General features: G+C 34.6%; 48 protein-coding genes, 1 tRNA gene and 2 pseudogenes (1 of these 51 only partly in view). 12 read left to right on the forward strand and 39 right to left on the reverse strand.

Going from position 1 to position 57671, the window contains the following annotated elements:
• Positions 1 to 101: 101 nt before the first annotated feature.
• Positions 102 to 794: an arylesterase gene (locus LB452_RS00540; RefSeq protein ID WP_224459779.1), complete on the reverse strand. Its 693-nt coding sequence runs from the start codon at positions 792 to 794 to the stop codon at positions 102 to 104.
• A gap of 73 nt (positions 795 to 867) precedes the next feature.
• Here LB452_RS00540 and LB452_RS00545 point away from each other — a divergent pair, with 73 nt between their 5' ends.
• Together LB452_RS00545 and LB452_RS00550 are read left to right on the forward strand one after the other, a co-directional pair.
• Positions 868 to 1554 (forward strand): ABC transporter ATP-binding protein, encoded by a 687-nt coding sequence (locus LB452_RS00545; RefSeq protein ID WP_224459780.1) that lies wholly within the window; start codon positions 868 to 870, stop codon positions 1552 to 1554.
• The gene (locus tag LB452_RS00550; RefSeq protein ID WP_224459781.1) at positions 1554 to 4103 is read left to right on the forward strand and encodes an ABC transporter permease; all 2550 of its coding nucleotides are present in this window, start codon (positions 1554 to 1556) and stop codon (positions 4101 to 4103) included. Before LB452_RS00545 ends, LB452_RS00550 begins: the two co-directional genes overlap by 1 nt.
• 146 nt (positions 4104 to 4249) lie before the next feature.
• Here the strand turns inward: LB452_RS00550 and LB452_RS00555 are convergent, their stop codons facing one another.
• The 4 genes and pseudogenes from LB452_RS00555 to mnmH form a co-directional block, all read right to left on the reverse strand.
• A complete protein-coding gene (locus tag LB452_RS00555) occupies positions 4250 to 5032 on the reverse strand; it encodes an Fpg/Nei family DNA glycosylase (protein ID WP_224459782.1) in 783 nt (260 codons plus the stop codon).
• A gap of 231 nt (positions 5033 to 5263) precedes the next feature.
• Complete coding sequence (locus LB452_RS00560) at positions 5264 to 6919, reverse strand: L-lactate permease (protein WP_224459783.1); 1656 nt, start codon at positions 6917 to 6919, stop codon at positions 5264 to 5266.
• Positions 6920 to 7030: 111 nt separating this feature from the next.
• On the reverse strand, positions 7031 to 8062 hold the full coding sequence (gene selD, locus LB452_RS13510; protein WP_262902948.1) for a selenide, water dikinase SelD: 1032 nt from the start codon (positions 8060 to 8062) through the stop codon (positions 7031 to 7033).
• Between the two features lie 21 nt (positions 8063 to 8083).
• Positions 8084 to 9079: pseudogene (gene mnmH / locus LB452_RS13515) on the reverse strand (tRNA 2-selenouridine(34) synthase MnmH); the annotation flags it as partial.
• Positions 9080 to 9427: 348 nt separating this feature from the next.
• Here mnmH and LB452_RS00570 point away from each other — a divergent pair.
• Positions 9428 to 10015: a DUF6642 family protein gene (locus LB452_RS00570; protein ID WP_224459785.1), complete on the forward strand. Its 588-nt coding sequence runs from the start codon at positions 9428 to 9430 to the stop codon at positions 10013 to 10015.
• 278 nt (positions 10016 to 10293) lie between these two features.
• Here the strand turns inward: LB452_RS00570 and LB452_RS00575 are convergent, their stop codons facing one another.
• The 3 genes from LB452_RS00575 to LB452_RS00585 form a co-directional block, all read right to left on the reverse strand.
• On the reverse strand, positions 10294 to 11832 hold the full coding sequence (locus LB452_RS00575; RefSeq protein WP_224459786.1) for a DUF4842 domain-containing protein: 1539 nt from the start codon (positions 11830 to 11832) through the stop codon (positions 10294 to 10296).
• Between the two features lie 229 nt (positions 11833 to 12061).
• Positions 12062 to 13615, reverse strand: coding sequence for a DUF4842 domain-containing protein (locus LB452_RS00580; protein ID WP_224459787.1), 1554 nt, complete (start codon positions 13613 to 13615; stop codon positions 12062 to 12064).
• Positions 13616 to 14297: 682 nt separating this feature from the next.
• A complete protein-coding gene (locus LB452_RS00585) occupies positions 14298 to 14723 on the reverse strand; it encodes a nucleoside deaminase (RefSeq protein WP_224459788.1) in 426 nt (141 codons plus the stop codon).
• Positions 14724 to 14925: 202 nt separating this feature from the next.
• Here LB452_RS00585 and LB452_RS00590 point away from each other — a divergent pair, with 202 nt between their 5' ends.
• The gene (locus LB452_RS00590) at positions 14926 to 15462 is read left to right on the forward strand and encodes a 1-acyl-sn-glycerol-3-phosphate acyltransferase (protein ID WP_224459789.1); all 537 of its coding nucleotides are present in this window, start codon (positions 14926 to 14928) and stop codon (positions 15460 to 15462) included.
• Between the two features lie 215 nt (positions 15463 to 15677).
• Here LB452_RS00590 and LB452_RS00595 read toward each other — a convergent pair whose 3' ends face one another.
• Positions 15678 to 17192, reverse strand: a complete 1515-nt coding sequence (locus LB452_RS00595; RefSeq protein WP_224459790.1) for a BCCT family transporter — start codon at positions 17190 to 17192, stop codon at positions 15678 to 15680.
• Positions 17193 to 17591: 399 nt separating this feature from the next.
• On the opposite strand from LB452_RS00595, the pseudogene LB452_RS00600 reads away from it, so the two are divergent.
• From LB452_RS00600 to LB452_RS00615, 4 genes and pseudogenes are all read left to right on the forward strand, one after another.
• Positions 17592 to 18368: pseudogene (locus LB452_RS00600) on the forward strand (prohibitin family protein).
• A 775-nt stretch (positions 18369 to 19143) separates the two neighbouring features.
• Positions 19144 to 19353, forward strand: coding sequence for a type II toxin-antitoxin system Y4mF family antitoxin (locus LB452_RS00605; RefSeq protein ID WP_224459791.1), 210 nt, complete (start codon positions 19144 to 19146; stop codon positions 19351 to 19353).
• Positions 19350 to 19685 (forward strand): HipA N-terminal domain-containing protein, encoded by a 336-nt coding sequence (locus tag LB452_RS00610; protein ID WP_224459792.1) that lies wholly within the window; start codon positions 19350 to 19352, stop codon positions 19683 to 19685. Before LB452_RS00605 ends, LB452_RS00610 begins: the two co-directional genes overlap by 4 nt.
• On the forward strand, positions 19675 to 20616 hold the full coding sequence (locus tag LB452_RS00615; RefSeq protein ID WP_224459793.1) for a HipA domain-containing protein: 942 nt from the start codon (positions 19675 to 19677) through the stop codon (positions 20614 to 20616). The genes LB452_RS00610 and LB452_RS00615 overlap by 11 nt, the downstream gene beginning before the upstream one ends.
• A gap of 185 nt (positions 20617 to 20801) precedes the next feature.
• On the opposite strand, the gene LB452_RS00620 is transcribed toward LB452_RS00615, so the two are convergent.
• Positions 20802 to 21323 (reverse strand): response regulator, encoded by a 522-nt coding sequence (locus tag LB452_RS00620; RefSeq protein WP_224459794.1) that lies wholly within the window; start codon positions 21321 to 21323, stop codon positions 20802 to 20804.
• A 217-nt stretch (positions 21324 to 21540) separates the two neighbouring features.
• Between LB452_RS00620 and LB452_RS00625 the strand changes: the two genes are divergently transcribed.
• Both LB452_RS00625 and LB452_RS00630 read left to right on the forward strand, forming a co-directional pair.
• Positions 21541 to 22884, forward strand: coding sequence for a sigma-54-dependent transcriptional regulator (locus tag LB452_RS00625; protein ID WP_224459795.1), 1344 nt, complete (start codon positions 21541 to 21543; stop codon positions 22882 to 22884).
• A 39-nt stretch (positions 22885 to 22923) separates the two neighbouring features.
• Positions 22924 to 26142 carry a GAF domain-containing hybrid sensor histidine kinase/response regulator gene (locus LB452_RS00630; RefSeq protein WP_224459796.1) on the forward strand — a complete coding sequence of 1073 codons (3219 nt, stop codon included), beginning with the start codon at positions 22924 to 22926 and terminating at the stop codon, positions 26140 to 26142.
• A 151-nt stretch (positions 26143 to 26293) separates the two neighbouring features.
• Here LB452_RS00630 and LB452_RS00635 read toward each other — a convergent pair whose 3' ends face one another.
• The 15 genes from LB452_RS00635 to LB452_RS00705 all read right to left on the reverse strand — a co-directional run bounded on the left by LB452_RS00635 (position 26294) and on the right by LB452_RS00705 (position 40995).
• Complete coding sequence (locus LB452_RS00635) at positions 26294 to 26695, reverse strand: hypothetical protein (protein ID WP_224459797.1); 402 nt, start codon at positions 26693 to 26695, stop codon at positions 26294 to 26296.
• A 230-nt stretch (positions 26696 to 26925) separates the two neighbouring features.
• Positions 26926 to 27288, reverse strand: a complete 363-nt coding sequence (locus LB452_RS00640) for a hypothetical protein (protein WP_224459798.1) — start codon at positions 27286 to 27288, stop codon at positions 26926 to 26928.
• Positions 27251 to 27463: a hypothetical protein gene (locus LB452_RS00645; RefSeq protein ID WP_224459799.1), complete on the reverse strand. Its 213-nt coding sequence runs from the start codon at positions 27461 to 27463 to the stop codon at positions 27251 to 27253. The genes LB452_RS00640 and LB452_RS00645 overlap by 38 nt, the downstream gene beginning before the upstream one ends.
• Positions 27464 to 27511: 48 nt before the next feature.
• Entirely contained in the window at positions 27512 to 27712 is a 201-nt protein-coding gene (locus LB452_RS00650; protein ID WP_224459800.1) for a hypothetical protein, read from the reverse strand.
• Positions 27713 to 27718: 6 nt separating this feature from the next.
• On the reverse strand, positions 27719 to 28024 hold the full coding sequence (locus LB452_RS00655) for a T9SS type A sorting domain-containing protein (RefSeq protein WP_224459801.1): 306 nt from the start codon (positions 28022 to 28024) through the stop codon (positions 27719 to 27721).
• Positions 28025 to 28050: 26 nt separating this feature from the next.
• The gene (locus LB452_RS00660) at positions 28051 to 28503 is read right to left on the reverse strand and encodes a hypothetical protein (RefSeq protein WP_224459802.1); all 453 of its coding nucleotides are present in this window, start codon (positions 28501 to 28503) and stop codon (positions 28051 to 28053) included.
• Between the two features lie 348 nt (positions 28504 to 28851).
• Positions 28852 to 29259, reverse strand: coding sequence for a response regulator (locus LB452_RS00665; protein WP_224459803.1), 408 nt, complete (start codon positions 29257 to 29259; stop codon positions 28852 to 28854).
• Between the two features lie 228 nt (positions 29260 to 29487).
• Entirely contained in the window at positions 29488 to 33705 is a 4218-nt protein-coding gene (locus LB452_RS00670; protein WP_224459804.1) for a T9SS type A sorting domain-containing protein, read from the reverse strand.
• Positions 33706 to 33750: 45 nt separating this feature from the next.
• On the reverse strand, positions 33751 to 34065 hold the full coding sequence (locus LB452_RS00675) for a hypothetical protein (RefSeq protein ID WP_224459805.1): 315 nt from the start codon (positions 34063 to 34065) through the stop codon (positions 33751 to 33753).
• A 6-nt stretch (positions 34066 to 34071) separates the two neighbouring features.
• Positions 34072 to 34446, reverse strand: a complete 375-nt coding sequence (locus tag LB452_RS00680; RefSeq protein ID WP_224459806.1) for a hypothetical protein — start codon at positions 34444 to 34446, stop codon at positions 34072 to 34074.
• A gap of 485 nt (positions 34447 to 34931) precedes the next feature.
• Complete coding sequence (locus tag LB452_RS00685; RefSeq protein WP_224459807.1) at positions 34932 to 35339, reverse strand: response regulator; 408 nt, start codon at positions 35337 to 35339, stop codon at positions 34932 to 34934.
• 365 nt (positions 35340 to 35704) lie between these two features.
• Positions 35705 to 37702: a T9SS type A sorting domain-containing protein gene (locus LB452_RS00690; RefSeq protein ID WP_224459808.1), complete on the reverse strand. Its 1998-nt coding sequence runs from the start codon at positions 37700 to 37702 to the stop codon at positions 35705 to 35707.
• A gap of 395 nt (positions 37703 to 38097) precedes the next feature.
• Positions 38098 to 38316 (reverse strand): hypothetical protein, encoded by a 219-nt coding sequence (locus tag LB452_RS00695; protein ID WP_224459809.1) that lies wholly within the window; start codon positions 38314 to 38316, stop codon positions 38098 to 38100.
• Between the two features lie 18 nt (positions 38317 to 38334).
• Entirely contained in the window at positions 38335 to 39225 is an 891-nt protein-coding gene (locus LB452_RS00700) for a hypothetical protein (RefSeq protein ID WP_224459810.1), read from the reverse strand.
• 84 nt (positions 39226 to 39309) lie between these two features.
• Positions 39310 to 40995, reverse strand: a complete 1686-nt coding sequence (locus LB452_RS00705; RefSeq protein WP_224459811.1) for a UvrD-helicase domain-containing protein — start codon at positions 40993 to 40995, stop codon at positions 39310 to 39312.
• Between the two features lie 273 nt (positions 40996 to 41268).
• Between LB452_RS00705 and LB452_RS00710 the strand changes: the two genes are divergently transcribed.
• Positions 41269 to 42234 carry a hypothetical protein gene (locus tag LB452_RS00710; RefSeq protein WP_224459812.1) on the forward strand — a complete coding sequence of 322 codons (966 nt, stop codon included), beginning with the start codon at positions 41269 to 41271 and terminating at the stop codon, positions 42232 to 42234.
• Positions 42235 to 42287: 53 nt separating this feature from the next.
• Here the strand turns inward: LB452_RS00710 and LB452_RS00715 are convergent, their stop codons facing one another.
• The 9 genes from LB452_RS00715 to LB452_RS00755 all read right to left on the reverse strand — a co-directional run bounded on the left by LB452_RS00715 (position 42288) and on the right by LB452_RS00755 (position 52459).
• Positions 42288 to 42698: an eL24 family ribosomal protein gene (locus LB452_RS00715; protein WP_224459813.1), complete on the reverse strand. Its 411-nt coding sequence runs from the start codon at positions 42696 to 42698 to the stop codon at positions 42288 to 42290.
• A gap of 44 nt (positions 42699 to 42742) precedes the next feature.
• Positions 42743 to 42928 carry a hypothetical protein gene (locus tag LB452_RS00720; RefSeq protein WP_224459814.1) on the reverse strand — a complete coding sequence of 62 codons (186 nt, stop codon included), beginning with the start codon at positions 42926 to 42928 and terminating at the stop codon, positions 42743 to 42745.
• Positions 42929 to 43087: 159 nt separating this feature from the next.
• Entirely contained in the window at positions 43088 to 44458 is a 1371-nt protein-coding gene (locus LB452_RS00725) for a tyrosine-type recombinase/integrase (RefSeq protein ID WP_224459815.1), read from the reverse strand.
• A gap of 51 nt (positions 44459 to 44509) precedes the next feature.
• Positions 44510 to 44582, reverse strand: a tRNA-Met gene (locus LB452_RS00730).
• An 82-nt stretch (positions 44583 to 44664) separates the two neighbouring features.
• On the reverse strand, positions 44665 to 44847 hold the full coding sequence (locus tag LB452_RS00735) for a CPXCG motif-containing cysteine-rich protein (protein ID WP_224459816.1): 183 nt from the start codon (positions 44845 to 44847) through the stop codon (positions 44665 to 44667).
• Positions 44847 to 46178, reverse strand: a complete 1332-nt coding sequence (locus LB452_RS00740) for a TolC family protein (RefSeq protein WP_224459817.1) — start codon at positions 46176 to 46178, stop codon at positions 44847 to 44849. Before LB452_RS00740 ends, LB452_RS00735 begins: the two co-directional genes overlap by 1 nt.
• Complete coding sequence (locus tag LB452_RS00745) at positions 46168 to 49374, reverse strand: efflux RND transporter permease subunit (protein WP_224459818.1); 3207 nt, start codon at positions 49372 to 49374, stop codon at positions 46168 to 46170. Before LB452_RS00745 ends, LB452_RS00740 begins: the two co-directional genes overlap by 11 nt.
• A 10-nt stretch (positions 49375 to 49384) precedes the next feature.
• The gene (locus LB452_RS00750) at positions 49385 to 50503 is read right to left on the reverse strand and encodes an efflux RND transporter periplasmic adaptor subunit (RefSeq protein ID WP_224459819.1); all 1119 of its coding nucleotides are present in this window, start codon (positions 50501 to 50503) and stop codon (positions 49385 to 49387) included.
• Positions 50504 to 50548: 45 nt separating this feature from the next.
• On the reverse strand, positions 50549 to 52459 hold the full coding sequence (locus LB452_RS00755) for an ABC-F family ATP-binding cassette domain-containing protein (RefSeq protein ID WP_224459820.1): 1911 nt from the start codon (positions 52457 to 52459) through the stop codon (positions 50549 to 50551).
• Between the two features lie 63 nt (positions 52460 to 52522).
• Between LB452_RS00755 and LB452_RS00760 the strand changes: the two genes are divergently transcribed.
• A complete protein-coding gene (locus tag LB452_RS00760) occupies positions 52523 to 52924 on the forward strand; it encodes a DUF983 domain-containing protein (RefSeq protein ID WP_224459821.1) in 402 nt (133 codons plus the stop codon).
• On the opposite strand, the gene LB452_RS00765 is transcribed toward LB452_RS00760, so the two are convergent.
• From LB452_RS00765 to porK, 5 genes are all read right to left on the reverse strand, one after another.
• Positions 52890 to 53939 carry an NAD(P)/FAD-dependent oxidoreductase gene (locus LB452_RS00765; RefSeq protein WP_224459822.1) on the reverse strand — a complete coding sequence of 350 codons (1050 nt, stop codon included), beginning with the start codon at positions 53937 to 53939 and terminating at the stop codon, positions 52890 to 52892. The genes LB452_RS00760 and LB452_RS00765 overlap by 35 nt on opposite strands.
• A gap of 136 nt (positions 53940 to 54075) precedes the next feature.
• Positions 54076 to 55095 (reverse strand): type IX secretion system ring subunit PorN/GldN, encoded by a 1020-nt coding sequence (porN, locus tag LB452_RS00770; protein WP_322965755.1) that lies wholly within the window; start codon positions 55093 to 55095, stop codon positions 54076 to 54078.
• A 12-nt stretch (positions 55096 to 55107) separates the two neighbouring features.
• Positions 55108 to 56685 carry a type IX secretion system motor protein PorM/GldM gene (gene porM / locus LB452_RS00775; protein WP_224459824.1) on the reverse strand — a complete coding sequence of 526 codons (1578 nt, stop codon included), beginning with the start codon at positions 56683 to 56685 and terminating at the stop codon, positions 55108 to 55110.
• A 25-nt stretch (positions 56686 to 56710) separates the two neighbouring features.
• Complete coding sequence (gene porL, locus LB452_RS00780) at positions 56711 to 57361, reverse strand: type IX secretion system motor protein PorL/GldL (protein ID WP_224459825.1); 651 nt, start codon at positions 57359 to 57361, stop codon at positions 56711 to 56713.
• A 22-nt stretch (positions 57362 to 57383) separates the two neighbouring features.
• Positions 57384 to 57671 carry the 3' portion of a T9SS ring complex lipoprotein PorK/GldK gene (gene porK, locus LB452_RS00785; protein WP_224459826.1) on the reverse strand. 1071 nt of this gene lie beyond the right edge of the window, so only the last 288 of its 1359 coding nucleotides appear in the window; its start codon lies off the right edge, out of view; it ends in the stop codon at positions 57384 to 57386.

Below are 57671 nucleotides of genomic sequence, written 5' to 3' on the forward strand. Positions count from 1 at the left end.
TATAGCAACGAAGCAATGTATTGTAAATCACCCAATATAGAAGAAACAAAATCAAACTAAACAGCAAAAGAATTTATTAGACAATCACTAATTAGGATTCTTTACTTCTGCTCTAGTTTATCTTTCAAGACACTCCAGACGTTTTCTCTAACGATTTTATAACCTTCGGCGGTGGGATGAATTCCGTCGGGCTGGTTGAGTTCCGGATTGCCTGCAACGCCTTCCAAAAGAAAAGGAATAAGGGCAACATCATTTTTCTCGGCCAGTTCTGGAAAGATATTCTTAAATTCAGAGGTATAATCCTGTCCCATATTTGGAGGAATCTGCATGCCTGCAAGAACGATTTTAGTATCTGGATTTTTGGTTTTTACTGTAATGATGATGTCCTGAAGGTTTTGCCGAGTTTCCTTCAGCGGTATTCCTCGCAGGCCATCGTTAGCGCCCAATTCTAAAACAAAAATATCTACATTTTGTTTCAATACCCAGTCTATCCGGTTTTTTCCACTGGCTGTGGTTTCACCGCTCAATCCGGCATTGACAACTTCATAATCATAGCCGAGGGAATCCAATCTGTTTTGAATTAATGTAGGGAAAGCTTCAGAAGGTTCTAAGCCCATTCCTGCCGTGAGGCTGTTCCCAAAGAAAAGAATAACATCCTTCTCGCTTTCTTTAGTTTCAGTTTCGGTTTTTGCTTCTTCAGAAGTTTTGTTTTCGGGCTGTTTTTCAGTTTTCCCTCCACAGGAAAATAGCATTAGTACTATCATAATTGCGCCAAAGCGCCTTAAGTTTCTCATAACAAAGGGGTTTATAACCAAACTGTTTCTTTATTTTGTTTTCTTTTTAAGAAAGCAATAATTTCAATTACACATGGCAAAGATATTAAACGTTCACCATCTTGAGAAGAGCTATTCTAGCGGTTCCAAGAATTTAAAAGTACTGCAGGACATTAACTTTGAAGTAGAAGAGCAGAAAACTTTTGCTATCGTTGGTCCATCGGGAAGTGGAAAGACAACTTTGCTTGGGCTTTGTGCTGGCCTTGATAGCCCTGACTCTGGTTCTATAAAGTTATGCGGAAGTGAATTGAGTAATCTAGGTGAAGATGAACGCGCACTGCTTAGAAATAAACATATTGGATTTGTGTTTCAGGATTTTCAATTGTTGCCCACCCTAACGGCATTGGAAAATGTAGCTGTTCCCCTGGAACTTCAAGGTGATAAAAAAGCTTTAAAAATAGGTAAGGAATTACTGGAAAAAGTAGGTTTGGGAGACCGTATTCACCATTATCCTTCTCAGCTTTCTGGTGGCGAACAGCAACGTGTGGCTTTGGCGCGTGCTTTTTCCAACAAGCCCTCTATTCTGTTTGCAGATGAACCTACAGGAAATCTAGATGCTGAAACTGGAGAAAAAGTGGAGGAACTGCTTTTTGAACTCAACAGAGAATCTGGGACTACTCTTATCATTGTTACCCACGATATAGAATTGGCCAATAAAACGCAGCATATATTGAGATTGAAAGGAGGGAGAATTGTGGAGAATAATGAAAAGCAGGTATAATGAGTAAATCAAACAACTCAAAACCAGGTTTGAATTGGCTTTTCAAAATGGCCTGGCGAGATGGCAAGTCCAGCGGAAACAAGTTGATTCTTTTTATGGCTTCCATAGTGCTTGGTATAGCTGCAGTAGTATCTATACAATCTTTTGGAGTGACGCTAAAAGACAATATTTCGTCAGAGTCTAAAGCATTAATGGGTGCAGATTTTAAAATTGATAGCGATGATCCTCCAAATGAGCGCGTCTTGCAAATTATGGATTCGCTGGGCGGCCCTAAAGCAGAAGAGATCAAGTTTGCATCGATGGCTGCATTTCCTCAGAATAAGGCGACTAAATTGATGCAGGTAAGAGGAATCAAAGGTGGATTCCCATTTTACGGTCAACTGGAAACAGAGCCTGAAAATGCTGCAACATCTTATCAGAATGAAGGTTCCGCATTGGTAGATGCTACCGTTATGCTTCAATTTGGAGTCCAAGCTGGAGACAGCATCAAGATAGGTAACGTGACTTTACCGATTGCTGGCGCACTCAATTCTGTTCCAGGAAGTACGGTTATTTTCAGTTCTGTAGCACCACCAGTACTTATTCCATATCGTTTTATTGAAGAATCTGGCTTAGTACAGACAGGAAGTAGAATAGATTACGAATTTTATTTTACCGCTGATGCTAATACAGACTTAGAAAAGCTTGATAAAAAATTAGACCCGATTCTTGACGCAGAAGAGGCTGATCTTGATACCCACACCTCAACCAGTGACAGACTTGGTCGTCGCTACGAGAATTTTGGGAAATTCCTAAATCTGGTGGCGTTTATTGCTTTGCTTTTGGGCTGTGTTGGAATAGCTAGCGCTATTCATATTTACATTAAAGAAAAATTACGAGCGGTCGCTGTACTAAAATGCCTGGGAGCCAGCAAAAGGCAAACTTTTTTGATTTATCTCATTCAAGTGGCTTTTATGGGGTTTGTTGGAGGTGTGTTTGGAACAGGCCTTGGACTGCTGCTTCAGCAATTATTTCCTTATCTACTAGAAGGATTATTGCCTGTTGATGTTCAACTTACATTTTCTGTCCAAGTGATCATCATGGGAATTCTACTTGGAATGCTTATGTCAGTCTTATTTGCTCTATATCCTCTAATTGGTACTTTATACATTTCACCATTACAAGCTTTACGCGTCATAAAGGAAAACTCTACTAAATCCAGAAAGGCTATTATTTTGGTTTCAGTGGTCATCTTTCTGTTCATATTTTTATTTTCACTCTGGCTACTGGAGGACTGGAAGTATTCACTTGCCTTTGTGGGTGGGATTTTAGCTACATTTTCAATCTTGGCAGGCATAGCCTATATGTTTATGCGGACTATTAGGAAATATTTTCCGCATAACTGGGGATTTGTAGCCAGACAGAGTTTACAAAATCTCTTCAGACCTCAAAACCAAACCTTAACACTTGTCCTTGCCATTGGCGTTGGAACTTTTTTAATCAGTACACTTTATTTCAGCAAAGATTTATTGCTGGCACAGGCTTCTTTAGAATCTGAGACGGATAGTCCCAATATTATTCTGCTGGACGTACAAAGTAATCAAAGAGAAGATTTAGCAAAAACCATAAACACATTCGATTTACCAGTTTTGAGTGACATTCCGATCGTGACTATGCGTGTGCAAAGCATTGCTGGTAAATCAGTTGCTGAAATCAGAAAAGACTCCACGTCTCAGGTGAACGGATGGGTTTTAAATCATGAATTCCGCACTACCTATCGCGATTCACTTATTGCTTCGGAAACCCTCAAAAGTGGAACCTGGACATCTCAGGCAGAAGACTTGAATCTTGTTCCCGTCTCCGTGAGTGAGAATTTTGCTGAAGATGCAAAAGTCAAAGTTGGCGATCGTTTGGTCTTCAATATTCAAGGCGTTTTACAAGATGCGGTTGTGGGAAGTATCAGAAAGGTGGACTGGTCTAGAATGCAGCTTAATTTCTCACTTGTTTTCCCAGAAGGCCTTTTGGAAAAAGCTCCTCAATTTCATGTCTTAACCACCAAAGTGCCTGGCGATGAAAAATCTGCTGTTTTACAACAAGAATTAGTAAAAAAATACCCCAACGTATCCATTATTGATTTAAGGCAGATCCTCAACGTCATAGAAACGCTGCTTGGTAAAATTTCCTGGATTATCAATTTTATGGCTTTCTTTAGTATTATGATTGGCATAATTGTGCTTTTGGGTGCGATACGAACCAGCAAATATCAACGCATCAAGGAAAGTGTGTTATTGAGAACACTCGGAGCCAAAGGCCGTCAAATCATAAACATTAATGCCTTAGAATATTTGTATTTAGGAATCCTTGGAGGATTATCTGGTGTTGTCTTATCTCTTATCAGCAGCCAATTATTGGCCTGGCTGGTATTTGAATCTCCATTTGTTCCGTCACTTATCCCGGTTTTGGTCATCTTCCCTGGAATTGTTCTACTTGTCCTTGTCATAGGACTTAGCAACAGTCTAAGCGTCATCAATAAACCGCCATTGGAAGTTTTGAGGAAGGAAGTTTCATAGTATATACGCCTTAAGGATTCTAATTATACATGATTGATTACAAGTTGTTAAGAATTGAACGAATTTTATCTGAGGATAGACATGCAACTCTCTGTAAGGTTTCTTCTGAATTTTATAAAATCAATTAAAAACGACTTATATTGAATTTATTTTTTCTGCCATTCTGGAGAAAAGTAAGTGGTTCTTCCTCCGACTTTGATTTTTTCAATTTCGGCACCGGTATAGTAACAAGTCTCCCCTTCTTTTCTGAAATGCATCAGGAAATCTTTTGGAAAGTCTCGATAGTGTGCATCATTCGCAATAGCCACTTCGATTACTTTTTTCATAGCATCAAATACCGATTCAATTTCTTCAGGTGTCATGTTATCTACTCTTCTGGTGGGATGAATTTTAGATTGGTAAAGAATCTCATCTGCCATCCAATTACCAACTCCTGCAGCAACACTCTGATCCATGATGATTTTTTTTATATCCGTTTTGCGAGCGCTTAAAGAAGACTTAAAATCCCCTAAAGATAAATCTCTGGCATCATCACTCAGCTTATGTTTCTCCTTAAAGTTTGCAATGGAATCGGTGAGATCCCACCAGCCAAATTTTCGTTTATTTTCAAAAGCAAAATGATAACCATTGTCAAAAGATAACTGAATATGACCAAATTTTGGTCGGTCGTCCTCACTCTTGTAATAATTTGGTCGACCGGTCATACCAAAATGAATCACCAGGACTTTCTCGCCTGTGGTTTCAACGAATAAATATTTGCCGATGCGGTGAGTCGATTTAAACTCATAGTTCAGTAAATGTTTTTCAAATTCAGTTTTAGGTTGCTTAAATAATCTTGTATCTCTGCAGTCCAGCTCAACAATACGCTGATGCAACGAGGTACTATCTATATAAGTTTTATATCCGTGTACTTCTGGTAATTCAGGCATATTTTTTTATTTAAAGTTAAGAAAAAGAGTGTTTCAATTGTGGTGAAATTAGTCAAGGAAAATAATTTTTAAATCTTAATTTGGATCAAAGCAAGCAATTGACACTCTTAACATCAATATAGTTAAGAAAGTTAAAAGCCTTAAATCTTAAAGTAAACTTTAAAACAGTATTGAGAGTTTCAACTGTTATAAAGGTAAACCTAGATCGTTTTAATTTTTTCCAATTTAATTTTAAACTGAAAAGGGATCGAAACCAATGTAGATCATTGTGCCTATAATTGCCGTGATGAAGAGGTAATATAAAAAAGCAGGAAGAGCATTGGTTCGTATCATTTTACCTTCTGCTCCAAGACAGCCAACTGTTGCAGCAACAGCTACTATATTGTTAATACAAATCATATTACCAATACCAGCACCTATACCCTGCATGGACAAAATTAATAATTCTGGAAAGCCTAAAATGGAGGCGGTTTCATATTGGAAAGACATAAATAATATATTGGATACCGTTGCGGAACCGGACATAAATGTGCCTAACATACCTATAAGTGTCGAGAAAAACGGATAAGAATTACCCGACAAATCTGCAGTGGCCAATGCCATTTCTGTAAGCATGCTTTCCATGCCACTAGCATTATTTCCAGAGTTGAGCATTAGCTGTACTAAACCTACACCAGCAAGTAAAGCAATAGCAGCTCCACTAACTTGTTTAAAGGTTAGCTTCCAGGATTTTTTTATTTCTGGCAAAGGCATTTTATGATGCCATTGGGTAAATAGAGCTACTAGAATAAAAGGAATAGTTCCGGGTAAATACGCCCATTTCAAAACGTAATCCAAACCATCGATGCCCGCAACATTATTTAAAGTTAGTTGCTGATTAGCCAAAAAATCTTTGAGACCAAAGGAAGGGATTCTGGTGACGACAAGAATGATAGCTATAAGCATATATGGAGACCATGCTTTAAGTAAAGACATTTCAGCTTGGCCAGTATCTCCGGTATCACTATTGGATTTCCAGATTTTCGGCCATTTGCTTTCCTCAGGAAAATTCCAGGGTTGTTTTGGGACTAAAAAACCCTTTTTAGCAGCAACCACTACTATAATCATCCCTATAAAAGCTCCGACTAAAGATGGTAATTCTGGTCCAAAAAAATAGCCGATCACGGCATAAGGGATCATAAAAGCAAACCCCGCGAATAAGGCAAAAGGCAGAGCCTGTAAAGCCGGCTTAAACGATTTTTCTTTTCCAAAAAGTTTAGTCAAAATAGCTATGGCTAGTATTGGAATAAAAATTCCTGCGACAGCATTGGGCAGTGCAATTGATTTTGTGAGAGCCATCATGAATGTTTCCGGATCTACTCCAGAAGCTTCTATGTTTGCTTCTAATGTGCTCATCCCTCCAAAAATTGGTGTACCAACTGCTCCAAAAGGAACGGGAACTGTATTGAAAATGAGAGCTACTAAAGCTGCTGCCAAAGGCGGAAAACCTAACCCCACCAGTAATGGTCCTGCCAATGCTGCAGGAGTACCAAACCCCGCCGCACCTTCTATAAACCCACCAAACATAAAACCAATAATTATGGCTTGTACACGTCTGTCTGTGGTAATTCCGTTAAAACCGTTATTTATGGTCGCCATGGCGCCGGAAAGCTTTAGCGTATTTAAAATTAGAATAGCGCCAAAGATGATCACCAAAATATCAAAGGCTTTCAGAAATCCGAAAAGCGTGTAGCCGAAAACATTTTGAACATTCATTTCCCATTGAAAGAATGCAATGAGTATAGCGGAAAGAAGGGCTAAAGGAAGAGCTTTTTTAGCACCCCAATTGAAGCCTACCATTAAAACTATAGTCAATAAAATCGGAAAGAAGGCCAATAATGCGTTCATTGATAAAAATTAAGATTGGTTAGGATATACGATATGACATCCTAAAATTATCATTAATTTATATTTTCTGTAAATTAAATCAGTGTTTAAATGAATTAAATGACTGACTTCTTAAACCACATTGATTAAAGTCTCCTTTTGTGCTTTCATTTTTCCTATTGAAACCGCCTGAAGTCCATTTTCTTTGAGCAACTGTTCAACCTTCAAATGTTCACCTTCTTCAACAGAAATTAGCAGACCTCCACTCGTTTGTGGATCGCAAAGAATTTCTTTGTAGCGCTCGTCTTTTAAACTGGTATGATGCCCGTAACTTTTCCAATTTCTATAGGTTCCCCCAGGTATGCATCCTTGTTCAATATATTTATGTACTTCATCAAATACAGGAACTTTATCAAATTGTACTTCTGCAGATAAGTGACTTCCCTCACACATTTCAACCAGGTGTCCCAAAAGTCCAAAGCCGGTAACGTCTGTCATCGCTTTTACACCCTCGATTTTTCCGAGTTCAAAACCGATAGAATTCAGTGTGGTCATGGATTTGGCTGCGATGTCTATATCTTTTTCATCAATTTTCCCTTGTTTGCCAGCTGTAGATAATATTCCAACGCCCAAAGGTTTGGTGAGATAAAGTTTACAGCCTTGAGTGGCTGAATCATTTCGCTTAAGGTGCTTTAGATTTATTTTTCCGGTAACCGCCAATCCAAAAATGGGCTCAGGACTGTCAATGCTATGTCCGCCTACCAGTGGACTTCCCACTCTTGAGCATACGTCACGACCGCCAGCTAATACTTCTCTGGCAACTTCCGCAGAAAGTTTATCGATCGGCCAGCCAAAAATTGCAATTGACATGATAGGCTGTCCACCCATAGCAAAAATATCACTTATGGCGTTGGTTGCTGCAATTTGTCCAAAGGTAAAAGGATCGTCGACTATGGGCATGAAAAAATCTGTAGTAGTGATAATACCAGTGCCATCTCCCATATCGTAAACGGCAGCATCATCGCGTGTACTGTTTCCTACAATAATATTTTTATCCAATACTTGTGGCTGATCGGTATGCAGCATCTCCGATAACAAAGCAGGTGATATTTTGCAGCCACATCCAGCTCCGTGACTATATGCGGTCAGTTTGATGTTTTCCATTTCTTTCATATGTTTTAGTATATCTAGTGCATTTTGATGATGATTCGTTGAAGCTAGTTTGAGTTTTCTTATTCTGGAAGTCATTTTTTTTTGAATTCCAAGTAAATAGTATTTGTCGTAATAATTGAGCGTCATCAACGCCACATTATAATAATCTTTGCAAGCTAAAAAATCTAAGGCTTGTTGTGTTCTAAGTCCTCCCAGACGCTTCTTTATTCTTAGGATTCCATCCTTCAAAAACTCATCTCCACAATCTGCATACCCATTCACCAGATGTTTGGCGCGTTCTTCTTTGGGTATTTCCAAAAATAATACCTCAGCCTTATGCATTTGATGAAATAATGAGGCTGGTAAAATCACTTTACCAATATTCTGACTTTCATCCTCCAGCCAAATGATTCTCTTTAAATCTAATTTAGAAAACTGGTACTGCAAATTGTTTTCAAATTGCTCTACACTTGGCTGTTCTCCTTGGCCAATACCCCCAAAAGCAGAGCCTTTGTGATTCGCAAAGCCTTCTAAATCTATGACCTGTTCGCCTTGTTTCTGTAATTCGTGAAGGATTTCAGTTTTCCCACTCCCCGTATAACCACCAATAATCTTTAGAGGAAAAGACGTTTTAAAATAATCAAGAACAAAGTTTCTAAAAGCTTTGTAACCGCCTTCTATCACTTTTACTTCATCGAACCCGTTAGCCATTAAATGTTCTGCAAAAGATTGACTTCGCATCCCTCCTCTCCAACAATGAATAATTACAGAACCTTTTGAAGCTACTTTTTTTGCTTCCTGGATATAAGTTTGAAGTTTAGGATTAACATAAGTGTAGCCTAACTCAATAGCTGCTTCTTTGGATTGCTGCTTATAAACAGTTCCTACATGTACCCTCTCTTCATTACTGAATAAAGGAATATTGTATGAATTTGGAATATGACCCTTTTCATGTTCTGAGGGAGAACGGACGTCAATAATCGGCAATTGAAGGTCTAAAGCTGCTTGTATGTTTATGAAATTAACCATACACAAACATAGAGTTTATTAATAGTCCTTTAAATTATGAATGGAAGTTTTCACTTTAGTTTATTAATTGAATGCTAACTAATAATTCAATAATAGTTTTAAGGAAAACGTAGGCTGTCTAAAATATTTTAAAAAATGTATAAACTTTGATTTGAAAGGCCTGCTGATGAATATTGAATAAGGGCTTTAAAATATTTTCATAAAATATAATAAATGACTTGTTGGTCCACGCAGTCAGTTCTATATTGGAAATGAGTTAGATTATTTTTACTAAAAATATTTAATAATGAATTGAAATCATTACAGATAGTCGGATTATGAATAATAGTGACCGCAAATTTTTAATTAATGAATAAAGTAAATTTACCCTCTACCCAAGTTGAAAATTTCATCTACTGCCTTGAAGCCGTTCAAGATGCAGACACTACTCGATCCACTGAGGTAGTAAAAATCCTGGAAGATATGGCGTTAACTCAAGATATAAGCAGTATTTACAAAGCTTGTGATACCATGGAAGGACTTGAGGAAAGTTTAAGTTATTTGTTGTATGATGACCATAACTTCAAAGATTATGAAATCATCTACTTGGTCCTGCCGGGTGATTCCAATACTATTTTGATTAATGATTACCACTATAGCATTGAAGAGATAGCAGAACTTTTTGAAGGCAAAATGAAAGGGAAAGTCATACATTTTTCCAACAAAAAAGTTTTGGATCTTACCGATGAAGAGTCTCAGTATTTCCTTGATGTGACTGGCGCGAGAGCCATATCGGGATACGGATTTCAATCTGAAAGCATGTCGAGTGCATTTACAATCGACAGGGCCTTTTTCAGCTTGTTTTATGAAAATGATGACCTTAGAGATGTCGTAGAAATAATGTTCCAAAAGCATTATAAACTCTGTAAACTGCTTGACTTTAGGTTGTATTATTAATAAACCCTTAATGCCTATTAAGATTTTATTTACTCTTTGGTATAATAGATTTCAAAAATTATAAAGAGGTTGATCAATTAGATGGATTTTAAGACTTTAAATCACTACAAATAAATACTACTTATTTTTGAATAGTATAGTTTGTGAATTCTGTTTTATTTTAGTGTTTAGAGTGACAGAAAAAAGAAGGCTGCTCTTGAGAGCAGCCTTTGTTATTACTTAGCAGAGATCTTATTAAAATCTATGCTAAAGTTTGAATTTAAATATTGCAGTTAAGTTTACAGACCACAACTTTCATACAAACTTCCCAAATTACTTACAGGAGTAAAATTCGTATCGAAGCTAGGTCCATAAACGGTCCTAATATCTACACGGTCTACAACCCATTTCCAATCCTTAGGAGTAATTAAACCATTTTTCATTTCTTGTCCATCTTTTGTGAAAGTGGAAGGCGTAAACATATTACCCATTGTAAGGTCAAATATGCCGTCATTTCCATCTACACCTAGATTTGCATCATATGGATTTAGAAGAAAATATGTAAAGTCTGGAGCATTAGTAATATCAACCTTTACGGTTTTCACAATACCATTTCCCGTTACATCGTTACATCTAGCATTTACAAAACCGCTATTAGTGTTAAATGCAGCCTGCCTAGTGTTTTCATAAACGACTACCTCTGTATTACCTGATGAGTCATCTACACTAAAAGCATCTCCAGAGATCACATAACCAGTTCCAGGTAACCAGAATTTGAACGCAAGCTCAGATCCTGCGCTACGCGCAAGTGGCTCAAATACAAAGTTTAATTCTCCTGTATTGATATCTGTAAATGACTTAGTTTGTACAATTAAATCATTATAGTCAGCGTCATTTTGGTTATCATTACCTCTCAGAGCTTCCCATGCTACATTGTAAGTATTGCTAAAGATATCGAAATCTCCATCACAGTTTTCGTTTAAGTGTAGATAACCATCTTCTGCATTGATCATGTCAACTCTGTCTAGTGACATTGTCCCTTCGAATAATATACCATTAACGAATAACTCGATGTAGAATGATTGATCTTCTGTAGGAATACTTGGATCATAAGGGAATTTTAAGCAAAGGAGTTCATTATCTGGATTATCGCTATCATAATCACCGTCAGCAGAACCTGTCCAGATTAAATCTTCTTCAGAAGTAGATTCTTCATTAGGATAAATAAACGCTTCTAGTGAGGCTACTGCGTGTCCAGCGTCTGGCTCACAGAAGTTTGCAAATACACATAAATTTTTGACTTCCTTGATTGTTACATCCCAGAAAACAAAACCAAATTGAGGTGGAGTAAACTCCTCAATGCATAGTACTTCAATATCATATTCTATTTTTCTATAGTTTTCTACTCTTACATCAAACGGTAGGGACTGACTTACAAAAGGGCCAAACTCGCTACCTGTAAGTGGCGTAGCAAATAATTCATCACCGTTGCCATCAAAAAGAACAAAACTAGTCACTTGATAAGTTCCAGGATCTAATTCTATGAGGTCTGTTTTATAGCTATCTCCCCAAGCTTTCATGTCTATGGTATAATCTATTCCTCCCATAGTCAACACCGCGTAGGAAGCTAATGCCATGTCACATGCCTCTTCATCTTTAGCTGAATCACTAGATTTAGCATCAGACTTGGCGTCAGCAACCCTATGACCAGATAATACAAATTCAACACCACTGGCTTCTTCCGAAATGCTATCCCCTTCTTCATTTTGACAAGAGTATAAAAATACCAGTGCAAAGAAAGCAATTAATAGATTAAATGTTTTTGATAAATTATTCATGATTTAATTAAATTTTGATTCTTAAATTTTTCTGTTTTGAAATGTCTGATTGAACAATTTCTTACTGGTGACCTAATTTGTAAATCCATAACAATTGATTTTTTATTTATATTAAGCTTGAATACTTTGATTTAAAGAAGACTGCTAAAAAGCAGCCTTCGATATGACTTAGACGAGGCTGTTCTAATAGGCCTGTACTAAGAATTTGAACCATGTTCTTTCTAACAATTTAAGAACCACTACCACAACTAGAGTTTACCCATAATTCTGGATCAGTTCCGTTGTTGTTTGGAACAAGGTAGTCCGGTGCTATATAATGATCTCTGATGTCAAAACCATCTAAAAGCCATTTGTAGTCTCCTGGAGTAATCAAAGCATTAGGGAATTGATTTCCGTCTCTATCTGTATAAGTAGATGTTGTGAATAAATTTCCAATGGTTAAATCATACGTATTACCGCCACCAGTTACATCTAAATTTGCATCAAATGGATTTAAAAGAAAATAAACAAAGTTTGAAGCATTTGAAACATCAACTGTAACTGTGACTATATTCCCAGCTTCACTGATACCAGGACATTTCGTATTTACATAGTCATTACCTGAAGGAAATGCAGAGTTTGTAGATGGATAAACTGTCACCTCTGTGTTTCCAGCCACATCTGATGCAGAAACACCTGAGCTAGCAGAAGAGATCGTATAATTTGAAGAATTACCAGGCAACCAGAATCTGAAAGCATGATCAAAGCCTCCACCTCGAGCTAGTGGCTCAAAGACAAATGTTAAGTCACCCGAAGTAATATCTGTAAACGTAGTTACGTTCACAATAAAGTCGTTGTGATCACCATCGTTCCTTCCTGCATCATCATTAAGATCCTCCCAAGCAATATTTGAACTAGTACTAAAGATATCAAAATCACCTTGACAATTTTCATTTAAGTGAAGGTATCCATCTTCTGCATTGATCATATCAACTCTATCCAATGGCATAGTTCCTGTAAATAATACACCATTTACTAATAACTCAACGTAGAATGATTGATCTTCTGTAGGGATGCTAGGGTCATAAGGGAATTTTAAGCAAAGTAGTTCATTATCTGGGTTTTCACTATCATAGTCACCATCTGCAGAACCTGTCCAGATTAAATCTTCTTCAGAAGTAGATTCTTCATTTGGATAGATAAACGCTTCTAGTGAGGCTACTGCGTGTCCAGCATCTGGCTCGCAGAAGTTAGTGAATACACATAGATTTTTAACTTCTTTGATTGTTACATCCCAAAAAACAAATCCAAATTGTGGTGGAGTGAACTCTTCAACACAGAGTACTTCTACATCATATTCTATTTTTCTGTAATTTTCAACAGTTACGTCGAAAGGTAGCGCCTGACTTACAAAAGGTCCGAACTCACTATTTGCCATAGGTGTTGCATAAAGTGGATGACCATCGGCATCAAAAAGTTGCACATTAGTCACTTGATAAGTTCCTGGTCCGAGCTCTATAAGATCTGTCTTATAACTATCGCCCCATGCTTTTAGATCGATCTCATAGGTATCTCCGCTAATTTCTATAACAGCATAAGAAGCTAAAGCCATGTCACAAGATTCTGCATCGTTTTTAGCATTTGCAATTCCAGACTTAGCATTACTTACCCGGTCTCCAGCAAGAAGGAACTCAACACCACCTTGTTCTTCTTGTGATGTGGATTCTTCATCTTGACAGGAATACATAAAAAGCATTGCAATGCAAGCAAAAAGTAAGCTGAAAGGTTTTAATAAATTTTTCATGATTTTAATGTTTTAAGGTTTAAATTTTGAATAAAAAGCGTCTTTTCAGTTGATAATTCTCAGGGGATCTAATGTGTGGTTCCATAATTCTCAGTTTTTTATTTATGATAAAATTAGGATTTAACTATATTTTTCCTTAGTTTTTTAACAAAAAACAAGCTTTAGAAAAGTTATCAACAAATTGTTAATACACTGAAAAGCAGATTCTTATTGATTTTTACCTAAATTTAATAGCATTAAAAATGAATAAATGGTAATATTTATTCTTAAATAAAACACAAAAAAATTGCTTACTTTTTTATAATAGTGATATTAAAGTCTTTAGAATCAGTATTTTGACCTTAAATAAAGTAGAGATTGGATAATTCAGGTTTTGAATTGTATCTGATTAGGGAATAGTACTTATATTAGGCTTTAAAGAGATGAAGACTCTCAGTTTAGCTTATAATTATAAGTTTTAGTTGATAACGACTTTAAATTGTAAATCTATTTGATAAAGAATTGGAGAAAACCCGTCTCAAATAATTAGGATAATTAACAAAGGGACTGAAGTTTGTTTTACATAGAATATACTTTCTAGTCAATAAAGATTTACCTCACTTGCATAAAATAGAATAACCTTTAGAAAGATGATTTATAATTTACTCATCAAATCAAAGAGATAGTTCAAGTCTAACATATTTTATTTCTGAAAAAGTGCTAAACATCGTTCTTTTTCTACTGCAGATTCTATTACAATAGTATACCAGGATTTTTGAGCGACCTCTTTGCATCTAATTTGAATTTGATGTCCGAATTCTGAAGCATCCTCTATAGAAGCACCGTAAACTACCTTTCCAATACCAGCCCAAACAATTGCACTCATACACATTGGACAAGGCTCTACAGTAGAGTAAAGTGTAAGCTTACTGGCGTCATTATAATCCAAGTATTTTAATTTTTGAATGACGTTGATTTCGGCATGAGCTACAGGACCATCATGTTTTGTGGTGTTGTAAGCTTCTATGTGGTCCTGTTCTTTATTAACGATCACAGCACCAAAGGGTGAATTTCCTAAAATAGCTTGGTCTATCGCTTTACACATCCAGAAGTTTTTATCTTTTGACATCTTTGTTTGTTTATCAGCAACAAAGCTATTAAGTTCATCTTAGCAAGAATAATTTTTATTATAATTTTATTTAGACAACTTTTAATTTCTCTTTTTCTGTAAATATCAATTACACCGAGTTTTTCATTCTCTATTTATACTGAAATAGAAAAACATTTTTACTTTTATTGTTTATATCTAATTGTTGACTAATATTTCAAAAATGCGTTTTGCTAAATTCATTTTCAAATCTATTTTAGGGTGGTCAATTCAAGGTGAATTTGATAAAACAATTCTGAAGACGGTCGTCATTCTATTGCCTCATACTAGCTGGCACGACTTCTATATGGGAGCTCTTGTAAGGAAAATTGTACAGGTTCCCATCCATTATGTGGCCAAAAAGGAATTGTTTGATTCCCCTTTTGGCTGGTATTTCAGCTGGATGGGTGGAGAACCAATTGAACGCTCATCCAAGCAAAATAAAGTTGAACAGATTGTCAACTTATTCAATTCAAAAAAAGAATTCAGACTCGCTATAGCTCCTGAAGGCACTAGAAAAAAAGTGAATCGTTGGAGAAGCGGATTTTATTATATCGCCCATCATGCAAAAGTTCCGATCACAGCTGTTGCATTAGACTATTCCTCCAAAACAGTAAAGATTTCAGAACCTTTTTACACCACAGGTAATTATGAAAAAGATGTGCAAGTCTTGGAGCAATTTTACCAAGGCGTAGTGGGAAAAATTCCTGAATACACTTGAACTAAAAGCAGAAGAACATATTTTTTTTAAGCTGGTGTAAATTCTTTAAAAACTTTGGAATAACTTAAAATAGGAATTGAACTGTTTAAGTACGCAATAGTCTATAATTGTTTGAATACCTAAAAGTTAAAGACGGAAATTTCTACTCAATTTCATTCAGACTAAAAATTTAAAGTAAAGCAACTCTAAAATGATGTAAGAGTTTTGAATTCGACTTAATTTTTCTTTAGCTGATCGTCTTTTTTCAGACTCTTAAGCAGAGATATACTTACAAAAATCAAGATAATAGCAAAAGGAAAACCAGTCGAAATGGATGCAGATTGTAGTGCAGACAAACCACCACCAATAAGAAGAGCAATAGCAATAGAACCTTCCATAAATGCCCAAAATACTTTCTGACCTTTTGGAGCGTCAAGCTTACCCCCAGAAGTCATAAAATCTACCACCAACGAACCACTATCAGAAGAAGTGATGAAAAAAGTTCCTACGAGAATGATGCTCAAAATTGCAGTGATTTTGTAATACGGTAGATTTTCCAGCATTTTGAAAAGTCCCATAGAGCTGTCGTCGGTCACGACCTGAGCTAAATCTATGACAGAATTAAGTTGCATGTCCAGGGCTGTTCCACCTAATACTGACATCCAAAGCATAGAAAATAAAGAAGGCACCAATAGGCCGTAAATAGCAATGTCTTGAAGTGTTCTTCCTTTGGAAATTCTAGCAATAAAGGTTCCTACAAATGGCGACCAGGAGATCCACCACACCCAGTAAAACATTGACCAGGATTTAAACCATTTTCCCTGCTCCCCATATTGATTCCTGTAAGTACTCATTTCAAAAAAATCAGTGAGGTATAAGCCCAAACTTTCAACAAATCCATCAAATAACAGAACGGTAGAACCTACAAATAAAATAAAAAGAAATACAATTCCAGCAATGATCATATTGAAATTGCTCAAATATTTTAGACCTTTATTCAATCCCGAAAGTACCGACACCGTTGCTATTAATGTGATTCCAATAATAGATAGAATTTGAAGATTCACAGAATTTGATAAACCTGACAATTCAGAAATACCAGTTGTAAACTGAACTGCACCAAAGCCAAGTGTAGTTGCCAGACCAAACAGCGTGGCTAGAACGGCAACGACATCTATCGCGTAACCGACAAAAGAATTCATGTAGTTTCCAAAAAGTGGTTTTAGGGTTGATTTTATGGATAATGGCGCTTTTTTATTGAAGGTGAAATAGGCTAAAGCAATGCCAAGCAACGTATATATTCCCCAAACATGAAATCCATAATGGAAAAAAGTGTGCTTCATCGCCAACTTCGAATTCTCTACTCCAGAAAGACCGGCCTCAATAGGATTACTAAAATGCAACATGGGTTCTGCAACACTAAAGTAGACCAGGCCAATACCCATTCCTGCCGAAAACAACATAGCAATCCACGAAAATTTGTTAAAATCGGGACGCGCCTCTTCTCCCCCAATCCTTATTTTTCCAAATCGACTAAAGGCTATAAAAATGACGAAAAACAAAAAATAATTTATAGCTATATTGATGAACCAGCCAAAATTCTCAGACATATAGGTTCTGAAACTTGAAAATCCTGCTTCGGCTTGTTCATTGAAAATTATTGTGAATGCAACAAAAATCACTGTTATTAAAGCGGAGGGAATAAATACTGGTTTTGAAATGTCGAAATATCTGTTAGTGTAGTTCTTCATGTTCTATCATTAGTATTAAAGGTATTAATCATTTTAATACCTAAATATTCAACTGCGTAAGTTTCAGTCGCAAACTATCAAAAATAAAATAGATCGAGCGTATAAGTAATTCGATCTCAATTTCATGTTTTCAAATGAAACTAATAATTGCTTTTAATCGCTTTAAAAATGCAATTTAAATTAAAAACTATCTTATTGTTTTTAAGGTGAGGTTCTTTAGGATTTAATAACAGATCTTAAATGGGAAAAATGAATTGAATAAACATTAAAATTATTTATACATATTATTAATTATTCAATGAAATCAAATTTTAAATAAATTATAATTATAATTATTACTTAAATTTTGAATTATCATCATTATAAAGATAGAAAAAGTATGTATTTTTAATAAAAAACATGAAACTAAAAATCTTTTTAAGCTTGACACTTGCAGCTGTCTTTTTAAGCAGTTGTGCAGTTATTAGACCTGGTGAAGTTGGAGTGAAACAACGCCTGGGAAAATTGAGTAATGAACCCGTGGAAGAAGGATTTCGATTCTACAATCCTATCACAACAATCTACCTCAGGGTTTTGGTAAGAACAAACAATGTTGAACAGACTTTATTATTACCTTCTAAAGAAGGTTTGACAATTGTTTCAGAAGTATCGGTTTTGTATAATATCGATAAAAATGAGGCTCCCAACATTATCCGAGATATTGGTAAAAACTTTGAACGGGATGTGTTGATCAATACCTTAAGATCTTCCTCTGCAAACATTTCAGCAAAATACTTTGCGAAAGATATGCATAGTCTTTAAAGAAATGAAATAGAAGAGTCTATAAAGGCAGATATGAATGAACTTTTAGCAAGTAAAGGATTTGATATCCAAGCTGTTCTGCTTAAAAGCATAAATTTACCAGCTAGGCTTTCTTCTGCTATTGAAGATAAATTGAGAGCAGAACAACAAATTGAAGAATTGGAATTTTTAGTTCAAAGAGAAGAAAAGGAAGCGAACAGGAAACGTGTTGAAGCAAAAGGTATACGTGATTCCCAAGCCATCATTAATGAAGGCTTATCCCCAATGCTTATTCAATTTCAAAGTATTGAAGCCTTTAGAGAGTTGAGCAAATCACCTAATACCAAAATCATCATTACTGACGGTAAGGCTCCTGTCATGTTGAATACGAATTAGAGTTAAATAATTTTGATGATTTTGAATTGGCTTTAGAACCTATCTAAATTAAACTAGATAGGTTCTCTTATTTATAGTAAGTCCTTATTGTTTTTAAATTTCACAATCAATCTCATTGGGTTTTAATCCACCAATTCAATTTTTAATCAATCAAGCGTTTAAGTCTTTGAAGTGGATTTGTATAATTCTATGCATATTACTAGAGGTTTGGAGTTTAGTACTATGTCAATCAATGATTAGCTTAGTGCATTTCATTTTTTATTCAATTTTTTGCATTGACTTTTAACTTTAATTGAAATAAATCCTCGCCAATCTCATGAGTGTTTGACTAAGCCTAATCAAAATCTTTTGTAAAATAAGTTTTTATCCTTTTCAATAAATAAATGCCTAAAATCATGATGTATTATACAAAAAAAAGCCTCATATGGATGTGAAGCTTTAATTAGTAGCGGGGACTGGACTCGAACCAGTGACCTTCGGGTTATGAGTTTCATCAAAATCGCTATATTTTGATGAAATTAACCTTTTTATAGCAAAAAAAAGTAAAATCGTTTACGCGATCGTTTACCCTTATTATTATTAATTTTAGACGAATATAAGGCAATTATTACTTTCAAATATGCTGGAATACCATAAAACTGAACAGGATTTGAAACTAAATTAATTCAAGTAGAAATTATATGCTTTTACGTATAAAATATTTATTTTAATTGTTTTTATATCTAATTGCATATAGTTTTATATATTTGATCATAATTATATTTAAAAACATATAATGAATCAATTAGCGGATTTTGTAAAAGAGCGTAGAAAGCAAGTTAATCTTACACAGGAAGAATTTGCCGATCGTGCAGGAGTTGCATTGACTGTCATTCGTAAAATTGAACAGGGTAAAACCAATCTCAATATGGAAAAGGTCAATCTGGTTCTTAGAATGTTCGGTCATGAATTAGCACCTACCAACAGTAAAGAAATCAAGAAATGAGACAAGGGAAGGTATTTTATAAAACTTATTTGGCTGGAATCATCACAGAAACCAATGACGGTGAATTTGTGTTTCAATATGATAAGCATTATGTAACAAATCATCCTCATGAATTTATCACCTTCACCATGCCTGTTCAAAATGAAGCCTACACCGAAAAACGACTCTTTCCTTTTTTTGAAGGCTTAATACCAGAAGGCTGGTTACTGGATATTGCTTCTGAAAATTGGAAGATCAATAAAAATGACAGAATGGGTCTATTATTGGCTTGCTGTCAAAACTGTATCGGTGCCGTAAGTGTTAAACCAATACCACTAGAAGATGAAAAATAAGTGTTTGTATTGTTATAAAGCTATTGAAAAAGGATATGACTTTCATGAAGATTGCTCCCTTCAGTTTTTCGGTTCCAAAACACCACCTGAAATAGAGTATTCTCTTAACCAAATGGATGAACTTGCCAAAAATGTTTTAGAACGCAGCATTGCTGTCCCAGGCGTTCAACCAAAACTCTCTTTATCATTAACTGATGAAGCTAAAAACAATTCCAATACACGCTTAACTGTAGTTGGTGCTTTGGGTGGTCAATACATTTTTAAACCACCTTCTGAGCGATTTCCTGAAATGCCAGAAAACGAACATGTCACCATGCGTATAGCAGAAGCATTTGGAATCAGGGTTGTTCCCTCATCGCTTATAAGGCTATCGTCTGGAGAATTGTCTTACATCACAAAACGAATAGACCGAACAGAAGACGGAATGAAAGTACATATGATCGATATGTTTCAAATCACAGAAGCATTTGATAAGTATAAAGGCTCTATGGAAAAAATCGGAAATGCCCTGGACAAATATTCCAGTAACACTTTGCTGGACAAGACTTTTTATTTTGATTTAGCTCTTCTCTCCTTTCTTACGGGAAATAATGACATGCATTTAAAGAATTTCTCAATGATTGAAAGTCAGACGGGTTGGATATTGTCACCAGCTTATGATCTTTTGAATGTCTCCATAGTACTACCAGACGACACTGAAGAACTTGCCTTAACCTTAGCAGGGAAGAAAAAGAAATTAAAGCGAGAGCATTTTGAAAAACTAGCTAAAGGCATGGAATTAACACCCAAACAAATCAAAGCGAGCTTCAATCGAATTAAAAAAAATAAACCTAAGGCCATGGAGTGGATTCATCAATCCTTCCTATCAGATGGCATGAAAACGGCTTATATCAACTTACTCAATAGTAGATATCAATCCTTAGAATTATAAATCTAACCTCAACAGTTTTATAAACAAATTATAGAATTGAATCAAAAAAGCAGAAGCAGGTATGATACAGCGTTTGGTATAAATGAATGGTTAGTAAAGAAAATAATTAAAAGCTTTTTCTGATCTGGTAGTGATTCCCCCACCAAACTTCCTGGCTTCTTTGTAACTTAGGAGATCTAACTAATTTATATATTAATATTAAACTCTATTACAATCAACCTTATATCATATTCAGTTTGCTTTAGATTATAGATAATCACATAATGGTTTGTTTGAATTAAAATTAAAACAAAAAGTCTGGTCGGTCTAATAGTTGTTATTTTTTTTGCTAATGCTATGCATTTATCAAAAGAAGAACGTGTGAGGGGTTTTTGTATTAAACCTTTAAAAAAATGAGAATCAAATTCTTCTAAGCTCAATGTACTCTCAGTGTATGATGTAAATAAAAAAAAGCTTATTAATTCAGTGATTTGAGAAGGAAAATCTTTGAGCCTGTTATGAACTTTTAATCCATTCATGATTGGCATATCATAATCGCATAGAATGATAAAGTGAGGTTTGTTTTGGACTAAAAAATCATCTTCAAAAAACTCTGGTGGACATTCATAAGTTTTGATTATAATATTAGGATTATAGCTAATTATTTGATGTTTAGTTTTTGATAAAACATAACTTGAATCGTCGATTAAGATGAAGCACACTTCCATAATAAAATCTGGTTTTGTAAATTAATTAACAAAAGTTATACCAGTGACATTTTTGTCTATTTTAGTAGGAGTTTATTAATTGATATTTCAATTTATTACTAAATACGTAATTATTTTCCGATAATCGGAATATTGTAAAATTATTAAGTTGGAAATATTTTTAGAAATTTTAAAAACTGTAATATTGTAATTTATAGATGTAGAATTAATATTACAAATGAAGTATAAAGTATTTATAATTGAAGATGATTTGTGGTACTTAAAAAAACTTCGCCATCAACTACTCATGAATCCAGATCATGAAGTTGAAGTTTTCTCTGACCCTGATTTATTATTAAGAAACTTATCGAAGAAGCCAGACTTGATTTGTATGGATTTTATGCTTCCTCAAATGTCAGGTTATGAATTACTAGACGGTATATTAAAAGTAAATCCAAACCAGGATATTATAGTAATCAGTGCCCAGGAAAATATAAAGACGGCTATAGAATTGATGAAAAAGGGAGTAAGAGATTATGTAGTTAAAGATGAAAACTCTAAGCAACAAATCTGGAAATCCATTGAAAACATAAAAGAAAGAAAAAAACTAAACGAAGAAATCAATTATTTAAAAGAGGAGTTAAAAACGAAATATGATTTCTCTACACATATTATTGGAAACAGTAAAAAAATAAATCAGGTGTTTAAATTATTACCAAAAACACTTAAATCAAACATTAATGTCTTAATAAGCGGTGAAACAGGAACGGGTAAAGAATTAATTGCCAAATCAATACATTTCAATAGTACGTTTAGTAATGGTAAGTTTATACCAATCAATGTTTCTGCCATTCCAGATCAACTTCTGGAGAGCGAATTATTCGGATATGAAAAAGGAGCCTTTACAGGTGCTGACCAAACCAAAAAAGGTAAAATAGAATTAGCAGATAATGGTACTTTATTCTTAGACGAAATAAGTGAAATGAGTATGCCAATGCAGGCAAAGTTGCTGCGAGTATTGCAGGAAAGAGAAGTTACAAGAGTTGGCGGACTGGTATCGATACCAGTAAATTTCAGATTAATTTCTGCTTCAAATAAAGAACTAAATGAAGAGGTCAAGCTTAATAATTTTAGAGAAGATTTATATTACAGATTAATTGGCTTTCCAATACATCTTCCTCCTTTAAGAGAAAGAGATAATGACACCTTAGTTATTGCTAAGTACTTCGCAGAAGAATTTTCAAAGCAAAATGGTAGAAAAACTCCTGGTTTCAGTAAGAAAGCTACTGAAAAACTACTAAGCCATTACTACCCAGGTAATGTAAGGGAACTTAAATCCGTGGTAGAGTTAGCCTGTGTATTATGTGAAGATTCACTTATAAGACAAAATGACATTAGTTTTCCGAAAAACAACGTAGACTTAAGTGTTCATCAGAATCTTACTCTAAAAGAGTACGAAATCAAAATCATAAAATATCACCTAGAAAAAAACAACAATAGCGTGTCTAAGACTTCTGAAATTTTAGATGTTGGAAAAACAAAAATTTACGACCTGATCAAAAAAGGTTCGATAACCATTTAATTTTTTTTTCAGATGAGAAAAAATTATTTTCAAATACTGATGAATCTTATAGTTAATGTAGATTCAAAATTAACACATCAACAAATACTTGAAAAAATTATCCCAATTTATGAAGATGAAATAGGATGTGAAGCAGTCTGTTTCATAAATAATGACATTTGTATTGGTGATCAATTTATAATTCCAGACTCACTAAACCAGAAACATCAAAATCCTGAGTTTTTCACCAAGTTGCATAATGGAAATTTTGCAAAGGAAAAATTTGCTTACGATAATTTCAACGATTTACATTATTATGCTTACCAATTATCAGAACTTGGCTGGCTGATATTAATAGACAAATATCAACTTTCTGATGTCTTACTGGAAAATTTTAATAAACCAATTATTTATCTTAAAAGCAAACTGGAACTTGCTTGTAAAACAAAATCCACCAACCAATTAGAAAAAAGACTAGATACCCAATCTGAGCTAGTCAATGAAATATTGAGTGGTGTCATCATTGTCAAATTGGATGGAAGCCTTTTTTATCTTAATAAAATAGCAAAAAAGTGGACAGGTATTGATGACGAAAATTTGAATGATTTTAAAATTTTTGATATTGAAGAAAATTTTAAAGATCACGAAGAACATAAATGGCTGGAACATGTAGAAGAACTTAAGCTAGTAGATGATTTAAAGGTAGAAGGCGAAATTAGGAACGTCAGAAATAATAAGATCACCTTTACAGATGTTTCACTAAAATACTTCTCTATAAATAATAAAGAATTTATCATTGCCAATTTAATAGATACTACTGAGAAATTAAGTTCTAAAAAGAAATTGGGTGAAGAAATAGAATTGCAAGATTTACTACTAAAAATAGCTGGAAAATATTTAAACATAAACTACTCTAAAATTGAGGAAACAATTCAAAAATCCCTCGGTGAAATTGGCACCTATATAGATGCTGATAGAGTTTACATATTCGATTATAATTTTAAAACTGAAACCTGCAGCAATACATTTGAATGGTGCGCAAAAAATATTAGCCCTGAAAAAGATAATCTTCAGGACATACCTATTAAATTTTTTCCCGAATGGATTGAAAAGCATAGGAAAAAAGAACCCTTTATAATTGATAATATAGATGAGCTGCCAGACTCTGGAGAACAAGGGCTAAAAGCAATACTAAGTGCACAAAACATTAAAAGCCTGATAACACTACCCATGTTGGAAGGCGATAATCTACTAGGCTTTGTTGGTTTCGATTCTGTATATGACTTCAAAAAATATAGCACAAGGGAAATTAAGTTGCTTTCATTATTTTCTCATATGCTTGTTAATATTCAGGTAAGAAAACAATGGGAAAACAACTTCATGACACAAAGAAATAGGTACAGAAGTATTATAAATAATGTTAACTTGGGCTTGATAGAAGTCAACAAAGATTTTGAAATAAAGTTTGTCAACGAAAATTTCTGTAATCTTTTAAATTACAATGCGGAGGAGTTAATGAACGTTAACAGCTTGAATACTTTTCTAGATAGTGATGCTCAATTGAATCTTTATGAAAAATTAATCTCGCTTAAAGAGGGAGAAAATATTTCATTAGAATTACGCCTTTTTAATAAGCAAAAAATACAAAAACCCGTTTTTATAAGTATATGTGCGCTTATAGATAAATTCAATCAAACAAAAGGCTATTTAGGCTCTCTTATTGATTTAGAGGAGCAAAAAACAATTGAACAGGATCTTAAAACAGCAAAAGATAAAGCTGAAATTGCTTCGAGAGCAAAAGAAACTTTCTTAGCCAATATAAGTCATGAAATGAGAACTCCTTTGCATATCATAAATGGGACTTTAAGTGAGGTTTTAAAAACCGATACAAATGAACACCAATCATTTCTTTTGAAAAGAGGTAATCTAGCTTCCAATCATTTACTTAATCTCGTTAATAATGTCTTAGATATTGCTAAAATTAACTCTGATGAGATCCAACTTATTTATAAAATTGAATCCCTCTACAAAACCACAGAGGAAGTATATAATATGCTAAAGCCCTTAGCCGATGATAAGCAAATTATCTTCAATTTTCATTTCAATCTTAATTTAGAAGTTCAATTTCTTTTTGATGCTCAGAAACTAAATCAAGTACTCATCAATTTGATATCCAATGCTATCAAGTTTACAGATAACGGCTCTGTTGATTTTTACATAAGTCAGGTTAACGACTGCAATAAATATTCAACCATAAGATTTGTAATCCAGGATTCCGGTATTGGTATGACACATGATTTTAAAAAAGATCTTTTCGAAAGCTTCAAAAGAGAAATCAATTTTAATGTTAATGCTGAAAGTGGAACAGGCTTAGGCATGCCAATTTCCAAACGATTGATAAAACTGATGGGAAGCGAAATTAAAGTAAAAACTAAAAAAAATTATGGTAGTGAATTTTACTTTGACTTGAAGTTGAAAAAAGTATTTACTGAAACAGATCCAAAAAATAACAAATTTGACTTTGAAAATATTGCAGGTAAAAATATCCTTGTCACAGAAGATAATTTGATAAGTCAATTTTTAATAGAGAAAAAACTAAAACGCCAAGGTGCAAATATTTCCAAATGCAATGATGGATTAGAAGCTATTAAACTATTGAAAAAACAAAGCTTTGACCTCTTACTTATTGATATGCAAATGCCAAATCTCAATGGTTTGGAAACCGTGAAAATAATTCGTGAAGAATTAGAATTGGAAGTGCCTATCGTTGTAATAACTGCTAATGTTTATTCCAGAGATATAAATAAATTTAAAAAATATAATATTAAAGATTTCGTATTAAAACCTTTTAAGGATGAAGATTTATATAGTAGCGTATCTAGAGTATTAGAAGAAAAATCTTCTATGCTAATCCCTGAAAATGATTTAAAAAACACAGAAGAAACGTATCTTACAGAAACACTTCTGGAAATAGCTGATGATGATATCGAATTTTTTAATGAATTGAAGGAAATCTTTCAGGCCACTATAAAAGAAACCTTGATAGATATGAAACTAAATATGCGACAAAAGAATTCTGAAGCAATATTGAAAATTCTGCATAAGATAAAGCCAAGTTTAATTGATCTTAAACAAACCGATGCAGTTTCCAGAATAAGAAGTATCGAACAAAAGGATATTAAGTCTTATCATGAAATTAGTGAAAACATTGAAGATATCTTTAAAATATTAACAGTATTATATTCTGAAATAAAAGATCTTGAGATCCCAATTCCATGATAGTAATGTCATTTTTCTAATAAATAACTACTCTTCAATCAAAGTATAGCTAAAGACGTAATCAAAAGAAGGGTGGTAGATAAGAAGCTTAAAAACATTTAAGAATTCATATGTCTTACAGATAATTGACCTCATTTTTCCATACCTATGTTTATAAATCCCCATTAATAAAGCTTTTAACCTTTTTTCTATCGTCATAACCCAGGGAATTTGAAAAGGTATATCTATAATAAAAAGTATAATTGTGATTGAAGTGAACATCTAGTCTTACAGGAAAACCACAAAAGAAAAGTTTGTAAGCATAGATTTCAATTTTAAAAGGCCTTTTGATAATTTTATGTTTGGCCCTGGGAGTACCAAGCTGATCTTTGTGTAAATAAAACTTCGCCCCTTCCATCAATTCAACGGTAGAATGTAATTTATAGGATGAACTATCAGTTAAAAAAACAAAGAGCTTGTAATAATCTGATAAATTTTTGAAGTCTTTAAATGAAATAAACGAAGAATTTAAATCTTGATATTTTTTGAATAGGTTGATGAATAATTTTGGCATTACGTTGAAATGAATATTTGATATAAATTAACTTCTAGTACTCTAAAATTTCACATCTTAGCTTGAATTTGAACTTCATAAATCTGTATATCCTCCTTAAGGATACTACTTAATTTTTCAACAATTTTAAATAACTTCTACTCATAAAAAGTATTAAGTCTTCACTTAAAATCAATAATAATGTTTTGCAAAACACTCTTAAACTAGACCAGCACCAGTAGTTCTAAATCTTAAAGAGCGCCGTTTAATAGCACCCATTCAGAAGCTGTAGCAACAATTTCCAATGATCCACCCTGAGTGCCAATATCTACACTTAGGATCCCTTCTATTATATCTCCTGTTGCTGCAAGAACTGATACTAAACCAAGTCCTCCAGTACGTTTAACATATACACGAAAACCATCGTTTACGCTTGATAAAGAAGGCAACGTAACTTCTGCAGCTTCATTTACTACAAATAAAGTTCTTCTCTGATTTTTAGTAATTGAAAAATCTTCAGATTTATACTCAACCTTTAGCTCAAAGGCTCTATAAAAGGTCGTCCATTGTCTACCATCATATACCTCTACCTGGTTCGCAGTTGTATTGTACAATTATTAAACCTTTAGCTGGTGTACTTATGTTATTATCTCTTTCGCTTTCTGTTAACCTTGGCGGTAAAAAGCCTTTTCCGGTGCTTTGTAATTCTAAAACTGCAGAGTTATCTGATGTTTGAGTACCAATGCCCACCTGAGCATTTAAGGCGTTTAAACCTGTAAATATGAACATTAGAGTTATTATTATTTTTTACGTAATTTTTAAATTTAATGTTAATTTTTATGTTTTTTTTTGACCAGCCTTTTTAATAATTAGTACAACAGCAACAATAAGACCCAGCGCAATATGACTATCGATTGATGGTGCAGGTAAATCCGCATCATTAACATCATCACCAGATATGGGAGGCAATTCACTTTGAGCAAATAGGTTATATACAGAACTAAGCTGAAGAACTAAAAAAATTAAACCTTTTTTCATGTTATATTAATCTTTAATTATTTTTTTGATGGTTTTACCTTTTCTTGTATAAATATGTAGCAGGTATACTCCAGACATGAAGCTACTTAGATCTATTTGAGAACTGCCACCAACTTTTAAAACTGATCGCCCCTGAAGATCAAAAGCCTCTATGCCTTCTACCGGAAATTCAGCTTGTATGGTAACCAATCCTTTAGAAGGGTTGGGATAAGCGCTAACTCTTGAGTTTTCAAAATCATCCTGAGATAAGGTCACATTTTCAAAAACCAGACTAAACCTTCCTGAGTTGCTACTGTCGGTACTAGCATCCACTTCAAACGGATAGCTAAGTTTTTAACCTACCTCCGTAAGGGTTTCAAGATAATTATTTTTTCATTTGCATTTAAAGTTCCAGATATACTCTCAAGGCTACCAATAACTCTAAGTGAGCCGGCACTAGTAACATCAGCTGTAAAGCTTGCTGAATTCGATTCCAGAATTAACTGTCTTACGTCTATGGGTTGAGCCTCAGAAAAGTTAAGAACATAAGAACCAGTCGAGTTAACAGTTCCTAATTTTAATGTGGCTTCGCTCAGATTAATAGTTCCAGTGTTGGTAAGACTGGCATCCAAAATGAAAGTGCTTTCACCAAAACTGAATGTGCCATTGTTGGTGACATTGGATTGAGAAATAAGGTCAATATCACTCCCAACCTGGACAACCGTATTTTCTAAAATGGTAAATTGAGAATGTGCCTGAAATACAAAAAGCAACATGACTACAAGGGACCAACATAATTTTATTGCATTCATTTAGTTTATTTTAATCGGATTTAAGTCTATCTCCATGCCATAAACACATACAACTGCTTTACAGCTTGTTATGATTATTTCAAACTATAGTGTTTCCGTTTTATATAGTTTTATTCTAATTTCTGAAATGATATATGCTTCTAGATGATAAAAGTATTTGACGTCATAAAAAGTTATATTTTAATTCCTGCTTTTAGAATAATTCTGTACGAGTTTGTATTCAAAAGCATACTTAAATACACTCCTTAAAAATTGATAAGATTTGATATTCAGTTTTTATGATGATACTCTTTTCTAAAGTCAAGTAACTCAAAATCTAATAGCTACAGTAACATATGTACAGGCTCATTAGCTCGCCAAATTAACTAAGCTAAGATTTAAGATTTCTTCAACTTTATTTGGTTGTAACGGCTTTTGATAACTTCCGCTGAAAAAATCAGATTTAAAGTTTAAAGCATAAGACTCCAGATTATCTTCTGATGACACTAAGTAGAATTGTGGAAGATCAGAATGTTCTTTCAGGATTTCTTTAAGGGAATCGTGTACCTCCAGACCCGTCATCTCCGGCATATTGTAATCGCAAAGAATAACCGAAGGAACAGCTAAGTCTCCAGTCGTCATATCGGTGATAAATTGTTCTGGATTTTGGTAAGTCACCAAATCTAAATCAGAAGAACAGGACTTAAACATTTGTTTTGTGGCAAAGCCTACAAGAGAGTGGTCATCTACTATGGCAATTGATATCTTATTATTCATAATTATTTTTTTAATGTACATACCAACTGAGATGCCATTTGTATATATTTCTGTTATTCAATGATTTAAATTTTATATTGATATCAAAGTCTCCGTTTAAAATAAGAATATTCCGTATTTCGTGATTTTATCTCTGTTGGCACAAAACTCTTCTTGTCGATTTTTTAAAAAAAACATAAAAAAACCTCCCAGGCTTGGGAGGTTTTAAAACTGTATTTAAAATAAGTTTTATTTTTTTACAAATTTTATCATCTGAGAGTGTTTCCCGTCATTACCATCTACTTTGGCGAAATAAATGCCAGTAGATAGATCACTCACATCAATTGTCACTTCCTTACTTGTAGTGACCAACCTTCCACTCATGTCATAAATTGTGACTTTTTCAAGTCTAAAATTAGACCCTGCAATTGTTATGGAGCCTGAGGCCGGATTTGGATAGAGTTTTATATCAAGGTCCAAACCTATATCTCTCACTCCTAATGTCTCATCAACAATTACAATAACAGCAACAGTTGTACTGTTACCTGCAGCATCTGTAGCCGTTAAATTAACTTCATACTCTCCAACCATAGTGAATGTATCTTCATCCAGACTTAATGTAATATCCTCTTCAACAGTACAGTTATCAAACACACTTACTAAGAGATCAACGGGTAGAATTGTCACTGTATCATTGTCATCTAAGTTAACAGTTATACCTGTTGCTTCTAGCGAAGGAGCACTATTATCTACAACCGTTACAGTTGCAGTTGCTGTAGCTTCATTGCCTGAAGCATCAGTTGCCGTCAAATTTACAGAGTTTTCTCCAAGATCGGCACAATCAAAACTAGTAACATCTAAAGCTAAAGTCTCAATACCGCAATTGTCAGTACTACCAGCGTCTATTTGATCGGCTGTAATACTTGCTTGACCATTAGCATCTAACTCTACTATGATATCTTGCGTAAGTACTGTAGGTGCAATAGTTTCAGTTACAGTAACCACAGCAGTAGCAGAAGCTTCATTGCCTGAAGCATCAGTTGCCGTCAAATTTACAAAGTTTTCTCCAAGATCGGCACAATCAAAACTAGTAACGTCTAAAGCTAAAGTCTCAATACCGCAATTATCTGATGACCCATTGTCTACTTCATCCGCTGTGATACTTGCAGCACCTGTTTCGTCGAGTTCTACAGTTAGGTTTTGAACTATTGCTGTAGGTAAACTATTATCTACAACAGTAACAGTTGCCGTTGCTGTAGCCTCATTGCCTGAAGCATCAGTTACAGTTAAGGTCACGAAGTTTTCTCCAAGATCGGCACAATCAAAACTAGTAACATCTAAAGCTAAAGTCTCAACACCACAATTGTCTGATGACCCATTGTCTACTTCAGCTGCTGTGATACTTGCAGAGCCTGTTTCGTCGATTTCTACAGTTAGATTTTGAGCTATTGCTGTAGGTAAACTATCATCTACAACAGTTACAGTTGCAGTTGCTGTAGCTTGATTTCCAGAACTATCTGTTACAGTTAAGATCACAAAGTTTTCTCCAAGATCGGCACAATCAAAATTAGTAACATCTAAAGCTAAAGTCTCGATACTACAATTGTCTGATGAACCATTGTCTATTTCAGCCGCTGTGATACTTGCAGAACCTGTTTCGTCGAGTTCTACAGTTAGGTTTTGAGCGATTGCTGTTGGAGCTGAGTTATCTTCAACGGTTATGGTTTGTGTATCTGTAGACTGATTCCCGCTAGAATCGGTTGCGGTCCAGTTGACAACAGTAGAACCAATTGGGAATACTGCCGGTGCATCGTTTTCTATTTCTGACGAAGATGTAATTTTCACATTGTCTACAGCAAAAAAATCATTTTCTGTATTCGTCCCATTAAGTCCAACAGCGTTAAACCTAAAACTATTGTTTCCTTTAGGTAAGTAAATACCGAGTTCAATACTGTCTGTCTCGGTATGTGTAGCATTGCTAAGGAATACAGGTGGACCAACGTCAACAAAATCACCTGTACCACCTATATCCACTTGTAATTGAGCAAAATAATCAGGATGAGTAGGCTTAGGAAAATTATGGTTATGGAAGTGAGTAAATGTAAAGGTGTTGACGAATACTCCTTTATCTATAACTATATCAAATACGGGTTTATTGATACTTCCAAACTGTCGTGTTACATAAACATAGTTTCCAGCAAAATCTTCAATACCCTGACCTCCCTTTAAGACAGCAGATTGTACTATGCCTTTTGCAAAACTAGGAGTGATTTCAATTTGATTAACCGAAGCATTTTCCATATCCCATTCAATAAAGACGCTCTCACAATTCTCTTCAATTGTAGGTAAACCCAGATTTAAATTAGAAGCAGAACAAAGATCGAGATCAGTGTTTATTATCACATCATTAGGTGCTGTAATTGTCGGTGCTAGATTATCTACAACCGTTACAGTTGCTGTTGCTGTAGCTTCATTACCTGAAGTATCCGTCACAGTTAAGGTCACAAGGTTTTCTCCAAGACTAGAACAGTCAAAATTAGTGACATCTAAAGCTAAAGTCTCAACACCGCAATTGTCTGTTGAACCATTATCTACTTCAGCTGCTGTGATACTTGCAGAGCCTGTTTCGTCGAGTTCTACAGTTAGGTTTTGAGCTATTGCTGTAGGTGAACTGTTATCTACAACCGTTACAGTTGCAATTGCTGTAGCTTCATTGCCTGAGGTATCAGTCACAGTCAATGTCACAAAGTTTTCTCCAAGATCGGCACAATCAAAACTAGTAACATCTAAAGCTAAAGTCTCAACACCACAATTATCTGATGAACCATTATCTACTTCAGCCGCTGTGATACTTGCAGAGCCTGTTTCGTCGAGTTCTACAGTTAGGTTTTGAGCTATTGCTGTAGGTGCATTTTCATCGATAAATGTCACATCAAAGCTCGTTTGCGTTGTAAAACCATATTCGTCTTCAACAGTTACAGTAACAGTTACTGTCCCTGTCTGGTCAAATTCAGGGGTTAATGTAAGAGTACGAGTAGCCCCAGTTGATGAAATATCAAATGTATTTAATAAGCTAGTATTACTCGAACTTGCTGATACTATTAAATCATTAGCAGAGGTTTCATTGTCTGAAATAGTTACATCAACAACAGCATCTGTGTTAGGACAATTTGCTGCTATGTCTTCAATAGGATCTATTTCAGGTTTAGAATTGACACCAATACTTAAATTTACTGTGTCGGAACAGCCAGCGGTTGTTGTTCCTGTAATTGTAAATCCTGTTGGGGTTGGAAATGACACTGTTGGTGTTCCGCTAATTGTACCAGTAGAAGCATCAAGCGATAAGCCAGTTGGTAATGATGGCGCAATGCTGTAAGATGTACTGTTACTGGAATTTTCAATTACCTCGATAGGTGTCATTGGCTGATTAAGTTCTAAGATATAAGCCTCATTTTCTAAGCTAATATTTAAAAAATTGAGTGTAATACTAAAAACTTCGGTTGTGGTTGCTCCCTCACCATCCGTTGCAGAAATCGTGATGTCTGTAGACCCTGTAGCCTCATCTATAAATGCATACGTTAATTGATAATCTGAGCCCGTATTAGAAATTGTTAAGTCACTATCTTGAATTAATGCCGTATTAGATGATGCTGCCACCACTGTAAGTGGTGTGTCCGGAAACTCATCACTCACCGTAAAATTGATTGGTGTAAAAGAATCTCCAACACAAAAACTTAAATCTTCTATTGTTGAAATAGTGGGAGTGTCGTTTGCTAAGGTTGTGAAATTAAAATCTGAAATTTGTGAAAAAGTAGTAACACCCTCGTTATCATATTCTGTCACCACATAAACTGTATAGGCCGTATTATAGTCAAGTCCAGACATATTGAATATAAAATCGGTACTTGCCGTCGTTGATGCTTCGTCGGCATCAGCGATGGTAACCCCGGTATAATCAACACCTGCCTTTATTTGTGCTTCTGTTGGTGGAGTTGAACCGTCTTCAACAACAACATAATAAGACTGTCCACTTTGAGAAAAAGAATAAGTTAAATCTGCAGAAGTATAGGAAATATTATCTACAGATCCATCAGAAAGCTCTGTTGCATAATCTAAAGCTGCAGGTATTACTTCTTGTACCCAAGGGTGAGAGTATTGAAAACAGCCAGGACCAGAATTATAGAAATCCCAACCCATAAATATGACGTAACCAGCTCCATATTGGATAACAGCTACTACTGCATTATCATCTGTTCCCCACATGGTAGTAAAGTTTGGTACTGAATTTTTTTTAATGGCATCGGTAGCACTTAAATAAGGAAGTGATGAAGCCGAAACATCATCAAATGGAGTACCAGCAGTGTTTGCCGTGTTTTTGGCCCAAGAAGAATTAGTCGCTCTATCTAAGTCCCATCCAAAAATGAGATTTAAAAATATATTGTCATCGTCTCCAAATGTTCCCGTCATGACCATAACACCACCATTATCGACCCAATTTTCAAATACAGCATGTCAGGCGACCGGGAAAAAAGTTGTATTTTCTGGGTCTTCTCTTTCCATGTCTGTCATGAAAAAGAAGGTACTTTCTTCTAACTGTGAGGCTAATAATGAAGCGTCTGAAAAACTAGTTATAGATCCATCTACATCATAGCCTGGTAGTGCGTCTATAATGCCTATTAAATTTTCATTTTCATCACCACACCCTCCAGTACCATTTAAGTTTGGATAATTGAAGACTGATACTTGGGTGGTTTGAGACTGAACAACTGTTGCTATTAAAACGAACAACAGTGAAAACAATACATTTAAGTTGTAATTTTTATTCATGATGATTTACTGTTTTAAGAATGAGTAATTTGTTAAGTTAAAAGACACTTTTTTGTATCGCGCTTCTCCATTTCTTACAATTGCGTATTTAATAAGACCAACATTTTCTTTCATGCTGACCTGTTCGAGTAACAAATAGGATTCATGTTCATCAATATCATTCTCTGTGATAAGTGTGAATTCTGTGTACTTGATCTCTTTAAGAAAATCAAAATCAATGTCATTATCCAAAATATGAGTTATCTCCAAATTTTGGTGATTATAGAAGTGTTCAAAAAGATTTGCTTTTGCTTTATTGTTATCAATATTTTGCTCTGGCACTTGCCCAAATAATGATGTAGACACAATAAAAATTAATAGTGTAAGTAGGTTTTTTTTCATGTTTAAAAAAGTTTTAGTTAATAAGTTAAATTAAGGCGCATAATCAAAAGAGTTCAAAACTTGGATAATTTTAAAACTGTTGAATTTGAGTTGTCAAATTCCTAGTTTACCATCTTTTTAAAAGGTTTTATATCATAGGTGAATAATTTATTTAGGGATTGAAATTTTGAATATTAGTATAGTGTATTAGTTTATTACTCTCTAAGACAGGATGATCAATTTCTTTAACTTGGATAGGAATACCATATAAGAAGAGATTTGTATAAGTTATTTCATACTCAGATCTTATGAGCTTCAGATTCTTCTCGCTTATATAAATTACAAGCCCAAGGTCATTTTTATGAATGCAACCCAAGCACATACTATTCAATGTTTGTATTAACTTTCTTACCTCTCTTCGTTTAAGAAAAGCAGTAATATATTTCAATGCATGAATTTGATTATATGGTTTCATAAAGGACAGGTATATATAAAATTTAAGGCTTTCAACTAGCAATATTGAATCGTGATTTATTTATAAGGTGCTGAACTTTAATTACACCTAATGACTTTTCCCAGATACCGCAAAAGAAATCAGAATTAAATTTTTCTGAATGTAATAAAAGATTATCCTCAGATGATACCACGTAAAAACAACAATGGTTCTCTTCTTCTCCAAGGAAATTTTTTAAGTTATCATGCACTTCCAAGCCTGTCATTTCAGGCATATCATAATCACAGAGTATTACCGATGGAATTGATATCTCCTCAGCTTCGATGTCTGCTATAAATTTTTCTGGATTTTGATAAGTCAGTATACTTGATGCCGTTAAGCACGCCTTCACCATGTGTTTTGTCGCAAATATTACAAGTGGATCATTGTCTATTATGGCAACTGTAAATTTATCTAACATAAATATTTGTTTTTAAATTCTTAAAAACCCAAATGCCGACAATTCAACTTATTGATAATGAGTGATTAACGCAAGATTAAAAAGCACAAAAGATGTTATTTTAGAACACTTTTTACGATATACGGAAACTAAGCTTCTGCCCTATATTGAATTTCAACACATTTATCACCCCCAATCTCTACACTATTGACTTTTAAGTCATTAAGCAAACCTCCTCAAAATTTAAGCTGTTAGGTCATTAACCTTAGTTGATAGTTCATTTTTGAATTGAAATCAAAGAATTTTACACATAAGAAAACCCCTCTATCACGAGGGGTTAAATGCTAAGAAGAGTTTTATTTAACTTATTATAATTGAGACCACTATTACTTCTTAACAAATTTTAATACTTGAGTATACCTACCGTCTTTACCATCTATTTTTACGAAATAAACACCGCTTGAAAGGTCACTGATGTCTATTGAGGGTTTCTCTGTACGGCTTGATTTGATCAGCCTACCATTACTATCATAAATACTTATAGTTTTTATTTCAACATTTGACACTTCAAAATTGATGAGCTGTGAGGATGGATTAGGATAAAGTTTGACTTGCGGATCATTCCCAAAACCCTCTATGCTCAATGTAGAGTCTTCTACAGTTACCACAGCTGTATTTGTTACTGCATTGCCAGAAGAATCTTTTGTTGTTACATTGACAGTGTAAGTCCCGACTTCAACAAAGGTATCTCGATCAAGATCCAGGGCTATATCATTTATAGAAGAACAATTATCTCCAAGACTTTCAATAACATCCTCAGGAAGAATCATTATGGACGGATTTCCTGATAGGTCTACCGTAATATCTTTTGTGGTCAGACTTGGGGCTATGTTATCTTCTATAAAAGTGGCTTTAAAACTAGCTTTAGTAATAGCTCCCATTTCATCTGCAACAGATAATGTTATAGTGGCGCTTCCGAAAGAAGACGCTTTTGGTATTACTGTAATTTTACTCTCACCTACTGATGAATCAATATTAATGGTTTCAATTAAATCAGTATTATCAGAATAAGCTGAAAAATGAAGATTATCAAAATCTGTTTCATAATCTGAAAACACAACATCAAGCGTAATATTTTCATTTTGACAAGCTTCTTGGTCTTCGACCTCTGCTATCGTAGGTGCTGAATTTGTTGAGATATTAAGTATTACTTCATCATAACACGTATTTCTTGTAAATACAGAAACGGTATAATCCTGTGCTTGTCTAACTTCTGTAGGTGTGCCAGAAATTTCTCCTGTTTGCTTATCCAAGACTAAACCGTCAGGAAGTTGAGGGGTTATAGAATAAGAAAGCTGTTTATCTCTTTTGGCAAATGCTAATTTCTCTTGACTAAACATAGCTGATCCACCTTTACCTTCAATTATGAGAGTTTTCACAGGCTCAATAAATTCAATAACTCCAGAAACATAATCCTCTTCCTGAACATCTATAATATCATATATGTCGATATTGGAACCTCTTATGTTTACTCCTTTAAGACCATGCCTTACCATAAAAGCTGCATTAAAATTAAATGAAGAAAAACCACCAGATAAGGCTCCAGTAAAATCGTCCAATAATAGATTTAAATTTTTTACTGGTTTTGAAAATTCGATACTGACTAGTGGAGATAGGGAAGAAAACTCTATACCAACTCCTTTATTGAAATTATTTTCAATAATCGAACTTAAATCAATTTCAATAATACTCGAACTCTCTAAATTATGGATTTCAAAATTGATTTCATCTAAAGTTCCTTTCTTATTGGTCTGATAATCTGAGAAAATTAATCTATTACTCTCTAAGTTATCAAATTGGATATTATCGATTTTTTGATTGATTGGGAAAGTAAATTCGTTTTCATCAATTCGCAGGTCTGGACTTGGATTGACTTTAACTTCAAAATCTTGTGAAGTACTCGCCCCGTCTTCATCAACAACCTTAAGTAAAATTGTGGATACACCATAGGTATCATCTAAGGTTGATAAGAGTATATTTTTTTCGCCATCAGACCCATTAATTGAAGAGACTTTAATTAATTTAGAATTGGACGAATAAACAATAAATTCAAGATCATCAGTTGCTGTTTCCTTATCATCTATGTTTACAGTAATTAAAAGATCAGAATTTTGACAAATTTCTTGATTGTTTACAGAAGTCATTGTAGGACTGACGTTAAAATGATCTCTAACAGCTTTATTGTTTGTGTCAATATTATATTTATTTAGCTGACTCTTAATTGCTTTAAGATGATCTGCCGTATTTAATTTTTTATTTAAGCTACTAATCACTAGGGAATCAAAATCCTTGGCAATCAAACTATTTGATTGAACGGAAGTCATCAAGATTATTAAGGTGACAAAGGAAGATTTTAAAAACATTTTTTTAAAAAAACCTGGCAATTCAGATGCCACTAATTTATATGCCTCTAATTGAGCACAGTAAAAATGAATACTAAAATAAAGATTCCGAATTATAAATTACTTTTTCGGAATCTGTAATTCAAAATTGAATAAAAATGTATGCCTAGCATTGAGTTTTGTTTATCCAAGAAAAAAACAACAGAACTACTCTACGGGTTGTCTGTTTTCTTAACATTAAAAAAAGGCCTTTAATTACTAACTCTAAGAAGTGGTTACATTATCATATGATTAGAAAGATTAATGACTTCACTCAATGAAACCTGCCCAATCTTTCTTCCAGTAACTGAAATAAGGAAGCGATATCTGTCCTTGAGTTATTTCGGTTTCTGGCACTGGTTTTTTTTAACAATAGTATTCAAATACTGATTGACAGTTTTTTTGGTGATGCTGGTAATCGGCTTGTCAAACAGCTTTTCCTCTCTAAGCCACTTTTCAAAAAGACCAATTCTACTTTTGTATTGAACATATGAGTTTTTATTCATCATGTGCTCTTTCATGGAAAGTCCAAACTTAAACGCTTCATCAATACTCATGATAATTAATTTGCGCTTTTATATATCAGCTGGTGACCAAATGTTATCCTTATTTTTCTTGCTTCTAGAAACCGTAATACCACATTCCTTAAGCAGGACATTTGAGGTCTCAGTCAATATAATTTCAGTATTATTTAAAAATTTAGTAGGGATAATTTCTATCAATTTATGCTCCAAAAGAGCATTATTACCATCAACTAAATCCTGCATGTAGTAGACTCGTTTAGTTTCTCTATCAAAAAAAGCTTCCAAAGCTCGTTCTACGTTACAAGTCTCTCGTCCTGTTATCGTTTTCCAGATTAAATAGAAATACAGCAGCTTATCATCTACGGAAAGTTCAAAAGGCTCTATTTTTTGTATAAGTGTTAATTCTTTGTGCTCTTCCAATAATTTAATGACCAACTTATATAATCCAAGAGTGTTGATTTCATCATTATCTCTCTGTTTTCCTAACTCACATATTTCTTCCAATAATTCAAAAATATCAGAGATAGCATTTTTAAGCTCAGGAACAGGTTCATTTTTTAAAATAGCTTCACAAAGTTTTTCGTTGACAGTAAACTGATTATTTGCTCCTGCCACCTGCACTCTATGTTTGGAAAGCTTCTTTTTTAAATAAGCTTTGGATTGTAGATAATTAAAATCTTCGTTAAACTCCAGTAACTTCATCGGATTACAACCGAAGTATTCAATCATGTCATTTAGATCTACCGTATCCCCTTTGTAATTTAAGGTGAATACAATAGCGATAAAAAAAGACTGACTTTTGGTTGTACCAAAATAATCTGATAAAATATTTAATTCAGCTTTTTGTTCAGTAAAAAATCCTTCTTTAAGTTCACAATTTTTAGCCTTTTCATAGACTTCCCCTATGCAATCCAGTAGTTTATGTTTTTCTCTTGTCTCCATATGTTTTTGTTTATGATGCAAATAAAAGATCCAGTCAAGACAAAAAGTGTCGCACCTAATTCAAAGTTTTAAAAAAATAGGCTTTTACCAAATGTCTTCTGAATTATCAAATAAATTTCCTTCAGGTTCATTCATGTGAACCTGACTGGAATGAACCATGAACAAAGTAGTTTTTACACGTGTAAGAGCTACATATTTTAGATTATTTTCTTGTATCACCTCCCAGGCTTTGTGGTTCTCTTTAACATAAGGCAACTTGTCGTAATCCAAAATAAAAACTCTATCATTCTCCAGACCTTTACATTTATGTATGGTTGAAAGTTTTACGGCACCACTTTCGTTTGATATCAAGTTTTCTATACGTTGAATAAGTCCATTGATAGTTGGAACTTCACTATGGATAGACGTTTGCTTTTTGATAAAATCTATTCGCCTTTTAATATATTCTGTTTCCTGCTGGATGAACTCTTCTTTACTAATAGCATCTGAAAACTTTGTGGCCTTTTTCTCTATAAAGTAAATATTCCGTTCTTCAACTTTATCAAAAAAACCAGAAGCATTTTTAAATCGGTTTGTTAAGTTTAATTCCTGCTTAGTAAATAAAAAACGCAACTCATTTAATACATCTTTGATATCATCTTTGTGGATATTCACCTTTCGATTGTCTTCAATTAGACCAAAAAATATAAGCGTAAGAGGTGCTTTCAGTCTACTAATAATTAGATCCCCACTTATCGCAGTTTTGATCACCTCATTAAAATTGATGTGATGGACTTCTCCAGGCTTATCTCTAAAGGGTTTTATATCTGTTCTGAATTGCTGTGCGTAAGCAATGACCTTATTTGGACATCTAAAGCAATACGATAAATTCAGTTTCTTATGAGGTTTCAAGACTTTTTCAATTCGACTAAAAGACTCTATGTCGGCTCCTGTAAATCCGTAAATGGACTGACAGGGATCGCCAACAGCTATGACTCTACCCGTTTTCTTCACAAATTTGAGAGCAATGGCCAGTTGCGCTTTAGAAAGATCCTGACATTCATCCACAAATAAAATATCATAGGTTTTTAAGGGATAGATTTCAAAAACCTTAGGGAGATAAAGCATATCTGTCAAATCAATTTCATTTTTAAATTTTGCCAGAGTGTTCCCATCTTTTAAAAGTTCCTTTGTGCTTTCGAATAATATAGAAACCAAACTGTTAAGAAAGCTTTTATTGGATTTATGGGTGTCAATAATGTTGAAGTGAATAAGGAGGTTTTTAAAGTGGTTCAAATCATTTTTACCTAAATTCAATCTAAACTTGTCAACACATTCCAAAAGCTGAGATTTGAAATTTGTGCGAAAAAAATTGAACTGAGTCTGGTCAAAAGAGTTCGTTGGTTTTGGGTTGACTTTGTGGAGTTTTAAATATTTTAAAAATGAAATTTTATTTGAAGTTTCAAGAGATTGGTCAATCAATGCATAATATTTCTTTGGTTTTACTTTATAGAATTGAGAGCTATTGGATTTTAAGATGTCGTAACCTAGTTGATGTAGATTCTTTACTATAATATTCCTGTTGGTTTTTTCTTGAACCCTAGACTGAATTTCATCTCTGATGCTTTTGTTAAAAGCACAAAACATCATGGACTTACCTTCTTCCACGTATTCTATGCTTTCAATTATAGTGGTCGTTTTCCCTGAACCTGCAACAGCATTTATAATCCCGTGGCTGGAATCATGTCTTATAAAATCATAAATCAACTCTTGTTCTTTCGTGGGCTTCATCTCTGGCTATAAATTTGGAGAGTTAAAAGTCGAGAGCAAACTCTACTTCTATACTTTTATTTAAAATGCAAAGAAATGAGTGAGGTGCGCCAAAAGAAGACACCTCTATTTAATATTGGTTTCTATTTATTGGGTAAGGTCTTGTGAAAACCCAATCAAAAATTATTTATACAAAATAGCCAGTGAAGGTCATAAAAGCTTAAAAAATGATCTTTCAGTGCGTCATTTCTTGACTTACAGTCCTGTTTTATTTGCTGTAAATAAATAGGTGTAATGAAAACAAATTCCATTTTTAAAATCAAAGATTTAAACAAAACCTTAGCTCACTGTTTCCAGGATACTAACCTGGAAGAAGTAGATTTAGATAACTCTTCAAAAGAGTTATCGTACTACTTAAAAGAAGCTACATGCGTTGAAGATGTTTTTACGTATTTAATTAATTTCTTAAGAAAGCAGCAAGATCGAAATCTAAGTGATTCGCGTTCGTTAGTTAGGGAAGCCATTAAAACATTTGCAAAAAATAAAGAACCTGGCACTCTGGCCGAGCTAAGCATTGGTGAGCATTACTGGAAATTATCAAAAGGTCAAGTCTTCTTAATAAATTCAAATAAAGAAGCATCGTCCGAAATATATCAACATTTAATGTTCAACCTTATTATTCCAAAGAATCTTAGATGCATAAGCTTTATGGAGGAAGCCAAAGCTAAATATATTCATCACGAAATAATTAATCACATCTCCTCAGAATCAAAAAACAGGGATGTTTCCAATAATCCCGCATTAGTTCAATTAAAAAACAATGTAAGCTTTGTTGAAAGTAGTTATTTTTTGAATGCTGATCATTTTGAAAATCAGGTAAAGTATTTAGTAGATAAATATGATACACATATGATTTACATCGATGATGTGCTATCTGTAAATTTTGAAAATACTAAAGAATTAACAAGACAGCTACAACTTCAAAAAGCAGGAGAATTGCTCCTGCACCTGGCGAATGAGTTAAATATCTGCTTCGTCCTAAAAAACCAGCATGAGCCAGACGATTTAAAGACCATTACCTTTGAATTAGGTAATATTTTGAATTTTACTGAACAAGCGATTCATCTTCAAACTAATGAAGCAGATTCATTCAGTGATATTAAATTTTTTGAACTCTTCGATTTAAAGGCATACCCTTTTACATCAGTCGACACTTATTTTGAAAAACATACACATTTGATTTCAACTTTTAAAGATTGAAACAGGCGGACTTTAAATCAATTTGGAAGCTTGAATGAATAAAATTAAATCAATCACCTAAAGACTACCTCCTCAGTCTGCAAATCAAAGTAAGGATAAAGTCCAAGTGCATTGGGTTTCATATTATTGATTTTATGATAGCGTTTTAACTTTGATTCAAGACGCTTCATATCTGCTTTGGTAGCTGTCTTATTTTCTTCTTTGGTCAGTAGGCTTTTTATAAAATCTGCCGCTGTGGTTCCGATAGCTGCATTACCAATCCCAGCAGCGCTAATTCTCTCTACTTCCATTGGCTTTGAATCCTGAATAGGTTGAGCCAGAGTTTGAGATTGATTTGCTTTGAGTCCTTTAGAAGTTTGGTGATGTCTAACCCTACAGGATGTACTACAGAACTTTTGTACTTTCCTTCGTTTAGGTACAAACTCTTTTTGACAGTAGTGGCAGGTGTAATGATGACTTTCCATTATGCGTTAAGTTTACGTATGTTTTACGCTTAATCAGCAGTTGACTAGTCCTTTTTGTTGAAAACATGAGTCAGTAAGTACTGAATCGCATCTTCTTCGGCTAGAACTGTTCTGCTTTTTTTCGTTTTAGGGGTAATGGAATACAAGTCCTTTTTGAGCATTTCAAATAACTGCTCCTGCCCTTCCCTTGGAAGTGCTTTCGCGACCTGATAAGCTGTATTTGCATCCATACCTAATCGCGAAATTAGATAGGCGCAAAAAACTTAAATCAGTTTAGTGCAGTTTCCGCTAGTTTAACTTAGTTTACCATGAAATAAAGTGGTTTTCTTCAGTTTATTTGACTTTACTATACCTTTACTCTAGAGTAATTTATGAAGTCAACTTCATCCTTACTTGAATAAATGCGAGTAATCTTCTGGTAATTCAGCATCGATATCTCTTAAATATTTTTCCAGAGCGTCCATGGTAGAATGACCTGTAATCAGCATGAGTTTGCTTTTGGTTTCATTGGGTGAGCTTTTCTCTCTAAGCTTTCTGTATAATTTGGTAATAAAGGTATGCCTAAAGCTGTATAAACCGAAATCCTCTCCTAGCCCAAAATGATCTTTCACCTCTTTAAAGCGTTTCGAGAATTCGGTTCTTCGGTTAGTTTCAGCAGCGTTCCATTCTTCTCCAATACCAAAACGACCGAACAGTAAAGCATCGGCAGGAAGTTTGGATAAATCGGGTATATCCTTAATGAGAATATCAGGGATAATTTTAATTTTTACCGGCTGGTTTTTAGCCTTGACGTAAAGCTTCTTATCCTTTAAGTCTACATCTCTGATTTTTAGTCTGCAAACTTCAATGGGTCTAAGAAAATTAAGACTGATAAACTTGATGAACAGATGTAAAGTCGGATCATGTTTCTCCAGATGAGTGTTGATTTTCTTTTCCTGATCTGGCGTATACGTCTTATTTCGTTTGGGAACGGTTTTTAACTTCGGAATGGATTGTACGAAATTAGATTTAACGATTTCGTTTTCTTCCAGCAGCTGGAATAAGGAAGCGATATCTGTCCTTGAATTATTTCGGTTTCTGGCACTGGTTTTCTTTACAATAGTATTCAAATACTGATTGACAGTTTTTTTGGTGATGCTGGTAATCGGCTTGTCAAATATCTTTTCCTCTCTAAGCCATTTTTCGAATAGACCAATCCTACTCTTATATTGAACATATGAGTTTTTATTCATCATGTGTTCTTTCATGGACAGTCCAAACTTAAAAGCTTCGTCAATGCTCATGATGTCTTCCTCAGGTTCCACCGGTACCGGACTTGGCTTAGACTGAGGTGCAGATGATGGTCGTAATTTTGGTTCTGGTTTGGGTGGCGTTTCGGTTGTATGGTCTTGATCTGAAAATAGCTTTGCTTCCAGGTCGCTGTTATCTTCAAAAGGATTGAATCCTAGCTCTAAGAGTTTTGAGAGGGCTTCTCGCATCGTTCTAAGAAAAGCATAACGCTCTCGCTTAGTTTTAAAGTTGTTGGCACCAGCCTTAATAAAAGGCTGTTTTTTAAGCTTTCCCGTTTCAGGATGACGGAAGGAATAATACACAAACCAGCTTTTGCTTAAAGCTTCTTTTTTCTGTGTAGAAGTTAGTTTGGACCAGTTGGAAATATCGACACCACCGGTATAAATTTTGGGTTCTGAATAGTCTAGTTTCAAGGACAAATCGTTTACTCTAGCGTTTACGGCTCGGAAAAGTAAGAAATTTAAAGACATAAAAAAACGGATTGTGGTAGACAATCCGTTGATTTACTTGATTTAAGCTAGTAGCGGGGACTGGACTCGAACCAGTGACCTTCGGGTTATGAGCCCGACGAGCTACCTGCTGCTCTACCCCGCGATATATGTTTGTGTTGTATTTGTCAATATCGGACTGCAAATATAAGTCGAATTATCAATTCTACAAAATAAAACTTCAACTTTTATTGCTCAATATCTTCAGCCCTGAATTCTTGAAGTTCTTCGTCCTCAAAACGAACTGTCACTTGAATTGGGTTACAGCAGACTTCACAGTCTTCCACATAGGTTTGCTGCCTCACAGACGGATCCAACAGCATACTAATTTCTTCCCAGCAATAAGGACATTGAAAGTAATGTTCAAACATTAAAAGTCGATATTTAATAGTTGACCTGTCAGTTGTAACAACTGTAATTCTGCAATCTTCGCATCGTATTTAGCCAAATTACGACTTGTTTGTGCATTTATCAAATTGATTTGTGCTTGTCGAAACTCGATAGAAGTAATCTGACCTATACTGAATTGCTCCTTGGAACGGTCAAAGTTGTTTTTATTTGTAATCACATTTTGCTCTTGCAATTCAAAGATATACAATCGATTTTTGTAGTTATTGAACGCGTTTGAAATATCGCGTTTGACCTGAAACTTAATCTGATCTTTTAAGACTTCCTGAGTCTTGTAGCCTACTTTAGCATTCTGAACTCTAACTGCCGTCTGCCCGCCGTCAAACAAGTTCCATGACAAACTTACCCCAGCTGACAGTCCTTCTAAAGTTTGTGTAGAACCTGGAAAAAAAGGAGATTCTGGACTTATGTTTCTATTCCATCCATAAGAACCAAATAGGTCTATTTGAGGAAAATAACCCGATCTGCTGATTTTGATATCGTAATCACTAATGGTCAGATTTCTCTCAATTTTAAGAACAGAGACATTGTTCTCTTCAGCTTTTTCAATGTACTGAGCTATAAGAAGTTCTGGAATAAAATTGACCAGAGTATCTACTTTAAATTCTTTTTCAAATTCAGTATTTAAAATTAACATCAAGTCCCTACGTGTATTTTCTAGGTTTTGTCTTGCATTTATGAGGTTGATGCTATCATTGGCAGCATCGACTTCAGCATTAAGAACTACTAGTTTTGAATTTTGACCAAATTGAAATTGATAATTGGATCGTTTTACTCTTTCATTAGAAATTTCCATGGTTTGCTCAAGGATCTGAACGTTCTCATAAATCCTAGCCACTTCATAATACACAGTGAACATCTGGATAAGAGTATTTTCAATTGTTTCTCTTACTTCCAATTCTGAAAGATCGTACTGTTCCTTAAGGCTTTTGTAATTGTAAAGACGCCCCAAGCCGTCAAAAACTGTATAGTTTAAATCTAAACTTGCTCTATAGCTTCGAGTCTCCAGATCATTTTGATTTATTGGTTCACGCCCCTCAACCTCAGCGAGTCGGTCTTGAAGGCTGAAATCATAACCAAAGCTTGTAGACAATGTAGGTAAATATCCTGAATTCAGAATACCCTGATTATTATCTGCAATTTCCAGGTTGTTCTCAGAAACTTCAATGTCGAAGTTTTTACTAAGAACCAATTCAATCGCCTGATTTTTATTCAGTAATGTATCTTTTCTAACCTCTTGTGCTGTAAGACAAGCTGTCAATAAAACTAATAAGATGACTAATTTACTTCTCATCTATATGTGCTTTTTCTCCTTGTTGTTCTTTATAAGCTCTTTCTAAAGTCACTCTATCTACTACTTTCCCTTTTGGAACCCACTTTGCCCCTACCTTGATGTAATTGCTTATTGATAAGAAAATAGGAAGCAAAATAAGCGTTAGTATGGTTGCAATTCCAATTCCGTAAGCTATAGAAATAGCCATAGGTTTTAAAAATTGTGCCTGTCGGCTTTTCTCAAAAATAAGTGGTGCCAAACCAGCAATTGTTGTCAGAGAAGTAAGAAAAATAGCTCTAAATCTAGATTTGCCGGCATTGAAAATGGCGTCATCAAAAGAAAGACCATCTCGTATGTTATTATTGAATCTGCCAATCAGCACCAGTCCGTCGTTTACCATAATACCAATGAGAGCTATAATTCCCAAAGCGGATAAAACATTGATAGGGAAGCCATGAAAATAATGCCCCCAAGCTACGCCAATGATGCTAAATGGAACCAACAACAGAAGAATAAGTGGTTGGCTATAGCTTCTAAATGTAAAAGCAATAGTTGCATAAATCAGAAATAAAATAATAGGTAAAACTCCTTTTGCTGAATTTGATAATTTGCCAGCTTCTCTGTTTTGACCTTCATAGGACACCGAAAGAGATTGATATTTATTTAAAAGATCTGGCATGACATTATTCTGAATGTCTGCTAGAATTTCAGTAGAACTTCCGTTGGGATCCTCCATATCTGCACTAACCTGAATTTCACGCAATCCGTCCAAGTGACTAATAGATTCTGTTCCTCTTATGATTTCATAAGTTGCAATTTCAGAAAAAGGGACTCTGCTTCCAGAAGGAGTTGTCAAACGCATATCTTCAAGATTGGAAATGGAAGACCTGTTTTCTAAATTATACCTTACCCAAACTCGTATTTCGTCTTGACCTCTTTGAAAACGTTGTGCGGAAGCACCGAAAAATCCATTTCTTACCTGACGCATCACCTCAGATAAATCCAGGCCTAAAGCATAAGCATTTTCCTTAAGCCTTATGTCTATTTCCTTGATCCCTTCCGGATCTGTATCTGAAACATCCTTTAAAAGGGGATTATCTTCCATCTCCTTTTTCAAAGCCTCCTTAGCTGCTTGTAGCTCATTAATATTATTACCTAAAAGAGAAACCGAAACTGGTGAGCCACCAAAATTACCTCCAGAACCATAGGTGAGATTTTCAACACCGAGTATAGTTCCTGCCTCTTCTCTTATCGCGTTGGTAATTTCTGGAGAAGAAAAATCACGCTCTTCCCCTGGCAATAAATTGACTTGAAGAGAAGCTTTATTATTACCCGGTCCAACTCGTTTTATAATATTTTCTACTACCTGTTTATTTCCAGATTGACGTTCGGTAAAATCTTCGTTTACCCTCCAGGCGGCAGCTTCTACATAGGAAATAATAGAGTCTGTTTTGGCTGGATTCACACCTTCAGCCATAAGTAAATTAATAGATACTCTATCACTGGCTATACTTGGAAACAAAGTGATTCTTACAATATTTCCTCCAATAGCTCCTATAGTGATAATGATGAAAGCTACAAATATTGAAAGTGAAAATATCTGATTTTTTAAGGAAAATCTTAAAATAGGAGCGTAAAACCTATCACGGAGATAACTCATTATTTTATCACCAACTTTGTTGACAGATCTCAATTTGCTAAAGAGTTTCCCAAAGAAACTTTTATTTTCATCTTCTGAATCTGTATTTCTCACAAGTGCTTTAGAATGCGCTATATGTGCAGGTAAAATTATGAAAGCTTCTACCAATGAGACGACAAGCGTTAAAATAACTACAGTAGAGACTTCACTGAAAAATTCTCCTATCCTACTGTCTAAAAACAAGAAAGTGACAAAGGCTAAAATAGTAGTAATAATAGCTGAAATCACTGGAGGAAGAACTTCCATTGTTCCATCTATAGCAGCTTGAATTGGTTTTTTACCCCTTTCGTAATGTTGATATATATTCTCTGAAATTACAATCCCGTCATCTACCAGAATACCAATTACGATAATCATCCCAAACAATGAAAGAACATTTATAGTTACATTGAATAACCCAGCAAAAACAAACATTCCCAAAAAAGCCACAGGTAAACCAAAGGAGACCCAAAAAGCTAAGCGAGTGTTAAGAAATAGGGAAAGGAAAAACAAAACAAGCAGGATCCCAACTGCCCCGTTTTCTAGAAGAAGTTGTGTTCTTTGCTTCAAAGTGATTGAATTATCACTTACAACATTAAGCTGAACATTATTGTTTTTTTCATTGAACTCATCAACATAAACATTTACTTTATCAGCTGTTGAAATAAGGTCTTCGGAATTGGTATTGCTTATTGAAATATTTACAGAAACATTCCCATTGAAGAAGGATACGTTCGCTGTGTCTTCAAATTGATCTTTTACCTCAGCAATATCAGACAATCTTACGGTATTTCCGCTTGCATCAGATCTCACTACAATATCGTTGAGTGCGTCTGCATAGTAATTCCTTTGATTTGCTCTTATCAAATAATCTTCTGCAGAGGTCTTAATAGTTCCACCTGTGGTAAGGATATTATTTTGAGCAACTTTTTGAGCAACTTCTTCAAAAGTTAAATTATATGCTAAAAGTTGATCTTCAGAGAGAGAAATTTCAATTTCTTCATTTGGAAAACCAGTGATTTCAATTTGAGAAATACCATCAAGCCTCCTCAAGTCAGACTCGATTTGGTAACTGATATCCTTAAGTGTCTTCAGAGAAATATCATCGCCAGAGATGGCAAAATCAATAGTCTGCCTTACATTTTCTTGTTTGGCAACGACCAAAGGTTCCATTCCTGAAGGAAAGGTTGGAACTCGATCTACAGCGTTCTTCACCTCCGTAAGCATGACGTCAATATCTTCGTCTTGCTCTATCTCTACAGTTATAGAACCACCACTTTCTCTGGCGACGGAAGTGACTCTATCTATCCCCTCAAGTCCTTTCAGGTTATCTTCTATCTTGAGGATGATTCCTTCTTCGATTTCTTCTGGTGCGGAACCAGGATAATTCACCGAAATCTGAATAATTTTTGACTCCACAAGTGGAAAGAAAGAAGACTTCAGACTTAAAGCCCCTGCAATCCCAAAAATGACAAATGCTAGAATGACGACATTTACGGCGACATCATATTTTATGAAATAGGAAATAAGTTTTCTCACAATACAATTCTTACAAAGATTCTTCTTTTTCTATGGAAACTTTCATTCCTGAATAGGCGCCAGGCACAACTCCAGATAAAATTTTAGTACCGTCTGGAATTCCCTTTACGATAACCTGTTCTTTGTTGAAGTGAACAGGATTAATAGTTATCAATTTCAAAAGTCCATCCTCAACGGCATAAACTTCAGACGTATTTATAATAAGTTCACGCGGAATCTGAACTGAATTTTCAATTTCATTTGCTGTAACTATAGCTTCAAGATACATGCCTTCTTTAGCGTCTTCATTCTTAAATCGAATAAAAACCTGAACACTTTGAGAGCTTTGGTCGATTTGAGCGTTTATTCTTGTGATTTCACCTTCAAAAGTCTCGTCCTGATTAAGAGGATGCATTTCTACCTTGTTGCCAACATCAATAAATTTGATATATTCTTGCTTAAGTGCTATCATTAATTCAAAGACAGAAGGATCAATAAATTCTCCTAGTTTTTGTCCGGGTCTCACGAGTGTTCCTTCATTAACTAAAGCCTCTGTTAAGACCCCGTCAAATGGTGCTCTCAAGTTAAATTTAGATAAACGCTCTTCGAGATTTTTGAGCGTGTAATAATCAGATAAAATATTTCTTCCAGTTATAAAATACCTTTCTTTATTATTTTCAAACTCTGGTAATTCCGGAGTTGAAGATTTCATTGAAAACTCATCCAAATAAGCTTTCCATTTGGGATAAATATCTGGATAATCTAATCTCAAGTCTGGCATTATAGATGATAATGAACTAAAAAGTGAACTCTTCACAGATTGAACATTGGCTGTAAATTCCCTGTCATTGATTTGAAGAAGAAGCTCTCCCTTTCTATAGTATTGACCTGCCCTAAAGTTTTTGGAACTTTTCAAAAACACGCCTTCAACTTCTGCGAAAATTTCAAACTTGTTTAGAGCTGATACTGTTCCATTTGTAGTCAATTGAACTGGAATGGTTCTGTTTTTAACTGTTTGGACAACAACTGGCTTTTCTAGCTGAAGATTTTCTGGCTTTTCTTTTACGTTGCTATCAATTATAAATTTTGCAACAAAAATCGCTAAGACGATGACCAAAACTCCAAGAACCGATAAAATTATTTTTCTCATAGTAGCATTAAGACCTCAAATAAGATAAAAAGTTAAACCGCTGTTTTATATTTCTTCAATCTCAATTTGCAGATCTTCCCACGACTTCATGAGAGTTTCCAATTTAGATTTTTTAGCATTATAATTTTCGAAGAAGTCTTCTTTTTTGATCGTTTCCTCGTATTTTTCTTCAAGTTTTTTGTCCATTTCCTTTATCTCTTTCTCCAGCTTAGAGATTTTGGACTCAACGCTACTCAATTTATTCTGAAGCGACTTTTGTTTTTTCTGAAATTCATAGTCGTTTTTACTGGAAGACTCAGCTTTAGCTTCTTTCTGCTTCTTGTCCTTCTTCTCCACTTCCCTCATCGACTCTAGCTCTCTATATTTTAAGTAGTCGTTAATGCCACCTAAGAATTCTTTCACGGCATTGTTTCTAAATTCATAGACAGAATCTGCAAGGCCTTGTAGAAAATCTCTATCGTGAGAAACTAAAATTAATGTTCCTTCAAAGTTATTTAGCGCTGATTTTAAAACGTTTTTGGATTGAATATCCAAGTGGTTGGTAGGCTCATCCATAATCAAGACATTGAAAGGAGATAGAGACATTTTAGCCAAAGCTAGACGGTTTCTTTCCCCACCAGAAAGCACTTTAACAAATTTGGTTACGTCATCACCTCTAAAGAGGAAAGAACCCAAAATATCGCGTACCCTACTCCTGTTGCTTTCGTTGGCTGCATCGATCATGGTATCCAAAACCGTTTTATTACCATCTAGATATTCTGCCTGATTCTGAGCAAAATAACCGATTTCCACATTATGACCGAGTTTAAGAGTACCACCATGCTCAAGTTCTCCTACTATAATTTTAGCCAACGTAGATTTCCCTTGTCCGTTCTGTCCAACGAATGCAATTTTAGAATTCCTTTCGATTAAAAAATCTACGTCTTTGAAAACGATGTCATCACCAAAGGATTTGGATAAATTCTCGGCTTCTATTACAACCTTACCAGGATTTTTTGAACTGTTAAACTTAACGTTCATTACTTGATTGTCTTCCTCATCGACTTCAATAACTTCAGTTTTCTCAAGTTTTTTGATAAGCGATTGTGCCATCGAAGCTTTATTCGCTTTGGCTCTAAATTTACTGATAAGCTTTTCTGTCTGCTCTATTTCCTTCTGCTGATTTTTTTGCGCAGCCAGTTGTTGTTCGCGCAATTCTTCTCTAAGCACTTTAAATTTAGAATATGGCTTGTTGTAATCGTAAATTTGACCCAATGATAATTCTATGGTTCTGTTGGTCACGTTGTCCAGAAACATTTTATCGTGAGAAACAATAACTACACAACCAAGGAAGTTTTGCAGAAAACTTTCAAGCCATAGTATACTTTCAATATCCAGGTGGTTTGTAGGCTCATCCAAAAGGAGAATATCATTGCTTTGTAGAAGTAATTTTGCAAGTTCAATACGCATTCTCCATCCTCCAGAAAAAGTGTTTGTCTGTTTTCCAAAATCCTCAGTTGTAAAACCTAACCCTTTTAAGACTCTTTCGGTTTCACCTTGGTAATTATAACCTCCTAATATTTCATATTGATGCTGGTAATCGTTAAGGTCGATCATCAATTGATTATAACCTTCACTTTCGTAATCTGTTCTTTCTACTAATTGCTGATTGATATGATCTAACTTTGCTTCTAAGGATTTTATAGCTTCGAAAGCCTGATAAGCTTCTTCCAAAACTGTTCTTCCCTCTTCAAAATCGATATCTTGCTTCAGATAGCCTATATTTATCTCCTTATCTTTTGCAATTTGACCCTGATCCAGAGGCATTTCTCCAGAAATAATCTTGAGCATTGTGGACTTTCCTGCTCCGTTTTTTCCAATGAGACCTACTCTGTTTCCTGCACTCAGCTTGAAACTGATCTCCTTAAAAAGATACTCTCCACCAAAAGAAATAGAAAGATTATGAATGTGTAGCATATGTTACCTGTAATTTTTGCAAATATTGGTAAATTTGTAATGCAAAGCTAAATTTTATTCATAATGCTGAAAGGGTCAAAATTATATAGTGTATTCACAGGAAAATGTCCTGTGTGTCACGAGGGAGATATGTACAAGGAATCAAACCCTTACAAACTAAATAAAATTTACGAAATGCACGAAAGGTGTTCAGTTTGTAATACTAAATACAAAATTGAGCCGTCCTTTTTCTATGGCGCCATGTACATCAGCTATGGAATTGGTGTAGCATTTGCAGTAGCTGCTTTTATTACATCTTACTTCTTCATAGGACTTGAAGTCATTCCATCTTTTGTATCAATAATTATGGTGCTCATAGGTCTAGGTCCAATCATAATGAGACTTGCCAGAAATATTTGGATTAATATGTTTTTATCTTACGATAAAAATGCTAAGCATAAAACTTCAGAAAGCGGTCAAGATTAATTTCCTTTTCGATTTCACTATTTTCAAAAATCAATTTGACTAGTTTATTCGAAAGGCTTGGAGCAGCCATAACCCCTCGACTACCAAAACCATTTAGTATAAATATGTTTTTATACTCAGGATGAACACCTAGTATGGGTTTACGATCTCTTACAGTTGGTCTTACTCCAGCTAACTGATCAATGATCTCAAAATCACAATCAATCATTTCAGACAGTTTTGCTTCAAGCTCTACCCGTGCTTCTGCAGTCGGAAGATCATTGAGATGCTCACGCGAATAAGTGGCTCCATATTTATAAAGATCGTTTCCAAGTGGAATTATAAAATTCCTGGACTTTAGAATTTTCTGGTTGGCTTTTAAATTCTTAGACTTGAAAATCAAATACTCCCCTTTGTTACCATAAATAGGCAACCAATTAAAAAATGGATTATTGACGACTCCGAAGCCTTCACAAAAAATTAAAGAAGCGTATTCTTCATTTTTATATTTTAAGCTATGATTTCTGAATTTAATTGCGTTATAATCGATGCTTTCAGAAATAAAGTTAGAAGCTTTTACATAGCTTAGTCTTTTGTGATTTATCAACTTTTTGAGATCCAAAAGATGAGACTGAAGAACTTCTCCTGCTTTATAATCAGAATGGACTGATGATTCTATACTACTTATGTCCGAATTGAGAAACGGCGCGAGTTTGGATTGATCGGAAGCAACTATCCAATTATTCTGATCTTCAACTGAAGAGAAAAGTTTATAAACCGGGACTTTTTTAAAATAATTTTTATCACCCCCTAAGTTGAAATGATTGTAGAATTGAATAGCTTCAGGCATCAAAACGTCAGCGTTCCATGCAAGGTTATAACGTTTAAGAGCTACAGGATTCAAAACTCCTCCAGCTACCTTTGAAGATTGCTGACTTTCATCTGAAATAATATCAAATGTTTTGAACATTACCTCTAATTGCCTCGCCACCGATAAACCTGCAATACCAAATCCAACTACTAGTGCATCTTTCATGGTTCAAATATATTATTTTTTGAAAGTCATATGGTTTGCCCTTTCAACACATAAGTTAATATCTAATTAATTTTATGACCAATAAAAAACCCTCACGAATCGTAAGGGTTGAATAAGATTAAAAAGCTATTCTAAATTAGTAATTCCACATATCTAATTCAAAATTTCTTATTTCTTCTTTTATTCTATTAGACTCTAAAAGCTGCAACAATGCATTATCTTGTATATAATCAGCAACTTCTCTATCCTCGTAAACGTTTTGAGTCTTAAAAATTACAGCGTCGAAACGTCTTGAATTTAAAAGATGATCAAAACTAAAAGGCATGGAACTATTATCATTATTTAAGACCTTGGCCTCATGTAAAACCTGTCTAGCGTCAGGAAACCAAACCCAGAAGTAAGGAATAATTTCTGGGTCACCAGAAAAGCTTTGATTCTGACTTTGTATGTCATATCCAGCTGGAGCAATACCAAGCAATCTATATCTCATCTCACCCTGCAATTTGTCGAAGTACCACATACCTTTAATATGGTATTCTAAAATATCTCTGCTGGTAATTTCAGTAGGAATTAGGTAGGGTTCCATCTGGTCTACCAATTCTTTTGGATATTGATCTTGATAATTAGACAAATTTCCAGCTAAAGACCTGTTCACGAATTCCTGTACGTTTTCTGTTCCAGTAACACCGTATTGACCAAGTATATCTAAGGCAACATCGGGAAGAAAAACAGATTTTGTAGACCCAAGGATTTCCTCGTAAGATTTCTTTTTATTGAAATAACTTGTAGAATAAACCTCAGTGATGGCTTCTGTAGAAGTAGAGTCTTTTGCTCCTACTTCAATTGCATCTAAAAGAACTCTATAGAGAGAACGTCTGTTTTTGGAAAAGGAATCGTCTTGTGTTGGATAAAGCAAAGGAAAATTAATTTTCTGCTTTAAATCAATTTTTTCCCAAACAACTTTAGACCAAAGAATATCTCTATCGCCAATGTAACCATATTCAAGAGGTTTATCATCATCTGCAATTTTCTGATCTTCTGTCAACACACCGACTTGTGAAGGTTTGGATGCATTTAAGATATTCGATTGAGCAACAGCGAAACTTCCGCATAGTGCTAAAACCGAACACATAAACACTTTAAAATTAGAATACATCATCATCTTAATTTAATTTGTTATTTGAACCAGTAGTGCAGGCATATTCTTAACGTTGACGCCTGGTACATCAGCTTTGATATCAAAAATTTGTACTATATCCCCAGCTCTTGCAAGATCTAACAGACCTTGAGCTCTAGCGTCTAGCTTACTTCCGTTAACAACCACAGATGGTTGCCCAGGTATACTAAGGGTGAAACGCTTAACTACTGGCGTAATATCAAAATCGAAATTTTCAAAAGTTGCTCCGATAGGTGAAACTTTCAATGCATTTTTCGGCATTTGTATAGCTCCTCCTTCTTGAACCTGGCCTCTTACTGTAGGAGTAGGTCTTGGTAAACTTTTGATCCTAAAAGTTACTGGAGGAGAGCTTATTTTTTCTCCATCAATTTCACCAGTAACATTTATTTTTAGCTCATTTCCTGTTGTGGGTGTTACCACATAATTAGTTCCACTGACTTTCTTCAGTGAAGCTGGTGAAGCACTTGCATTAATCTTGTTGCTAGGGACTCCAGGCATTGATACAGTAATAGGATTATCGATACCTCTGTATACTACATTCATTTTATCAGCAGAAACAATAGCTTGATTGGGTTTTGGAATAACTGAAAATGACTGATTTACAGGCACTTCGATTTCTTTTCCATTTTGTTTAAAAATGAGTACACCACTTATTTGATGATCACCTGCACTCCCAGCATTAACGTTAAGTTTAACCTGACCTCCTTCGAGAGAATAGTCCTTGTCTTTAACCAGAGGTCTACCATCTAATGTTAATTTAACTTCATTTGGAACAGTTGAATTGTCAGTACGTCCCAAAACAATGGATCCATCAAAAATATTTCCCTGATAATACGCACTTCTATCCTGATTTAATAAAGTTGAGTAATTATCCATTGATGCTATTTGAGTAAGTTGACCTGAAAGCATAGAAGATAAAATTTCATTCTCAAGAACTTTTAAGTCATTTTGCAAAGCAGTTACTTTTGTAATTGAAGATATTAAAGGATAACCAACGAAATGATGTCTTACATAGTTAACCTTAGCACCTTTGACGCCTGAGTCTGGAGAGACAGGTTCTCCGCTAAATTTCTCATTTATAGAAGATAGAAAAACCGCGTATTTAGCATCATCACCAAGAATTTGGTTCATTTGATCTTTGTAAGATCTCATGTTAGTCAAAAATTCTTCACCAGCTGTTGTAAGTTTTTCACCTTTTACAAATAATTCATCTGTATAAGAAGATTTATCCATCGTTTCGTAATCTTTTGGATCTTCTACAGACTTATACATTCCCTCTTTCAGTTCACTATAGTAAGTAAACAAATCAGATGTAGCTTTGGAAACCAGATCTGCTTTAACCAGAACAGCTGCAAATTGATCTGGCGATTCAGATGCCTTCATTGATAGCCCTGCTAGTGCAGCATCATTTTTTTCCTCAAATTTTAAATTGGTGTCTTCAAGGTTTTCATTAATAGTTCCGAAGGCAGATAAAACTTCTTTGGACATATTCAGAGCTAACATTGCGATGAAGACTAAATACATCATATTGATCATTTTCTGCCTTGGTGTTTCTTTTCCTCCAGCCATAGTTTTTCTTTTAAGAAATTATAAATTAAGCTTTAGGTCTCATTGCTGTTAACATACCACCATATACACCGTTGAGGGAATCTAAATTTGCAGTTAAGGACTCCATTTGCTCTCTCAATTTACCTGCATTGTCAGCTACAGCTTGATTAGCTTCTGCTTGCTTGGATGCAGATTCTACCTGAATTTTATATAAATTGTTCAACGATTCCATATGGGTAGCAGCCAGAGTAAGTTCCTCGCTATATTTTCTTTGAGATTCCATGGAATCTGTTGTAGGCTGAATATTTCGGGCTGCACCTTCAAAGTTTTTGATGCTCTCCCCCAAACTTTCCATAAGTTTAGAATCGATTTTAGCCTCTTTAAGCATATTATCAAGCTTCTGGGATAGAAGACCACTTTCCTCTTCCAAATCATTTTTCATTTTTTGAGATGTAGCTTCGGATCCAGCAAGCTCTGGATATACTTTCGACCAATCAAGCTCTTTCTCTACAGGTTCAAATGCTGAAATAGTGAATATGACGGCTTCTGTAATAAGACCAATTGTCAACATTAAACCACCAGTTATAAAACCAATTGATATGTGTTGAATTTTAAAAAGAGCACCAATAATAACGATAGCTGCACCAAGGCCATAGACCATACTCATTATTTTCTTTCTGTTGTTTGATTTTGCCATAATTTAAAGTTTGATTGTTTGGTTAATTTAAATTTAAAGAGTTGCCAAGGAAGTCCTGAACAGTCCTGAATCCTATATAGCTTCTAGCTGAATCTGAATATTCGTAATCTCTTGTACTCACTTGCAAATAATAGCTTACATCTTTCCATGAGCCACCTCTTACAACTTTACGTTTATTATCACTATTATAAACATTAGGACTCATCGAAGATACGTATTCATAAGAAGCCGGATCGTAAGAAGTATTAACCCATTCAGCAACATTACCAGACATATTGTACAAACCGTAATCATTTGGTTCGTAAGCATC

It is taken from the genome of Psychroflexus longus (genome assembly GCF_020164595.1).
GTDB classification, from domain to species: domain Bacteria; phylum Bacteroidota; class Bacteroidia; order Flavobacteriales; family Flavobacteriaceae; genus Psychroflexus; species Psychroflexus longus.

Excerpts from the sequence above, each read along its gene's own strand:
- LB452_RS00545 (WP_224459780.1), top strand. The coding sequence starts at position 868 with ATGGCAAAGATATTAAACGTTCACCATCTTGAGAAGAGCTATTCTAGC.
- LB452_RS00560 (WP_224459783.1), bottom strand. The coding sequence starts at position 6,919 with ATGAACGCATTATTGGCCTTCTTTCCGATTTTATTGACTATAGTTTTA.
- LB452_RS00650 (WP_224459800.1), bottom strand. The coding sequence starts at position 27,712 with ATGAAAAAAGGTTTAATTTTTTTAGTTCTTCAGCTTAGTTCTGTATAT.
- LB452_RS00575 (WP_224459786.1), bottom strand. The coding sequence starts at position 11,832 with ATGAATAATTTATCAAAAACATTTAATCTATTAATTGCTTTCTTTGCA.
- LB452_RS00760 (WP_224459821.1), top strand. The coding sequence starts at position 52,523 with ATGCTGAAAGGGTCAAAATTATATAGTGTATTCACAGGAAAATGTCCT.
- LB452_RS00765 (WP_224459822.1), bottom strand. The coding sequence starts at position 53,939 with ATGAAAGATGCACTAGTAGTTGGATTTGGTATTGCAGGTTTATCGGTG.
- LB452_RS00665 (WP_224459803.1), bottom strand. The coding sequence starts at position 29,259 with ATGAATAATAAGATATCAATTGCCATAGTAGATGACCACTCTCTTGTA.
- LB452_RS00735 (WP_224459816.1), bottom strand. The coding sequence starts at position 44,847 with ATGTTTGAACATTACTTTCAATGTCCTTATTGCTGGGAAGAAATTAGT.
- LB452_RS00610 (WP_224459792.1), top strand. The coding sequence starts at position 19,350 with ATGAGACAAGGGAAGGTATTTTATAAAACTTATTTGGCTGGAATCATC.
- LB452_RS00620 (WP_224459794.1), bottom strand. The coding sequence starts at position 21,323 with ATGGAAGTGTGCTTCATCTTAATCGACGATTCAAGTTATGTTTTATCA.
- LB452_RS00680 (WP_224459806.1), bottom strand. The coding sequence starts at position 34,446 with ATGAAAAAAAACCTACTTACACTATTAATTTTTATTGTGTCTACATCA.
- LB452_RS00710 (WP_224459812.1), top strand. The coding sequence starts at position 41,269 with ATGAAAACAAATTCCATTTTTAAAATCAAAGATTTAAACAAAACCTTA.
- selD (WP_262902948.1), bottom strand. The coding sequence starts at position 8,062 with ATGGAAAACATCAAACTGACCGCATATAGTCACGGAGCTGGATGTGGC.
- LB452_RS00675 (WP_224459805.1), bottom strand. The coding sequence starts at position 34,065 with ATGAATAAAAATTACAACTTAAATGTATTGTTTTCACTGTTGTTCGTT.
- LB452_RS00630 (WP_224459796.1), top strand. The coding sequence starts at position 22,924 with ATGAATCTTATAGTTAATGTAGATTCAAAATTAACACATCAACAAATA.
- LB452_RS00750 (WP_224459819.1), bottom strand. The coding sequence starts at position 50,503 with ATGAGAAAAATAATTTTATCGGTTCTTGGAGTTTTGGTCATCGTCTTA.
- LB452_RS00605 (WP_224459791.1), top strand. The coding sequence starts at position 19,144 with ATGAATCAATTAGCGGATTTTGTAAAAGAGCGTAGAAAGCAAGTTAAT.
- LB452_RS00725 (WP_224459815.1), bottom strand. The coding sequence starts at position 44,458 with ATGTCTTTAAATTTCTTACTTTTCCGAGCCGTAAACGCTAGAGTAAAC.
- LB452_RS00595 (WP_224459790.1), bottom strand. The coding sequence starts at position 17,192 with ATGAAGAACTACACTAACAGATATTTCGACATTTCAAAACCAGTATTT.
- porN (WP_322965755.1), bottom strand. The coding sequence starts at position 55,095 with ATGTATTCTAATTTTAAAGTGTTTATGTGTTCGGTTTTAGCACTATGC.
- LB452_RS00645 (WP_224459799.1), bottom strand. The coding sequence starts at position 27,463 with ATGTTCATATTTACAGGTTTAAACGCCTTAAATGCTCAGGTGGGCATT.
- LB452_RS00755 (WP_224459820.1), bottom strand. The coding sequence starts at position 52,459 with ATGCTACACATTCATAATCTTTCTATTTCTTTTGGTGGAGAGTATCTT.
- LB452_RS00590 (WP_224459789.1), top strand. The coding sequence starts at position 14,926 with ATGCGTTTTGCTAAATTCATTTTCAAATCTATTTTAGGGTGGTCAATT.
- LB452_RS00625 (WP_224459795.1), top strand. The coding sequence starts at position 21,541 with ATGAAGTATAAAGTATTTATAATTGAAGATGATTTGTGGTACTTAAAA.
- LB452_RS00685 (WP_224459807.1), bottom strand. The coding sequence starts at position 35,339 with ATGTTAGATAAATTTACAGTTGCCATAATAGACAATGATCCACTTGTA.
- LB452_RS00660 (WP_224459802.1), bottom strand. The coding sequence starts at position 28,503 with ATGAATGCAATAAAATTATGTTGGTCCCTTGTAGTCATGTTGCTTTTT.
- LB452_RS00555 (WP_224459782.1), bottom strand. The coding sequence starts at position 5,032 with ATGCCTGAATTACCAGAAGTACACGGATATAAAACTTATATAGATAGT.
- LB452_RS00540 (WP_224459779.1), bottom strand. The coding sequence starts at position 794 with ATGAGAAACTTAAGGCGCTTTGGCGCAATTATGATAGTACTAATGCTA.
- LB452_RS00635 (WP_224459797.1), bottom strand. The coding sequence starts at position 26,695 with ATGCCAAAATTATTCATCAACCTATTCAAAAAATATCAAGATTTAAAT.
- porL (WP_224459825.1), bottom strand. The coding sequence starts at position 57,361 with ATGGCAAAATCAAACAACAGAAAGAAAATAATGAGTATGGTCTATGGC.
- LB452_RS00720 (WP_224459814.1), bottom strand. The coding sequence starts at position 42,928 with ATGGATGCAAATACAGCTTATCAGGTCGCGAAAGCACTTCCAAGGGAA.
- LB452_RS00550 (WP_224459781.1), top strand. The coding sequence starts at position 1,554 with ATGAGTAAATCAAACAACTCAAAACCAGGTTTGAATTGGCTTTTCAAA.
- LB452_RS00580 (WP_224459787.1), bottom strand. The coding sequence starts at position 13,615 with ATGAAAAATTTATTAAAACCTTTCAGCTTACTTTTTGCTTGCATTGCA.
- LB452_RS00570 (WP_224459785.1), top strand. The coding sequence starts at position 9,428 with ATGAATAAAGTAAATTTACCCTCTACCCAAGTTGAAAATTTCATCTAC.
- LB452_RS00670 (WP_224459804.1), bottom strand. The coding sequence starts at position 33,705 with ATGACGGGAACATTTGGAGACGATGACAATATATTTTTAAATCTCATT.
- LB452_RS00700 (WP_224459810.1), bottom strand. The coding sequence starts at position 39,225 with ATGGAGACAAGAGAAAAACATAAACTACTGGATTGCATAGGGGAAGTC.
- LB452_RS00740 (WP_224459817.1), bottom strand. The coding sequence starts at position 46,178 with ATGAGAAGTAAATTAGTCATCTTATTAGTTTTATTGACAGCTTGTCTT.
- porM (WP_224459824.1), bottom strand. The coding sequence starts at position 56,685 with ATGGCTGGAGGAAAAGAAACACCAAGGCAGAAAATGATCAATATGATG.
- LB452_RS00715 (WP_224459813.1), bottom strand. The coding sequence starts at position 42,698 with ATGGAAAGTCATCATTACACCTGCCACTACTGTCAAAAAGAGTTTGTA.
- LB452_RS00690 (WP_224459808.1), bottom strand. The coding sequence starts at position 37,702 with ATGACTTCCGTTCAATCAAATAGTTTGATTGCCAAGGATTTTGATTCC.
- LB452_RS00695 (WP_224459809.1), bottom strand. The coding sequence starts at position 38,316 with ATGAGTATTGATGAAGCGTTTAAGTTTGGACTTTCCATGAAAGAGCAC.
- LB452_RS00705 (WP_224459811.1), bottom strand. The coding sequence starts at position 40,995 with ATGAAGCCCACGAAAGAACAAGAGTTGATTTATGATTTTATAAGACAT.
- LB452_RS00585 (WP_224459788.1), bottom strand. The coding sequence starts at position 14,723 with ATGTCAAAAGATAAAAACTTCTGGATGTGTAAAGCGATAGACCAAGCT.
- LB452_RS00615 (WP_224459793.1), top strand. The coding sequence starts at position 19,675 with ATGAAAAATAAGTGTTTGTATTGTTATAAAGCTATTGAAAAAGGATAT.